Origin of the sequence: Paenibacillus sp. YIM B09110, from assembly GCF_037167145.1 — a bacterium.
Classification (GTDB): Bacteria; Bacillota; Bacilli; order Paenibacillales; family Paenibacillaceae; genus Pristimantibacillus.
Genome location: NZ_JBANSP010000006.1, coordinates 115,343 through 173,013 on the forward strand (window position 1 = coordinate 115,343; position 57,671 = coordinate 173,013).

Annotated in this window: 54 protein-coding genes (2 of these 54 running past the window's edge); 18 read left to right on the plus strand and 36 right to left on the minus strand. The window is 50.8% G+C overall.

The window, feature by feature from the left end; all coding sequences use genetic code 11:
- From V8F51_RS11400 to V8F51_RS11425, 6 genes are all read right to left on the minus strand, one after another.
- On the minus strand, nt 1-360 hold the 5' end (the start) of the coding sequence (locus V8F51_RS11400; protein ID WP_337100349.1) for an ABC transporter substrate-binding protein. Its footprint begins 657 nt before the window's first position; 360 of the gene's 1,017 nt are visible here — the first part of the coding sequence; its start codon is at nt 358-360; its stop codon lies off the left edge, out of view.
- A gap of 214 nt (nt 361-574) precedes the next feature.
- Nucleotides 575-2,122 (minus strand): PucR family transcriptional regulator, encoded by a 1,548-nt coding sequence (locus V8F51_RS11405; protein ID WP_337100350.1) that lies wholly within the window; start codon nt 2,120-2,122, stop codon nt 575-577.
- A gap of 41 nt (nt 2,123-2,163) precedes the next feature.
- Entirely contained in the window at nt 2,164-2,913 is a 750-nt protein-coding gene (locus V8F51_RS11410) for an SDR family NAD(P)-dependent oxidoreductase (protein WP_337100351.1), read from the minus strand.
- Between the two features lie 35 nt (nt 2,914-2,948).
- Complete coding sequence (locus V8F51_RS11415; RefSeq protein ID WP_337100352.1) at nt 2,949-3,830, minus strand: hypothetical protein; 882 nt, start codon at nt 3,828-3,830, stop codon at nt 2,949-2,951.
- 102 nt (nt 3,831-3,932) lie between these two features.
- On the minus strand, nt 3,933-4,796 hold the full coding sequence (locus V8F51_RS11420) for an ABC transporter permease (protein WP_337100353.1): 864 nt from the start codon (nt 4,794-4,796) through the stop codon (nt 3,933-3,935).
- A 43-nt stretch (nt 4,797-4,839) separates the two neighbouring features.
- Complete coding sequence (locus V8F51_RS11425) at nt 4,840-5,655, minus strand: ABC transporter ATP-binding protein (protein ID WP_337100354.1); 816 nt, start codon at nt 5,653-5,655, stop codon at nt 4,840-4,842.
- A 290-nt stretch (nt 5,656-5,945) separates the two neighbouring features.
- Here V8F51_RS11425 and V8F51_RS11430 point away from each other — a divergent pair, with 290 nt between their 5' ends.
- Nucleotides 5,946-6,407: a hypothetical protein gene (locus tag V8F51_RS11430; protein WP_337100355.1), complete on the plus strand. Its 462-nt coding sequence runs from the start codon at nt 5,946-5,948 to the stop codon at nt 6,405-6,407.
- Nucleotides 6,408-6,627: 220 nt separating this feature from the next.
- Nucleotides 6,628-9,783: an alpha-mannosidase gene (locus V8F51_RS11435; RefSeq protein ID WP_337100356.1), complete on the plus strand. Its 3,156-nt coding sequence runs from the start codon at nt 6,628-6,630 to the stop codon at nt 9,781-9,783.
- A gap of 46 nt (nt 9,784-9,829) precedes the next feature.
- Here the strand turns inward: V8F51_RS11435 and V8F51_RS11440 are convergent, their stop codons facing one another.
- On the minus strand, nt 9,830-10,318 hold the full coding sequence (locus V8F51_RS11440; RefSeq protein ID WP_337100357.1) for a MarR family winged helix-turn-helix transcriptional regulator: 489 nt from the start codon (nt 10,316-10,318) through the stop codon (nt 9,830-9,832).
- An 87-nt stretch (nt 10,319-10,405) separates the two neighbouring features.
- Between V8F51_RS11440 and V8F51_RS11445 the strand changes: the two genes are divergently transcribed.
- Nucleotides 10,406-10,993, plus strand: a complete 588-nt coding sequence (locus V8F51_RS11445; protein WP_337100358.1) for an NAD(P)H-dependent oxidoreductase — start codon at nt 10,406-10,408, stop codon at nt 10,991-10,993.
- Between the two features lie 79 nt (nt 10,994-11,072).
- On the opposite strand, the gene V8F51_RS11450 is transcribed toward V8F51_RS11445, so the two are convergent.
- Nucleotides 11,073-12,491 carry an NAD(P)/FAD-dependent oxidoreductase gene (locus V8F51_RS11450; protein WP_337100359.1) on the minus strand — a complete coding sequence of 473 codons (1,419 nt, stop codon included), beginning with the start codon at nt 12,489-12,491 and terminating at the stop codon, nt 11,073-11,075.
- A 373-nt stretch (nt 12,492-12,864) separates the two neighbouring features.
- Here V8F51_RS11450 and V8F51_RS11455 point away from each other — a divergent pair, with 373 nt between their 5' ends.
- The 3 genes from V8F51_RS11455 to V8F51_RS11465 are packed head-to-tail and all read left to right on the plus strand — an operon-like array spanning nt 12,865 to nt 16,152.
- The gene (locus V8F51_RS11455) at nt 12,865-14,478 is read left to right on the plus strand and encodes an FAD-binding protein (protein WP_337100360.1); all 1,614 of its coding nucleotides are present in this window, start codon (nt 12,865-12,867) and stop codon (nt 14,476-14,478) included.
- Nucleotides 14,475-14,792, plus strand: a complete 318-nt coding sequence (locus V8F51_RS11460; RefSeq protein ID WP_337100361.1) for a ferredoxin family protein — start codon at nt 14,475-14,477, stop codon at nt 14,790-14,792. Before V8F51_RS11455 ends, V8F51_RS11460 begins: the two co-directional genes overlap by 4 nt.
- Before the next feature lie 46 nt (nt 14,793-14,838).
- A complete protein-coding gene (locus V8F51_RS11465; RefSeq protein ID WP_337100362.1) occupies nt 14,839-16,152 on the plus strand; it encodes an ABC transporter substrate-binding protein in 1,314 nt (437 codons plus the stop codon).
- Nucleotides 16,153-16,281: 129 nt separating this feature from the next.
- Here the strand turns inward: V8F51_RS11465 and V8F51_RS11470 are convergent, their stop codons facing one another.
- From V8F51_RS11470 to V8F51_RS11480, 3 genes are all read right to left on the minus strand, one after another.
- A complete protein-coding gene (locus V8F51_RS11470) occupies nt 16,282-17,061 on the minus strand; it encodes a hypothetical protein (protein WP_337100363.1) in 780 nt (259 codons plus the stop codon).
- A 395-nt stretch (nt 17,062-17,456) separates the two neighbouring features.
- On the minus strand, nt 17,457-18,296 hold the full coding sequence (locus V8F51_RS11475; RefSeq protein ID WP_337100364.1) for an SDR family oxidoreductase: 840 nt from the start codon (nt 18,294-18,296) through the stop codon (nt 17,457-17,459).
- 25 nt (nt 18,297-18,321) lie between these two features.
- Nucleotides 18,322-18,912 (minus strand): Crp/Fnr family transcriptional regulator, encoded by a 591-nt coding sequence (locus tag V8F51_RS11480; RefSeq protein WP_337100365.1) that lies wholly within the window; start codon nt 18,910-18,912, stop codon nt 18,322-18,324.
- 318 nt (nt 18,913-19,230) lie between these two features.
- On the opposite strand from V8F51_RS11480, the gene V8F51_RS11485 reads away from it, so the two are divergent.
- Nucleotides 19,231-20,637 (plus strand): GNAT family N-acetyltransferase, encoded by a 1,407-nt coding sequence (locus tag V8F51_RS11485; protein ID WP_337100366.1) that lies wholly within the window; start codon nt 19,231-19,233, stop codon nt 20,635-20,637.
- A gap of 45 nt (nt 20,638-20,682) precedes the next feature.
- Here the strand turns inward: V8F51_RS11485 and V8F51_RS11490 are convergent, their stop codons facing one another.
- The 18 genes from V8F51_RS11490 to V8F51_RS11575 all read right to left on the minus strand — a co-directional run bounded on the left by V8F51_RS11490 (nt 20,683) and on the right by V8F51_RS11575 (nt 38,715).
- Nucleotides 20,683-21,771 (minus strand): serine hydrolase domain-containing protein, encoded by a 1,089-nt coding sequence (locus tag V8F51_RS11490; RefSeq protein WP_337100367.1) that lies wholly within the window; start codon nt 21,769-21,771, stop codon nt 20,683-20,685.
- Nucleotides 21,772-22,178: 407 nt separating this feature from the next.
- Nucleotides 22,179-22,520 carry a DUF1801 domain-containing protein gene (locus tag V8F51_RS11495; protein ID WP_337100368.1) on the minus strand — a complete coding sequence of 114 codons (342 nt, stop codon included), beginning with the start codon at nt 22,518-22,520 and terminating at the stop codon, nt 22,179-22,181.
- 36 nt (nt 22,521-22,556) lie between these two features.
- Nucleotides 22,557-22,979, minus strand: coding sequence for a VOC family protein (locus V8F51_RS11500; protein WP_337100369.1), 423 nt, complete (start codon nt 22,977-22,979; stop codon nt 22,557-22,559).
- Nucleotides 22,980-23,069: 90 nt separating this feature from the next.
- Nucleotides 23,070-24,320, minus strand: coding sequence for an RNA polymerase sigma factor (locus V8F51_RS11505; protein WP_337100370.1), 1,251 nt, complete (start codon nt 24,318-24,320; stop codon nt 23,070-23,072).
- Nucleotides 24,320-24,751, minus strand: coding sequence for a YciI family protein (locus tag V8F51_RS11510; RefSeq protein WP_337100372.1), 432 nt, complete (start codon nt 24,749-24,751; stop codon nt 24,320-24,322). The genes V8F51_RS11505 and V8F51_RS11510 overlap by 1 nt, the downstream gene beginning before the upstream one ends.
- Nucleotides 24,752-24,993: 242 nt before the next feature.
- The gene (locus tag V8F51_RS11515; RefSeq protein ID WP_337100373.1) at nt 24,994-25,902 is read right to left on the minus strand and encodes an ATP-binding cassette domain-containing protein; all 909 of its coding nucleotides are present in this window, start codon (nt 25,900-25,902) and stop codon (nt 24,994-24,996) included.
- On the minus strand, nt 25,851-26,654 hold the full coding sequence (gene ssuC / locus V8F51_RS11520) for an aliphatic sulfonate ABC transporter permease SsuC (RefSeq protein ID WP_337100374.1): 804 nt from the start codon (nt 26,652-26,654) through the stop codon (nt 25,851-25,853). Before ssuC ends, V8F51_RS11515 begins: the two co-directional genes overlap by 52 nt.
- A 14-nt stretch (nt 26,655-26,668) precedes the next feature.
- Nucleotides 26,669-27,811 carry an FMNH2-dependent alkanesulfonate monooxygenase gene (gene ssuD / locus V8F51_RS11525; RefSeq protein WP_337100535.1) on the minus strand — a complete coding sequence of 381 codons (1,143 nt, stop codon included), beginning with the start codon at nt 27,809-27,811 and terminating at the stop codon, nt 26,669-26,671.
- A gap of 25 nt (nt 27,812-27,836) precedes the next feature.
- Entirely contained in the window at nt 27,837-28,823 is a 987-nt protein-coding gene (locus V8F51_RS11530) for a sulfonate ABC transporter substrate-binding protein (protein WP_337100375.1), read from the minus strand.
- Nucleotides 28,824-29,206: 383 nt separating this feature from the next.
- Nucleotides 29,207-29,416, minus strand: coding sequence for a hypothetical protein (locus V8F51_RS11535; RefSeq protein WP_337100376.1), 210 nt, complete (start codon nt 29,414-29,416; stop codon nt 29,207-29,209).
- A gap of 67 nt (nt 29,417-29,483) precedes the next feature.
- Nucleotides 29,484-30,545 (minus strand): glycoside hydrolase family 76 protein, encoded by a 1,062-nt coding sequence (locus V8F51_RS11540; RefSeq protein ID WP_337100377.1) that lies wholly within the window; start codon nt 30,543-30,545, stop codon nt 29,484-29,486.
- On the minus strand, nt 30,545-31,624 hold the full coding sequence (locus V8F51_RS11545) for a glycoside hydrolase family 76 protein (protein ID WP_337100378.1): 1,080 nt from the start codon (nt 31,622-31,624) through the stop codon (nt 30,545-30,547). The genes V8F51_RS11540 and V8F51_RS11545 overlap by 1 nt, the downstream gene beginning before the upstream one ends.
- Entirely contained in the window at nt 31,621-32,778 is a 1,158-nt protein-coding gene (locus V8F51_RS11550) for a glycoside hydrolase family 76 protein (RefSeq protein WP_337100379.1), read from the minus strand. The genes V8F51_RS11545 and V8F51_RS11550 overlap by 4 nt, the downstream gene beginning before the upstream one ends.
- Nucleotides 32,779-32,793: 15 nt before the next feature.
- Nucleotides 32,794-33,681, minus strand: coding sequence for a carbohydrate ABC transporter permease (locus V8F51_RS11555; RefSeq protein WP_337100380.1), 888 nt, complete (start codon nt 33,679-33,681; stop codon nt 32,794-32,796).
- Between the two features lie 12 nt (nt 33,682-33,693).
- Nucleotides 33,694-34,581, minus strand: a complete 888-nt coding sequence (locus V8F51_RS11560; RefSeq protein WP_337100381.1) for a carbohydrate ABC transporter permease — start codon at nt 34,579-34,581, stop codon at nt 33,694-33,696.
- Between the two features lie 67 nt (nt 34,582-34,648).
- Nucleotides 34,649-35,962 carry an ABC transporter substrate-binding protein gene (locus V8F51_RS11565; RefSeq protein ID WP_337100382.1) on the minus strand — a complete coding sequence of 438 codons (1,314 nt, stop codon included), beginning with the start codon at nt 35,960-35,962 and terminating at the stop codon, nt 34,649-34,651.
- 86 nt (nt 35,963-36,048) lie between these two features.
- Entirely contained in the window at nt 36,049-37,341 is a 1,293-nt protein-coding gene (locus V8F51_RS11570; RefSeq protein ID WP_337100536.1) for a glycoside hydrolase family 125 protein, read from the minus strand.
- A gap of 183 nt (nt 37,342-37,524) precedes the next feature.
- Complete coding sequence (locus V8F51_RS11575) at nt 37,525-38,715, minus strand: GntR family transcriptional regulator (RefSeq protein WP_337100383.1); 1,191 nt, start codon at nt 38,713-38,715, stop codon at nt 37,525-37,527.
- Nucleotides 38,716-38,923: 208 nt separating this feature from the next.
- On the opposite strand from V8F51_RS11575, the gene V8F51_RS11580 reads away from it, so the two are divergent.
- A complete protein-coding gene (locus tag V8F51_RS11580; RefSeq protein ID WP_337100384.1) occupies nt 38,924-39,730 on the plus strand; it encodes an alpha/beta fold hydrolase in 807 nt (268 codons plus the stop codon).
- A gap of 24 nt (nt 39,731-39,754) precedes the next feature.
- Nucleotides 39,755-40,738, plus strand: coding sequence for a sensor domain-containing diguanylate cyclase (locus V8F51_RS11585; RefSeq protein ID WP_337100385.1), 984 nt, complete (start codon nt 39,755-39,757; stop codon nt 40,736-40,738).
- Nucleotides 40,739-40,935: 197 nt separating this feature from the next.
- Here V8F51_RS11585 and V8F51_RS11590 read toward each other — a convergent pair whose 3' ends face one another.
- Complete coding sequence (locus tag V8F51_RS11590; RefSeq protein WP_337100537.1) at nt 40,936-42,216, minus strand: adenylosuccinate synthase; 1,281 nt, start codon at nt 42,214-42,216, stop codon at nt 40,936-40,938.
- 121 nt (nt 42,217-42,337) lie between these two features.
- Here V8F51_RS11590 and V8F51_RS11595 point away from each other — a divergent pair, with 121 nt between their 5' ends.
- Nucleotides 42,338-43,228 (plus strand): LysR family transcriptional regulator, encoded by an 891-nt coding sequence (locus tag V8F51_RS11595; protein WP_337100386.1) that lies wholly within the window; start codon nt 42,338-42,340, stop codon nt 43,226-43,228.
- Here the strand turns inward: V8F51_RS11595 and V8F51_RS11600 are convergent.
- Nucleotides 43,225-43,374 carry a hypothetical protein gene (locus V8F51_RS11600; protein WP_337100387.1) on the minus strand — a complete coding sequence of 50 codons (150 nt, stop codon included), beginning with the start codon at nt 43,372-43,374 and terminating at the stop codon, nt 43,225-43,227. The genes V8F51_RS11595 and V8F51_RS11600 overlap by 4 nt on opposite strands.
- Before the next feature lie 94 nt (nt 43,375-43,468).
- On the opposite strand from V8F51_RS11600, the gene V8F51_RS11605 reads away from it, so the two are divergent.
- The 3 genes from V8F51_RS11605 to V8F51_RS11615 all read left to right on the plus strand — a co-directional run bounded on the left by V8F51_RS11605 (nt 43,469) and on the right by V8F51_RS11615 (nt 47,020).
- Nucleotides 43,469-43,687 carry a hypothetical protein gene (locus V8F51_RS11605; RefSeq protein ID WP_337100388.1) on the plus strand — a complete coding sequence of 73 codons (219 nt, stop codon included), beginning with the start codon at nt 43,469-43,471 and terminating at the stop codon, nt 43,685-43,687.
- 175 nt (nt 43,688-43,862) lie between these two features.
- Entirely contained in the window at nt 43,863-46,418 is a 2,556-nt protein-coding gene (locus tag V8F51_RS11610) for a leucine-rich repeat domain-containing protein (protein ID WP_337100389.1), read from the plus strand.
- 41 nt (nt 46,419-46,459) lie between these two features.
- Entirely contained in the window at nt 46,460-47,020 is a 561-nt protein-coding gene (locus tag V8F51_RS11615; RefSeq protein WP_337100390.1) for a GNAT family N-acetyltransferase, read from the plus strand.
- Nucleotides 47,021-47,088: 68 nt separating this feature from the next.
- Here V8F51_RS11615 and V8F51_RS11620 read toward each other — a convergent pair whose 3' ends face one another.
- The 3 genes from V8F51_RS11620 to V8F51_RS11630 form a co-directional block, all read right to left on the minus strand.
- The gene (locus V8F51_RS11620; RefSeq protein WP_337100391.1) at nt 47,089-48,867 is read right to left on the minus strand and encodes a glycerophosphodiester phosphodiesterase; all 1,779 of its coding nucleotides are present in this window, start codon (nt 48,865-48,867) and stop codon (nt 47,089-47,091) included.
- A 175-nt stretch (nt 48,868-49,042) separates the two neighbouring features.
- A complete protein-coding gene (locus V8F51_RS11625; protein ID WP_337100392.1) occupies nt 49,043-50,878 on the minus strand; it encodes an ABC transporter substrate-binding protein in 1,836 nt (611 codons plus the stop codon).
- A 174-nt stretch (nt 50,879-51,052) separates the two neighbouring features.
- Complete coding sequence (locus tag V8F51_RS11630) at nt 51,053-51,370, minus strand: DUF2628 domain-containing protein (protein ID WP_337100538.1); 318 nt, start codon at nt 51,368-51,370, stop codon at nt 51,053-51,055.
- A 234-nt stretch (nt 51,371-51,604) separates the two neighbouring features.
- On the opposite strand from V8F51_RS11630, the gene V8F51_RS11635 reads away from it, so the two are divergent.
- The 4 genes from V8F51_RS11635 to V8F51_RS11650 all read left to right on the plus strand — a co-directional run bounded on the left by V8F51_RS11635 (nt 51,605) and on the right by V8F51_RS11650 (nt 55,889).
- Nucleotides 51,605-53,152, plus strand: a complete 1,548-nt coding sequence (locus V8F51_RS11635) for a class I adenylate-forming enzyme family protein (RefSeq protein ID WP_337100393.1) — start codon at nt 51,605-51,607, stop codon at nt 53,150-53,152.
- A 106-nt stretch (nt 53,153-53,258) separates the two neighbouring features.
- Entirely contained in the window at nt 53,259-54,056 is a 798-nt protein-coding gene (locus tag V8F51_RS11640; RefSeq protein WP_337100394.1) for an ABC transporter permease, read from the plus strand.
- A gap of 9 nt (nt 54,057-54,065) precedes the next feature.
- Complete coding sequence (locus V8F51_RS11645) at nt 54,066-54,884, plus strand: ABC transporter permease (RefSeq protein WP_337100395.1); 819 nt, start codon at nt 54,066-54,068, stop codon at nt 54,882-54,884.
- A gap of 15 nt (nt 54,885-54,899) precedes the next feature.
- On the plus strand, nt 54,900-55,889 hold the full coding sequence (locus tag V8F51_RS11650) for an ABC transporter ATP-binding protein (RefSeq protein ID WP_337100396.1): 990 nt from the start codon (nt 54,900-54,902) through the stop codon (nt 55,887-55,889).
- Between the two features lie 62 nt (nt 55,890-55,951).
- On the opposite strand, the gene V8F51_RS11655 is transcribed toward V8F51_RS11650, so the two are convergent.
- Nucleotides 55,952-56,914 (minus strand): D-2-hydroxyacid dehydrogenase, encoded by a 963-nt coding sequence (locus V8F51_RS11655; RefSeq protein ID WP_337100397.1) that lies wholly within the window; start codon nt 56,912-56,914, stop codon nt 55,952-55,954.
- A 31-nt stretch (nt 56,915-56,945) separates the two neighbouring features.
- Complete coding sequence (locus V8F51_RS11660; protein WP_337100398.1) at nt 56,946-57,269, minus strand: antibiotic biosynthesis monooxygenase family protein; 324 nt, start codon at nt 57,267-57,269, stop codon at nt 56,946-56,948.
- Nucleotides 57,270-57,408: 139 nt separating this feature from the next.
- On the opposite strand from V8F51_RS11660, the gene V8F51_RS11665 reads away from it, so the two are divergent.
- Nucleotides 57,409-57,671: the start of a TetR/AcrR family transcriptional regulator gene (locus tag V8F51_RS11665; protein WP_337100400.1), read on the plus strand. 367 nt of this gene lie beyond the right edge of the window; 263 of the gene's 630 nt are visible here — the first part of the coding sequence; its start codon is at nt 57,409-57,411; the stop codon falls past the right edge of the window.

Sequence of the window (57,671 nt, forward strand, 5' to 3'; positions counted from 1 at the left end):
TACGATCGGAATACCTTGCGCACGAGCCATCAGCACTTCGTCGGCATGCGCCATAGCGAACTGCGCCTTGCCTGAGGCAACCAGTTGAACGCCCGAAACTTGCGGACCGCCGGATTGAATCGTCATGTCCAATCCCGCTTCTTTGTAGAAGCCCTGCTGCAAAGCCGCGTATTGACCGCCATGCTCCGCTTCGGCGAACCAGTTCGTCACCTGCGTAATCTTCTTTAGTGCCGCAGGTTCCGCTCCTCCGTCATTCGTTCCATTGGAAGCATTATTCATTTCATTGTTGGAGCCGCAAGCCGATAGTACGATCGATACACATAACAACACCATAAGAGCGAGACTGCGTTTTCTGTTCATCTGGTTACTCCTCCGTATTCTCTCGTTAGTTTAGTGTTAGATAATCTAACTTAATATCACCATTATGTTGGAGTGAACCATTCGAAACAATCGATTTACAGTGTTTTTTATATTTTCATAAAAATAATGGAGCCAATTTGTGAAAATGATATATTTTGAGTCAGATAAGTTTACATGATATCAATTGCATATAATATATTAATAGTAAGCAAGCTCAAGCTTCTTCTTTATGTTTCTTGTAGTGCCAGAACACAAGCTTCAGCTTCAAAATATCGTTGAAATTGCGAAACTCAATATGCAGCAGCGAATTGATCTTCTCCATCCGATAGGCAATCGTATTCCGATGAACGAACATCCGCTTAGCTACCTCGTTGATCTGCCCGTCATATTCCAGGAATAGCTCCAGCGTGCGGATCATCTCTTCCGAATGCTGCAGCGGGCCAAGGAATTTGCTGCTGTAGGAAGCCAGCACATCATCAGGGATATATTGCAGCAGGCGATATACTTCTAAATCCTCGTCATAAAAAACCGCCCCCGGCATCTCGGTCTGCTGAACGGTTTGTTGCGTATTGACACATTCCGCATAGGCATCCTTTAACTGCGACGCTTGGTTCTTGATCCTGCTCATGTAGAACCTCGGCTGCAAACGCTCTGATCCGGGACCGCTGAACAGCGCCGCCAAACATTCTCCGAGCGCACGATTCTCGCTTTCAGGCAACGACGCTAACGAATAGAGCGATAGAATTGTTTTGCCAATCGGGATATGAATCCCTTTGTAGGCAGCCAGCTCAGGCGCGAACTCCAGCTTCTCATGCACATCCCAGAACGCGTCTACCTCTTGGTCGTTCACCGTTGCAAGCACGCAGCGGTATTGATTAAGCGGCAGCGCAATCCCGTATTTATCGAGCGATGAGAGCAGAACAGCCAGCGGCGCGCGGCTCTGCAGGTACATCAGAAGATCGGTTACCCATTCCTCCCGTTCCCCTTCACCTTGCCGTTTCTTCCTTCCCATGTAGCGCGACAGCAAGTCGCCGGCGAGCACGAACACGCCGTCCTCGTCCTTCATCACCTGCGACTTGCCCGGTACGACCATCAAATAACCGTACAACGCATCCCCTTGCTGAAGCGGAACTTGAAAGTATCTTGTCTCCTGCGAGCCGCACCATCTCGTCCCTTGCGCAGCGGTGAGTCTCGGCCGCCAGAACGACTCCTCCCAGCCGCTCGTATTGAACAGCAAATGGCCGCTTCGGCTAATAACCGCTACCGGATATTCAAGAATATCCGACAGCGTATTGTACACATCCTGCTCCGCAGACTGGCTTAACGCGAGTTGGATAAGACTCTTTTGCTTCGTAAGAACAAGATTGAGCCCCTTCACCTCTTCACCAAGCGACGTCGTATATAGGCCCTTCATCATATCTGAAAAGGTATATTCGTAAGGCAGCTCGATGAGAGGAAAGCCAAGCTCATTCGCTTCTTCGATAAGATGCTCAGGAATGACCTCCCAGTAACGTCCAAGCTTAATACCAAGCGCCGAGCATCCGCCGGCATGCAGCCGGCGAATGAGATCAATCGCCGCCTCCGGGTAACCTTTGAACACAAAAGCCGATGTCAGCAATATTTCCCCGTATTTCAGCCAATTCACGATATCCGGCGCATCCATCACGTTAACGGAGCGAATAATTCGCGTGAGCCCAGCCTCTCCAGCAACAAGCTTTCCATGCTGTAGAGGAAAAATGGATAATGCCTGTTCGACGGTCATGTTCATCCCTCTCACCCCCAAGCTTAGTTGCGATTGCATCCTCAGAAACTCGTATAACCTCCGTCAGCGAACATCGCACTTCCCGTTACGAATGATGCCGCGTCACTGCTTAAGAACAGAATGCAATTGGCAATCTCCTTCGCATCGCCCAGCCTGCCAAGCGGATGCATGGCGATCAGATTCTCGATCGTTCCTTGCGGACCGCGCTGTCCGCCAGCGAATTGCCTGCGCAGCAGAGGCGTATCGATCGCCCCCGGACAGATCGCGTTCACGCGCACCCCTAGCGAAGCCGTCTCAAGCGCAAGGCTGCGCGAGAAATTAACAACCGCCGCCTTCGCAGCCGTATAGGCGGTGAACGATCCCGCGCCAACAACCGCAAGCTGCGACGCTGTATTGACGATATTACCCTTCGACGCCCTCAGCCATGGCATCGCCGCCTTGCTGCATAGATAGACACTCTTAATATTTGTGTCAAACACAAGATCCCAGCTTGCTTCAGTCATATCTTCAAGCCCTGCCACAAGCTCAATGCCCGCGTTGTTGACGAGCACATCCAGTGTGCCCCACTCCCGTTCCAGCTTCGCGAAGGCAGCGTCGATCTGCGTTGAGTCCGTCAAATCAACAGGAATCTGCCAGACGCGCCCCTCTTTCGTTTCGGTCTCGTATTTCTTATCGAATACAGCGACGTCAGCGCCGCTGTCCGCATAAGCCCCAGCTGCAGCGAGTCCAATTCCTGACGCCCCGCCGGTTATGAGTACTTTTTTCCCTGAATAGTTGTAGGTAACGCTCATTAGAATCTCCCTCTTCCGTTATAAGGTGTTTATGATTAGGTGAAACGGAGTTCCTTCCACTCGGAGCGGCACGGATGGCCGATCGTGTAATACATCGTTCGACCCGTTATATCCCACAGCAGTCCGCTCATCGTTTCATGCGGCTCAGCCGCATTCGACCGCCCCTTCACCAATCCATGCGCGCATATGCTGCCCGGCTCATCTCCCGCTCCCCGGTGCATCGATACAAGCAGCTTCAAGCGATCAATGACTTCGGCAGAAGTGATATCCCCCTCATCCCGCTTCAGCTCGGCGAGCACACCTTCCGCTTGCTCCAGTCGTTGCTCGCGATCCTTGCGTGTCGTTTCCGCCATGCGTCCCTGTTCCTCCTGGAACAATAGAAAGGATTGATTGCTTCGTGCAACGTAGCCCGTATCGGATGCATCCTGCAGCGCCACCTTGCCTCTGCAGTGCTCGAAAACATAGATAAAACCGCTGGCGTCAGCGATCACATGATTACCGCCAACCGGCGCGATAACATCGCCAAAGGCTTGCTCGAACATCTGCCTCGCTCCCGGAGCGTCGGCACATTTGCTAAGCGCCTCAGCTTGCACGATACCTCGCAAATCCCCACCCCAATGCGGGTTTCCCATCACCGCTGGCGCGGGAGACGACTCCGAAGGTGTTTGCGCATCATGACCATTCTCTACATAATCAAAATAAGAGCTAATAAGCGTTAGTCCAGCTCTGTTCATCCCGGCATTCACGCCTTGCTGCGGTACAAGGCCGTAAGCTAACGAATCAAAGCCGCCCGGCCTGTTCAACTGGCCATGCCAGAAGCCCGTCCACGGCGAATCGGAGGTTTTGAAGCCAAAGACGCGCCTCTTGCCGTCATTACCGTTGATAACAATCGCACCAGTCGTACACATTGCAGTCACCTTTTTTCCACTAAAATGAGAATCAGAGCATAAATACATAAGAGAGCAGACTTATGTTAGTCGACATAAGACCACTCTCTCTTAAGGAAGGCAATGTTAATGCTAGGACTTCATCGCCGATTCATGCCACGAGCTGAGCAGTCGATTCGATAGCGCATTAACAAGCAAATAGAACACAATGCCGAGAAGCGACGCCGAGAGGCCGCAAGCAAATAAATATGGCGTCTGCAACCGTGTTGCCGCAATCGTAATGCCATAACCAAGCCCGCCGTTACCTCCGCCGATTCCCGCAATATATTCGCCAACAATGGCGCCGACAACCGCGAGCGAACAGGATATTTTCAGACCCGCCAATATATACGGAAGCGCCGCAGGAATACGAAGGCGAATGATCGTTTGCAGCCTCGATGCGTTGTATAGGTGAAACAGGTTTTTCATATTCGTATCGGTCGAGTTCAGACCAATGAGCGTATTCGATAGAATCGGGAAAAAACTAATGACAAAAGCAATCATAACGATGGCATTAACCCCTGCGCCGAGCCAAATCACGATGATCGGCGCAATCGCAACAACCGGGATTGTCTGAAGGATGATCGCGTAGGGATAGAAGCTTTTTTCAATCAGCTTCGACAATGACAATAAAATGGCCGATACGATACCGAGTACGACGCTGATCGCAAATCCCAGCACGGACTCCAGCACTGTCGTCGAAACCGAAGACAGAAGATTGCCCCAATTATCCTTCGCCGCGACGAACACATCCGACGGCTTTGGCAGCAGGTACGAAGGTGTGCCTGCGAGCGATACGATCAATTCCCATGCACCAATGGCAACGATAAATACAACGATTGGCGGAGCCATCTGCAGCAAGAGACGAATCACAGGTTTCTCTCTCCATGTTCCGTTACCGGTGTCCACAGACTGTTCCGGCGGAGAGCTCGATAGGTACGATTCATTAGCAGCCATAGTCATTCATACTCCTCTCCGGATCTGGAATCATGATGTACGATTAATGCTTAAGCGCAGCCGATACTTGGCGAATATATTCCACGAACTCCGGCGTCGTTCTATATTCTTCATTTCTCTCGAAGGAGCTTGGAATTTCGATAATATCGGATATTTTGCCGGGTCTTGGCGTCATGACGACAACTCTGGAAGACAACGCCACGGCTTCGAACACGTTATGCGTAATAAACAGCACCGTCATCGACTTCTCTTGCTTCCAAATACTCAACAGCTCGTCCTGCAATGTCTGACGCGTAATCTCATCCAGCGCGCCGAACGGCTCATCCATAAGCAACAGCTTCGGTCTCGAGATAAGCGCCCTTGCAATCGACACACGCATTTTCATGCCTCCAGAAAGCTCGCGCGGCAGAACCTTCATGTGGTCTTTCAACCCAACAAGCTCCAACACTCTCTCGCCTTCAGCTTGTCTCTCTTTTTTCGATATGCCTTGCAGCGTTAAAGGGAGCGTCACATTCGAGATTAAGTTCGTCCAAGGCAACAGCGTATGCTCCTGAAACACGAATGAAATATCGTTATGCCTAAGAGCCTCCTTCGGCGTCGTCCCCATAACGGTTAACCTACCTTCCGTTGGAGCCGTTAGGCCGGCAATCATATTGAATATGGTAGACTTGCCGCAGCCGGATGGTCCTACGAAGCATAGAAACTCGCCCTCGCCTACTCTTAAGCTTGCTTGCTGCACCGCGACAGTTCCGTTCGGGTACTTTTTCCCTACATGCTGCAGCTCGACAAGCAGCGGACTTGCCGATCCACTATGAAGACGATTATTCACAACGCTTAGCTCCTCATGCACGATCCCCATCTCTGTCAACCTCCCGTCAAAATCACTCTCGATCTTCCTACGCATCGTTCGCTAATCGCAACTATATGTTATGTATTATAACATCAATAGTAGAGTTAGACACTTTCAAACGGGGAATAACTATGATTTTTATAATTGGATTGTGGGATTATACAAAAAAAGAGTGAGTTCGAGCATGTGAATGGGGATGTATGTGATGTTATATGACACATATTTTATACGAGGTAGAATCGCAACAATAACGTCTAGTTGGCGTCAAACCTATTAACTAACTTTTGGAGGTTCTATCTATGCAGTTAAGAGGGCTTGTCATCGCCTGCGCCTTATCTATTGTACTAAGCGGTTGCAGTATGAACGAGGATCAAACGAATACGAATGCGGATACGAACCAAGCAACAGCACCGCAAGTCACACAGAAGAGTTCCACGGAGCAGGCCACTGGTTTCGATGAAGTTCAGGCGGTAGCGGCTGTGCTTAAAGAGATGCCTGAATTCCCCGAAGCCGGACAAGCCAAGCAAATAGAGGTCGCGGCGGGAGGCAAAGAGCCCGGCACGAAGGTGAAGGGAACGCTCGCCACTACCGTGGCCGCCTCGTCCAATGCCGGCACCTATACAGTAACGCTCACCAAAAACTTGGAGTACACCATCAATGACGAGAAGCTTCGCGGCTACTGGATCTATGAAGTAACACCCGAGGAGACTCGCCTCGTCGAGAGCAACGACAACACAAGTCTCATCGAGACCGTAAAATAACCATGGTCTACCTCTACACCCCGCAATCGCCAATACTCCCATTGAAAGTTTGTTTTTCCCTCATATCCGACTGCCGAGCTACAGCTTATACTAATCGTAATTTGTAGCAGCGAATTCCCCATCGGTGTTACTAACATCCATGGCCGCCACGTTTACTGGCGGCCTGTCTGTTGTTCGTCCATTGGCCATTCACAATCCGTCATGAAGGAGCTATCCGCACATGATCCATCCAAACCACAGAGGCAAAACATTAGGTAAGCTGAAGAAGCTAGACGAAGTATATACCTCCCTTATATTCAAAAAAATCGGCGAGGTAGCGGTCGACTATTTCGAAACGGCCGAGCATCGATACGAGGTTCCCGGCGACCGCGAGAATTGGCAGCCTGCCGGCAGCAATCAGTCATGGGGACAGGAATGGAGCTCCGCATGGTTCAAGGGCAGCTACACTATCCCTCATGAGCTCAGCGGACAAAAGCTGTTCATTGCCGCGAACACTGACGGCGTCGAGACGTTCTTCTGGGTAAACGGCAAGCCTAGCGGCATCTACACCCACAAACATGAAGCCGCCAATCGCGGCAATCATCATACGCTGCTGCTAACCGATGACGCTCAAGCTGACACTGCCTTCGAGCTAGCCTTCGAGGCATATGCCGGACATCCGTGCGTAGGAACACAGCCGTACCAGGTGAGCGAGGCCAACTTTTCCGGCCAGCAGCGCTATAATCGAATTTTCCATTCAATTGACGTAATGGTTCGGCGCAACGATGTGAAAGACTTCGTATTCGATCTGCGCACCTTGCTTCAAGTCGCAAGCTCCGGCGCAGTCGATCCTTTCCGCAAAGCCAAGATCGAGAACGCATTGCTCGAGCTATTTCCGCTCCTTACACAATCACCGGACGAAGTGTCCGAGGAACTGTGGCGACCGCAACTGCTCGAAGCAAGAGCGATAATGAAGCCTTTACTCGAGCAGCCAACTAGCAGCTCCGCGCCTACGACGGGTATAATCGGCCATTCCCACATGGATACCGCTTGGTTATGGACACGCGACGAGACGATTCGCAAGTGCGCGCGAACTTACGCAAATGTTCTTAGTCTCATGGAGCAATATCCCGAGTACAAATTCATCCAAAGCTCCGCCTTCCATGCCGAGCTCATGCGCAGACATTATCCCGATATATTTAGCGGGATGAAGCAAAGGATCGCCGAAGGACGTTGGGAAATCAACGGCGGCGTATGGATCGAATGCGACTGTAATCTCGTATCAGGCGAATCGCTCGTTCGTCAGTTTCTTGTTGGTCAACGTTATACAAGAGAACACTTCGGCTATACAGCGGACAGCTTCTGGCTGCCCGATACATTCGGTTACAGCGCGGCGATTCCTCAGATTATGAATAGCGCCAGCGTACGCTACTTCTTAACGACCAAGTTGTCTTGGAACGATACGAACCATTTCCCTTACGATACCTTCTACTGGCAAGGACTCGATGGAACGAAGGTGCTTACCCACTTCAATACGATCCATTGCTGGCCGGATGCCGAGACCCTTATTGACCGAGTATATGCGAATCATAACGCCATCGCGCACAAGCACGTGAACGACAGCCGACTGGTCTCCTACGGCTTCGGCGACGGGGGCGGCGGTCCGCAATACGAAATGATAGAAATGGCAAGGCGCGTCTCCGACTTGGAAGGCGTTCCCCGCAGCGAACATATGACAGCTAGCGAATTCATGCAGCAATTGGAGGAGAACGCGGTTAACCCGCCGCTCCACGTGGGCGAGCTTTACTTCGAGGGACATCGCGGCACGCTTACGCAGATGCACCAGATTAAGCGTAACAACCGCAAGGCCGAACTCGCATTGCGCGACTTGGAGCTGTTCGAAAGCATCACTGCGGTCCATGACGGCTCAGCGCCGGATCGCCCAAGACTCAAACAACTGTACGAGCTTTTGCTCATCAACCAGTTCCATGATATTTTGCCGGGCACATCGATTCCCGAAGTGCATGACCGCGCCATCCAAGAGGTCGGAGAGGTTATCGCTTCCGCTGAAGCCGCATCAACCTCCCTCCTATGCCGTTCCATTAATACGAAGGAGAATGCCGTAACCGCATGGAATACGCTGAGCTGGGATCGTAACGACATCATTGCCGTGAAGGGCATTGCGCCAAACCTATATCCATCGGATCCATCGTTGTTAAGCCAGCGCATTATCGATGCTTACGGCAACGAGAAGCTGCTTATCGGCTGCGCCACCGTACCGGCGATGGGGTCGCTGCTCATACCGCTGAGCACGGGCCATCCATCCGATGCAGCTTCCAGTCCATTCCGTTATGACGAGGCAGCGCAGCAATTAGAAACGCCGCATGCAATCGTACGCTTCGACGCTAGCGGCTATATCGAATCCTTTTATGACAAGTCTGCAAAAAGGGAACTGCGAGGCGCGGGACATCCCCTCGGCGCATTGCTAATGGGCGAAGACCTTCCCGGCGCTTGGGATAACTGGGACATCGACCGCGATATTGAAGGCAAGCTGAAGCTTCAGACAGGACTCGTCTCACGCAGCATCGCAGCGGACGGCCCTTTGCAATTCCGCATTAGCAGCGAGTATCGGATCGGATACAAATCCGCCTTGAAGCAGCAGCTCGTATTCCACGCGAATACCGCCAAAGTCGACTTCGAGACCGTAATCGACTGGCAGGAGCAGCATCAACTGCTCAAAGCAGGTTTCGAGGTCGCGGTGCTCGCCCACCAAGCTAGACATGAGGTTCAATACGGACATGTTGAGCGTCCGACGCATACGAACACTCCTTATAATCAAGGCATGTTCGAGGTTTGCGCACACAAGTGGACGGATCTCTCCGAGAATCGTTACGGCGTCGCTCTCCTGAACGATTGCAAATACGGCATCTCGGTTCACGGATCGGATATGCGCCTCACCCTTCACAAGGGCGGCACCCACCCCGATCCGCGCGGTGACGCAGGCGTCCATGCCGTCACCTATTCGTTCCTGCCGCATGCAGCAGGATTCAGCGCCGAATCCGTCATACGACCGGCATACGAGCTGAACGTGCCGACGCTCGCGAACCAAGGAGCCGCGCCGAGATCCGGCGACTCCTTCTTGTCCGTCGACGCTACGAATATTATTATCGAAGCGGTCAAACCGGCCGAAGACGACGATGCCATCATCGTCAGACTTTACGAGGCGGAACGTTCAGCCGTATCCGGCGCAACATTAACTTTCGGCACCGCACCAGTACGCGTAGCTGCTGCCAACATACTGGAGGAAGAGCTGTTAGACCTGCCGATCATCGACGGCCATTCCGTCTCGCTCGACTTCCGCGCCTTCGAAATCAAGACGTTGAAAGTCTATTTCTAAACAAAGAAGCAGAGCATCGGCGATTTACTTCCCGCCTGCTCTGCTTCTATTGTTCAACCCGAAAGATCGTCATTCTCAACAAGTCCATCGCGTTAGACAGCTGCCCCAACTCTTCGCCGGACAACCCCCGAACGCGTTCGCCCATCCAATCCTCCATGTGAGCAAAAGCATTACCCATCAGCTTCTCGCCTTGTTCCGACAGACGAACATACTGCTTCCTCTTGTCATCATCCGCTTCGTACTTCACGCACAATGATTTGTCGCTTAGCTTCTTAAGCTCGCGACTCGTATTGGGCATGGACATATCCTTGCACTCGCTAATTTCGCTAACCGTTACCGGTTGCGATACCGCTATAAATTCAAGGATTCCGTACTGGGCAGGCGTTATGTCTTCTATTGAAACACCCTTCGTTACATCATGCTTCATCTGGTGAACATCCGTGATGAACGCAACTAATTGTTGAAACAACATCTTCTTATCGACTTCTTGCGCCACTTCGAAATCACCTCTTACTGCGTACAATATCAAAATCATTGTCATAAAACAATTATCATTTGACAACTATCAGTCCCATATGTTACCTTTTTATTATCATATGATAACTATTGAGGTGATCAGTCCATGAAAACATTAATCATTTATACCCATCCCAATCATGAGAGCTTAAGCTACGCTTTTCTCCAAAAGACGCTTGCGGGCATTGGCGATAACCCAATAATCGAGGACGTTCAAGTACTGGATCTTTATGCGGAAAATTTCAATCCCGTCCTCGTCTTCAATGCGAACAAACGCAGACGCGACATGCACGCCGACCCGGCATTAGCCAGGTATAGGGAGCAACTGCTATGGGCAGATAAAATCGTGTTCGTCTATCCGATCTGGTGGGGACGGCCTCCTGCCATGCTGCTCGGTTTCATTGATCAAATGTTCGCTTCCGGCTTTGCCTATCGGGATACGGGAGGGCTTCTGCCCGAAGGCTTACTGAAAGGAAAGTCAGTCGTATGCATCTCCACCATGAAAGGACCGGCCTTCTATCCGCTTTATTGGCTGGGCAACTCGCACAAGATTCTCATGAGAAAAGCGCTGTTCCAATATGTCGGCATCAAAAAAGTGAAGTTTTTCGAATTTGGCAGCATGGAGAGCGCGAAAGGACGGCACGAGCAGAAGTTGAACAAGGTGTATCACTATTTCAGATCGTTAACTTCCTAGCAACTCCTTATTGAACAATAGCCGGAGCCAACAAAAAGCAGCCGCTGCTCCGAAGAGCAACGGCCGCTTAACGTGTTTATTATACATTCTGAGGCAGGGCGCCTACGAACTCCTGCTCTTTGTATGTGAAGTAATCTTCCAATATCGTCCCACGATCGTCGAGGAACAGCTGCTCCGCTACCGAAGATGCCACCTTCGGCACCCCGAACCGCATGCCCGACAATGCGGAAGCCGAAACTCCGAAGCTGATGAGCGCGGAGTAGCTGAAGGTGAACAGGCCATGCAGCAGTTTCTCCCCCTCTTCACTCCGGCTTGTGAAAGCGAAGCCGGGGCTCAAGTAAGGATGCGCATCCAGAACCGCACTCGCCACCTCCGCAGGCGCTTCATATCGATCGCCCCAACGGGCAATGTGCCGCTCCACCAGCTTCAATTCCGGACGATAAGCCGGATCCGTCAGCAGCCCTGTGCTAATAATAAGAAAATCAAATGAGTGCTTGCCTTGCGGCGTCGTTACGATCGCTTGATCTCCGGATTCCTCAACAGCCAACCAAGGCGCTCCGAGATGCATGCGGAATCCCGGCCATGACGCCGCCCTCTCGAACGTATCGTTTGTCGGCGGCTGGTTATGCTTGAAGAAATGCGCCATAACCTCGTATTTATCGCAATCCTCGAGCGCCGCGAACCGCTCGATCATGCCCGATCCTTCCATCTGACGGATTGGATTAATTCGCGGAAGCTCCTTGCGGCGTACAAATACATGTACTTCTCCGGCACCTTCGGCGAGCGCGAAGTTGGCGTTATCAAATGCCGATGCGCCGCCTCCAAGTACAGCAATCTTCTTCCCTTTAAGCGCTTCGAAGTCAATTCGAGCCGATGTATGCGCGTAAAGCGTCGGCGGCAGGTTCTCCGAGATCATCTCCGGCACATGCCATTCGCCTCCGCCTTGGATTCCTGTCGCAAGAATTACTTTTCTAGCAAGCAGCGTATCCGATATGGCACCGATTCCCTCAACATGAAGCTGGTGTATACGGTCCTCCACTGGCTCTATTAATCGAAGCTTAACTTCATTAACGACAGGCAAACCAAGCGTTTTGCGATACCAGCGCAAGTAATTCATCCAGTCGCCGCGCGGGATCTTATCCACCTTCGCCCAACCTTCTACCCCATGCTGTGCTTCCCACCAAGATCGGAACGTCAACGAAGGAACACCCAGATCAACGGATGTCAGATGCTTCGGCGTACGAAGCGTCATCATACGCGCATAGGTTTCCCATGGCCCTTCATAGCCTTCCGGGTTTTCATCGATCACCAATATATTAGATACGCGTTCGCGCAATAACGCGAAGGCGATACTTAAGCCGCTCTGCCCGCCGCCAACAATGACAACATCATACACATGCCCTTCCGAGTGACTGCGTGATCGCACCCAGTTCGGACCTCCATAAGCGAGATAAGATAGATCGGTTGCTACTCGTTCATTTAATGCTTCCAGACTCATATCATCACACCTTTCTTCTGGCTGCCACCCTACACTCAACCGACAACATTCGCTCACCAACAACTATGTTATGTTTTCGAACACGTTGTGTTACGTTGATGTTTATTCTATCTTATCTAGCTCGTCTTTGAAAGATTCCATACAATTTTCATAATCATGCATAAAATTAACGTGTTTTATTGTTCATCATGACCATATGCTCCCTCCTCGAAAAAAGGGGTTGACGACTTTAGGAAAGGAGCATATGATAATTCCAAATCCGATAACATACATTGGAATAGTATTAATTGTTCACCAGGCTACTGGAAACAATCACTTTGTTGATTGCTTCCGGCGGCCTTTTTTTATGACTAATTTTCAGGAGGAATGAATAATGAGCGAAGCAATCAGCAGCCGAATAGGGTTGGAGATTAAGGCGGACGTACTCGTAATCGGTGGAGGTCCGGCCGGTGCTTGGGCCGCGATCTCTGCTGCAAATTCTGGAGCTAGCGTCGTGCTGGCCGATAAAGGGTTTTGCGGATCTAGCGGCGCGACCGCCCCTTCCGGCACTGGCGTGTGGTATATCCAGCCGGATACCCAGCTCCGTACCGAAGCCAAGCTAAGCCGATACGAGCTTGGCGGCAGGTTGGCCGAGAACGCTTGGATGGACAGAGTGCTGAACAAGGCGTTCGAGCGAATGAACAGTCTCGCCGTATGGGGTTACCCGTATCCGGAGAGCGACGATGGAACGGTGCATGTTAGAGGGCTGCAAGGTCCGGAATATATGCGGCTAATGCGAAAGCTTGCGCTTAAAGCCGGCGTGAAAATATTGGATCATAGTCCCGCTCTCGAACTGCTCGCAGACGAGCATGGTGTCGGAGGCGCAAGAGGTATCCGGACGCAGACGAACGAGCCATGGAGCGTGCGCTCAGGCGCGGTCGTCATCGCTACCGGCGGCTGCGCTTTCCTCAGCAAAGCGCTCGGCTGCAATGTCCTCACCGGTGACGGTTACCTGCTGGCCGCGGAAGCCGGCTCATCGTTCTCGGGTATGGAATTTTCCAACGCCTACGCCATCGCGCCAACCTTCTCCTCCGTTACGAAAACAGCTTATTACCGCTATGCTTCGTTTTATTACGAAGATGGCACGGTCGTGGAAGGCGCCGGCTCCCAGCGCGGTCGCTCGATCATCGCGAAGAACCTGCTTCAGGGAAAGCAGGTCTACGCAAGGCTCGACCAAGCCCCCGAAGATATTAAACCCGCGCTGCGAGTCGGCCAGACGAACTTCTTCCTTCCGTTCGATCGCCTTGGAATCGATCCTTTCACGGATATGTTCCCCGTCACCTTGCGTCTTGAAGGTACCGTGCGCGGCACCGGGGGCATACGCATTGCGAACGAGTCATGCGCAACCGACGTGCCCGGACTATATGCGGCCGGCGATGCGGCGACGCGCGAATTAATATGCGGCGGCTTCACAGGCGGCGGAAGCCATAACGCGGCTTGGGCGATGTCCTCTGGCTCTTTCGCCGGGCAAGGCGCTGCCGAATATGCCTTGCAGCTTGGTGCGGCGGCACATACAAGGAGCGTTGCAGGCTTATCTTCCACAACGTTGACGAATCAGAGTACGGATTCCTCCGCTGCCGCCGCTAAGCTGTCTGAACGCATTGAAGCCATACAGGCGGAGACTCACCCCTACGACAAAAATCTATTCCGTACCGAGCAAGGACTCACTTCCTCTCTCGAACGTCTGGATCACTTGTGGAAGGAAATTCGGAGCGAGCCGATCACCTTGAACACCTCCGCTTACAAAGCACGCGAGGTTGCAGCCATGACGGCCACGGCGCGGCTCATGTACCGTTCTGCCAAGGAGCGCACGGAAACAAGGGGCATGCATAAACGCGCAGACTTCCCCGCCCTCGACCCTAATCAGCGATACCGGCTAATCAGCAGCGGCTTGGACGAGATCAAGGTCAGAACAGAGCAAGTATCAGAGGAGGCTGTATCGGTGTGATCGAGATCGTAAGTGAATCCAAATGCATCGAGTGCAATCTCTGCGTATCCGTTTGTCCGACGAATGTTTTTGACCGCGTGGAAGGCGGTATTCCCATTATCGCAAGACAGAGCGACTGCCAGACCTGCTTCATGTGCGAACTTTATTGCCCTGCCGATGCGCTATATGTGTCACCGGATGCCGAGGAGAAATCCGTTCTGTCCGAAACAGAGCTGGAGAGCAAAGGGCTTATCGGCAGCTACCGCGAGCAAATAGGCTGGGGACCGGGGCGTACCCCAATTACCAAACATCCTCTCATGCTTCGCAGAGGTTAACCCTCTATTTTTCACTCTAGAGAAGAAAGAAGGCTGGCGTTGATCTATGAGAAAACGTTCGTTATTGATTCTAATTTTGCTTATCCTCTCCCTTTCTCTGGCAGCCTGCGGTCAGGACTCCGATGGCACGGAAGAGCCAGCGTCCAGCGAGAAGCCGGTCACCTTGAAGTTCTATGTCAGCGGTTTAACCTTCACCGACACTGAATTCAATACGATGATCGCCGAACCGGTTAAGAAGAAATTCCCTCATATTACGCTGGAGAAAGTCGTCACGCCGGAAGGGCAAAAAATCGATAATCTAGTGTCGGCCGGCACCGTTCCCGATATTATCTACGCAAGCGCTGGAAGCTACTACAACTTCAAGCGTCTTGGCATTCTACAAAGTCTTGACGAATACGTCGACAAATACAAGCTAGACCTAAACCGCATTAAACCGGACATTTTAAACTCCATCAAGGCTTACGCCGAGGACGGCGAAATTTATACGATACCGTTTAACTCGAACGAAACGATTCTGTATTACAACAAGGATATTTTCGATAAATTCGGAGTCCCTTACCCGCCAGATGAACAGATAACATGGGAAGAAGCGCTTGCGATCGGCCAGCAGCTAACCCAGACGAAGGACGGCGTCAATTACATCGGGCTTGAAGTTGCCGCAGGTCCGGCGTACATACAGAGCAGCCTCGCTTTAGGCACTCTTGATCCGAAGACGGGAAAAGCAATCGTGAACACGCCGGAGTGGGAGAAAGCTTTCACCTTTCTCAAGAAAACGTTCGAGGTAAGCGGCTACATTCAAGGCGACACCTACTTGTACAATAAGGATGCGTTTCTGAAGGATCAGATTTTGGCGATGCGCCCCACCTATCTGGCTAATATGGTCGGACCGCTCGAAGAGCTGCGCAAGCAAGGAGAGATTATTAATTGGGACATTGCCCCCGTCCCCAACTTCAAGGAGGCGCTCGGCACGTCGAAGGAAGTCAATATTCACTCGCTCTTCATCTCGAAGACGAGCGAACATAAGGATGAGGCATTCCAGGTGCTGAACTATATTTTATCGGATGAGGTTCAGCGTGTTCTATCCCGGAATGGCCGTGTGCCGTCAATCGTGAATCCCGAGCTGGAGAAGGAGTTTGGTGCTGATATCGAGGCGCTGAAAGGAAAGAAGATCGAAAATATTTTCAAAGCGAAAAGCGTTCAACTCCACGCACCGCATGAATTCGAAGGCGACGTCAGCAAGTTTGTGACCGAGGCTGCTAAAGAGCTTGCGTTATCCGGCATAGACGTTAATACCGCCCTTCGCACGTTGGAGGAGAAAATCAACCAAGAAGTAGAGCGACTCGAGAAAACAACGAAATAAGAGGAAAGGTCGATCGTTTGACGGTCGGCCTTTTTTTTCTTTTCAAGTGGACACGCCTGCATTAGACAGAAAAAGTGGTCGGCCAGGAATGATATCCTGTCCAACCACTTTTACGACTAAAACGCTAACCTACTCCAAGTAGCTATAGTACTCTAAAATATCAACTATATCTTGTTTTTGTTCTTTAGATATAGTGTAGTCAGTAATTTGGTTAGAAATATCTTCGAATCTAACAATGACATCTTCTGTGCTCGCAACCACATTATCAAGCAATTTCTGAGTGTTCTTATTTACATCAATATCAACCAGTTCCGTCATACCAGCACCTAAGAGGTCAACATCATTCGACTTCTCCAGCAGATTGAATTTAAGTTCTTCCAACTCTTCACCTGCTCTTACCTTAATGCTAGTAAATACAAACAGTGCTTTCGAAGCATCTTCCTGATAACCTACACGCAAATACATATATTTACCAGATTTATTAACACCGATATATGGATAAAATACCAGTCCCTTGTCTAGTTCTGAAACAGGAGAAATGAAGGAAATCTTCTCCACTTTATCTTCTTTAATTTCGAATTTGGCTTCAAGCGCAGTTTTCTTCTCTTTGATTTTTGCCTCAATATCTGTCTTAAGCTTAGTATACTCGGCATTTTCTTCAATTTTAATAGCTTTATCTACTGCTGTAATCGCATCAATGTATTTACCTTGTCCTAGCAATGCTTGAGCTTCAGCAAACAATTCTTCATGCTTTTGAGATGCGTTTGCTCCCGTGGTCTTAGAATCGCTGTTATTGGCTGTCTCTGGTGGCGAGTCGCTTAACAAAGCTCCAATTATACCAATCAAGATAAAAACACCGACAATAATCAAAATAATAACTAGACAGCCCGGTCTTTTTTTTGCCTTCACGTTTCACTCAACCCCCTAAAATGTACAAACATATGATTTAATAGTAACATTTTCCTGCATCTCTATCAACTAATAACGACTTAGTATTACAAATTTTGTGCTTGGTTTTTCATTCCATTACACTAAACCTCTTATAACGTGTCGATTCATGTAATATTTTAGCATATACAAAGTTAAATTGTTACATCTATATCAAATATACGATTTGTTGACATAATAATAGTTCACATATACACGATCACAACCCACTAATAGTGAGGCCGCTAAAAAAGCCCTTTAATCAAAGAAGGTACCGTTCCTCAAATACATTGAGGGAGCAGTACCTTCTTTGCTGTATAATCAATGCGACCTTATTGTGCCAAAGGATAATATGCTGCGCCAGATTGACATTCATTTTACAAACCGTGCTTCATAATCCGATAGGCCACCTTAGGCATAAAACGATGCAAATAATAAAGCAGCTTTGTCTTGCCTACATGCAGCACAAGGCGCCCCCTGACCACTCCCGCTATCATCTGATCAGCGAAAGCATCGGCACTAATCTTGCCTTTGCCTCTTCCTCGCACCATATCCGTGTCCACAAGCGGAGGCAGCACATCAAATACGTGTATCGATGATTGCTCCAACTGATACCTAAGCGATCTAGTAAAAGTAGAAACAGCAGCTTTGGTTGCACAATAAATCGCCGCCCCGGATTTCGGAGCGATCGCCAGTCCCGACGACAAGTTAATGATGGCCGCTTCCGAGCGCAATGACAGCATAGGAATCAACAACGAGCATAACCTAACAACCGCTACAAAGTTGATCTCCAGTTCTTGATGAATAGCATCCAGGGAAGGTGGATCCTGATCGAAGCGCGCATGGTATTGAATACCCGCATTATTAATTAGCACAGATAGCTCCGGATGCTCCTCTTTCAGCCATGCCGCAAGCGATAAGCGCTGCTCCTCCACGCTAATATCGCACGCAAAGGCAACCAGCTCCGGAATAGCTCTCCGGGCTGCTTCAAGCTTGCTCGCATCTCGCCCGATGATAATCACTTTATTACTCATACGAACAAGCTTCTTCGCAACCGCGAAGCCGATCCCCGAAGCCCCGCCCGTGATCAATACCGTATGTCCCGTCATCCTCATTCCGTTCACTCCCTCATCATTCATGCGTACACAACTGCTGTCGTCCTCCGACGGCGTTAAGCAATCATATCGCAGTGAAATATGAGCTAATTGTAGCTTCACACGAAGCGAGCTTCATTAACATAGGTTAAGTTTTGGATTGATTGACGATTCGGCTTAGCGAAACCGGACTAATACCCAAATAGGAAGCAATAAAATACTGAGGAATGCGCGCTTCGAGTCCTGGATACTTCATCTTAAACGCTTCCAGCCGCTCTGCCGCGCTCAAGTAAAGCAACTCCCGCTCTCGTTCTTCTTTCTTCTTGTATAACTGCTCCACGCTATGACGCAAGAACCTTTCCCAATGACGGCTCCGGTCCACCAGTTCCAACAGCAGCGTATATGGAATTTCAATGACGAGCGCTTCCTCCAGCGCCTGTATAGAGAAATAGGAAGGCTCGCCGCTAATCATTGCCCCATAAGATGTAACGATATCCCCCTCTAAAGCGAAGCTCTTCGTGAACTCCTTACCATCGTCCAACGTATAGAAAAATCGAAATAAACCCTTTATGCAGAAGTATGCGCAATGAACCGTTTCCCCTGCCCGCACTGCAAAATAGTCCCGTTTCAATTTTCTGACCATCGTCCGCTTCACGAATATCTCCCAATCCTGGTCAGGAACGGCTAATGGCCCCATCAGCTTTTTCAAAGCGTCATACTCTTCCTGATTTTTTTCCACAAAGTTCACCCCGCTTAATCGCGTATGGTTGTTGCAAATTCACTGATATAAAAGATTCGGTTTCCTAAGCCTACCTCCTGCGGACGGTAACATTCGCTTTAATCTGAATTGTACCTTGATGTCATGAGGCAAACTGACTGACAATGTGTAACGAGGGAATGAGTACAAACGACAACCGCAGTTCCAGTCGCCTCCCTACAATAACTTGAAGGAGTGATGGTGTTTGAACAAGATCCATAATAGACAAGAGCCAATGAGAGGTCGTATGGCGCAATCGTAAAATACACCTCTCATTAGGCAATGGGAGGCAAGCAGGCAATGATGTATTTAAAAAACATGATTCGGGGTACGGTAAGCCCTATTCCGTCCGAGCAATTGCTTGAATTATGGGAGCACGATGCAGGTACGCTGAAGTTTTGGAGAGCTAGCAGCAACTTTGTTTATACTTTCGAACGCAGCGGAACACGATATTTCCTCCGTTTTATCCACGAGGAAGATAATACGCCCCAGCAAATCGAGGCCGAGCTTGATTTCATCCTTTATTTGATCGCCCAAGGTTATCCGGCCGCCGCCCCGGTCCGTTCAAAGAACGGGCATTGGTTGGAGACTATATCGACCGAGCATGGGCGTTATTTCGGAACGGTATTCGAACAGGCCAAAGGCTCGCATATCCCCCTCGAGCAAATGTCCGATGATCACCTGACTAGCTGGGGAAAGGCTCTAGCGTCGCTGCATCATTTATCCGAAACGTACCGTCCAGACACAAACTCGCGCAAGAGCTGGGACGATGCTCTGCATTTCATTTCATCGGTCTTGCAGCGTTACCCCGAAGAGACCGCGATTAAGCATGAGCTCTCAAGCTTGCGCGAACAACTCCAAGCGCTGCCAAACGGCGTGGGACATACCGGACTTATTCACTATGATTTCGAGACCGATAATATGTTTTATTCGTCTGATGAGGCGCTTTATTACGCCATTGATTTCGATGACGCGATGGTTCATTGGTTCATGATGGACGTGGCGTCCGCTGTATCCGATCTACTCGAACAAGATAGCGAAGAAGCAAAACAACAATTAGCATTGTTCCTTGCTGGATACAGATCAATTAAACCATTGGACGAATTTTATATAGAACGAATTCCCCTGTTTCAGAAGTTCTCCGATCTCTATTCATTTGCCAGGCTGCTGCGCAGCATCGAGGGAATGGACGAAGCGAGATCACCCGAATGGGCCACTGCGCTGAGAGATAAGCTGTTGCGGATATGCGGTCAAATTCGCGACAGATATCGCCCGGCAGTCAGACTCGCCCCGATCGACCATAGCAATTGGTACGCCTGCTCCTCGCTCGAGGTAACAGAAGAACAGCGAAGCGTATTCCCCAGCCCCGCCGTCTATTGGCTAGCAGAATCCGCTTATTGCGGATTTACTCCGCTGGCTATTTATGCGGGCGAACAATTAATCGGCTTTACCGTTTATGCCGTTGATCCTGACGATGGCGCTTACTGGATTATGGCTTATATGATCGATCACAACTATCAAAATAAGCGCTTCGGAAAAGCCGGTATGCTTGAGCTCATTCATTATATAAAAGAGAAGCACGGTTGCAGCAGCATCACGCTCGGACATCGCCAAAGCAACGAGCGGGCAGCCCGCCTATATGCATCTCTCGGATTCGTTATCGCCGACCAGTCCGAGCAAGAAATCATCCGCAAGCTGCAACTATAATGCCTGACAACCGCCGAGCAATCGGCGGTTGTCTCGTTCCTCGGCCTAAATAATTGGCCAGTCATACACCTTGCTCACTTCTCTAATGACTTCACCGACTAACGATTCATCCTGATGCTTCCCCGGTTCAGCGTTCATCATGACGACAATACCGCTCTTAAGACTCGGAAATGATACCATCTTGCATTGATACCCGACGCCCCAACCTTGCGAAAAGAAGCAAGGCGTACCAGCGGCATCGGGAAGAAAAACGCCTAGGCCCACTCCCGGCGCCGGACCATAACTCGTCAACATTGATCGCGCAAGATCAGGGCGCAATATTGACGCAACACTTCCTTCCCAAGCGCGAATAATCTCCAAGGTCAACGCAGCGAATTCAGCTGGCGTCGTCCATAGGCCTGCCCCCGACAGATTGGGATAGTGCCACTTCTTCCCCTTAACTAGGCAGCCGTTCTTGTCATGCCCTGCTGCTACATTCTCCATAAAACGCGCATTAATATAATCTCCATCTACTGTTTGGCCATCCCAAAATAAGGTACGCTTTAATCCCAGCGGTTCTATAACCAGACTGTTCATTGCACATGAGAATGACTCGCCCGTTATGTCCTCAATGAGTTGCTCCAGAACGGTATAGCCGGCATCCGAATAAGAGAAACGACTATTCGGTACTTGTCTTATCTCTACAGGATCCGAATTATACGCTGTATGTCCCGATAGCAGCTGTTTTGGCGATGGAAGGTCATCCTCCCCATTATGAACATCGAAGCTTCCGTCAGGATCTACGATACCCGCGTGGTGAGCAAGCAGACTCGCTACAGTTACCTTCTCCTGGTTCGTATACGCATTGTCAGGAACCCGCCACGATGTCAAAAACCGATTGACGTCAGACTCTGCATCAAGCAACCCGTCCTGCACTAATCTCAGCACTCCTATTGCCGTCACCATTTTGCTCATTGAGCATGCATGAAAGAGGCTGTCCTCATCGATCGGCCGAAGCCCTCCCGCTTCCAATACGCCCCAACTCTCCGACCACTCCACATAACCGTCTCGAATGACCGCTACTCCAATGCCCGGAACGTTACTCCGCCTCATTCGGTCTTCCAGCTTCAGCAGTTGCCCATCATGCCGTCCCACAGAATCATCCCCTTCCCCAGTACACTGATTGGAACATATGTTCCTATAATTATACCAATGATTGGAAAGGTAATCAATATTCTTACACTGCGATATGGAGACTGAAGCTAAAGGAAATGGAGGCTGTCGATTAACTGTGACTAACCAATATTTGTACGATATATCGTATAAACCAATCTTACGGATAGGTCAAATCAAGGTTTTTGATCGAAAAATCGTATAAAATCATTGAGTGCGTAGATGGATTGACCACTTTTGTATGATAAATCGTATGAGTTTTTACAGATTACATCTTGTTTAACTGGCCTTGTGTGAAAAATCGTATAAATTGAGATCAATAAAAAGGGCTGTCCCAAACGAACATGCCTTAAGACCATGTTCGTTCAGGACAGCCCCTTCGTTTCACTCTATAATGATGAGGAAGCCTCTCTTACAAGCGGAATTAGTAAGTCAGCATCTACAGATTGGCCGCGCTTAAGCTTGATCGTCTTGCGTTCAGGCGGACCTTCGAATAGCCCCTCTGGCAGCGTTAGACCCGTCGTGTTGAAAATAATGAAACTTACCGCATCCTTCGACGTCGATATAGCGGCTGCGTACTTGCCGTTTTTGAGAAAATGCGGCTTCTTATATTGAATACGCAACTGAACATCCGGAATAGCGCGATGAACAACATCGCGCAGCGCCGCGCTAAGCTCAGCGTGCCACGACTCTGGCAATGCTTCAATAAAATCGGTTACTTCTTGATTCATTTCTTCATTCTCCTCCGTTATCGTTAGTCACGCGTCTTATCTCGTCTCGTTCACGATCATCCAAGTTACGCCGAATTTGTCCTGCAGCTCTCCGTATGAAGCGCCCCACGGTTGCTTCTCGAGAGGATACTTCACGACTCCGCCCTCGCTCAGCTTGGCGAAAGCTCCCTTTGCTTCGGCTTCGCTCTCAAAGCTTAGCGATAGGCTCAAGCTTCTGCTGCCTGCCACCGGCTCGAAGGAATCAGACATGAACAGCGTGTTGCCGCCTGCAACCGACATAGCCAAATGCATCACCTTGTCCTTGAATGCCTCTGGAATACCAGGCGTGTGGGCATGCGTCATGACAGATATGACCTCTCCCCCAAGCGCTTGAATGTAGAACTCCGCTTGCGTTCTTGCGTCCTCCGACATTAGGTAAGGGGTTAGCAGTACGTTCATTTTCTCATCAACCTTTCTCATTTCATAGTAGTAGGTATTTCGCTTTCTACTAAGACGACGAATGGAAAGGATTGAAATCGACACGCTTCACAAAAAAATATTTCGACTCGGCTAACCGCATTCCACGGCACGTCTCAACAACAGCTTGCGTTCGCGTTCATTGCGCGTCAGCGAGGCAGCTATCTCGAATTGCTCGCGCGCCTCGGCAGCTCGTCCCAGCTTGAAGAGCAAATCTCCTCTTACGCTCGGCAGCAAATAATAGGTCGCAAGTGCAGGCTCCGCGGCAAGTTCCTCGACCAGCTGCAGTCCGAACGCAGGGCCAAAAGCCATAGCAATCGCAACCGCTCGGTTCAACTCCACAATCGCAGACGGCTGGACGCGCGACAACGCTTCGTAGAGAGCGGCAATGCGTACCCAATCGGTATTTGCAGCGACCGTCGCCTGGGCATGACATGCAGAGATTGAAGCTTGAAGCGTATAAGGACCAAGCAGTCCTCCAAACGCCCGGGCTCGCTCCAGCGCCGCTAAGCCGCGACGGATCAACAGATGATCCCACTTCGCACGGTTCTGATCCATTAGAAGGATAGGCTCGCCGCCCGTGCCTACGCGGGTTCTGAATCTGGAGGATTGCAGCTCCATAAGCGCGACAAGCCCATGAACCTCCGACTCGCCCGGTGCGATCTCAGCGAGGATACGACCAAGCCTCAGCGCCTCGAGACATAAGGTAGGACGAAGCCACTCGCTTCCCGATGTCGCCGAATAACCCTCGTTGAACATTAAATAGATAACTTCTAGAACTGCCGCCAGACGTTCCTTCAGCGCTTCACCAGCCGGAGCCTCGAACCCGACCCGCTCCGCGCTTAATGTTTTTTTCGCTCGAACGATTCGCTGTGCCACCGTAGGCTCGGGAACGAGAAAGGCTCGCGCAATTTCATCAGTCGTTAGTCCGCCAAGCAGCCGCAATGTAAGGGCGACCCGCGCCTCTTGTGACAATACAGGATGACAGGAAGTAAAAATAAGACGAAGAAGGTCGTCGCCGACCTCTCCATCCATAGCTTTGTTCACATCATCCTCGGAATACAGCTCGCTTCCGCGTCCGATCTCTTCATATTTTTGATCCCGCAGTTTACTTCTGCGGAGGTTATCAATTGCTCGCCGTTTCGCTGTAGTCATGAGCCAAGCACCGGGATTATCGGGAATTCCCGACACAGGCCACTTCTCCAGCGCAATCACAAGAGCATCCTGAGCCAAGTCTTCGGCGAGGCCGACATCGCGAACCATTCGCGCCAATCCAGCGATAAGCCTCGCCGATTCGATGCGCCAGATTGCGTCTATCGTGCGCCCCGCCAAAGAATCGGTCATTATGGTTTAGTCCTCTCAATCTGATCGCGAAGCGCAAGCTCCTTGGCCAAAGTCTCCGGATCTTCCATCAGATCATGCAGATCGATGACCTGCCTAAGCTCGATCTGACCTTCGCCGAAGCCGTGCGGATCCGGCATCCGAAGCGCCCATTCGATCGCTTCCTCCTTCGACTTCACCTCGATCAGCGTATAACCGGCAATAATCTCCTTCGCTTCCGTGAACGGCCCGTCCGTTATTTTCGGCTTGCCGCCCGGCTCCGGATACGAGATGCGAATACCGCCCGAGCTCGCATGGAGTCCATCTGCCGCAAGCAGTACACCGGCCTTGACCAGCTCCTCGTTATAGCGCTGCATAGCCTCGATAAGCTCTTGGCTGGGCATTGCGCCTGCCTCTGAATCTTTACTTGCTTTGACAATCATCATAAATCGCATGATTCATAACCTACTCTCGATATAATGTGAGGCATCATTACTCTATCAGCCTCCATATAGACGACGAACAGATTGACTCGGAATCGACAACCTCAGTTGCAAGATCCGACTTATATTCTTCTTCATAATACTGGATAATCACATAGGATGCACCATCACCCCTATGAAATAAAAACAAAAGAAGACCGCGGTAGCGCACCTATTGGCTGCCCTACCTCGATCTTCCGACTTCATTAGATAGATTAGATGTCAAAGACAGATTCGCTCTGATCTATGACAGACTGCTCAGCCGGCGTAAGCACCCGGTCGAGAATCAACTTCTCGAAATGCGCGAATCCGCTGTCCTTCACCCGCGGGCGGGCAAGCGTAATCGGAATATCGAGTGCCACTTGCCCCTCATCGATCAGAATGACGCGGTCTGCCAGAGCAACCGCTTCGCTGACATCATGGGTGACAAGAACAGCCGTGAAACCGCGTGTCTGCCATAACCGTTCAATCAGCCGCTGCATGTCAATTCGGGTCAACGCATCCAGCGCGCCTAAAGGCTCATCGAACAGCAGCAAATGAGGATGGCCTACTAACGCTCTCGCAAGCGCAACGCGCTGGCGCTGACCGCCGGATAGGACCGATGGCCACTCCTTAGCCCGATCGCCAAGTCCGACTAGTTGAAGCGCGGCATAGGCCTTCCGCTCCGCGTCCGCCGACTTGTCTCCTGCCAGTCCAATCTTCACATTATCAAGAACGGTCTGCCAAGGCAGCAGCCTTGCATCTTGAAACATAAACCTCGTATCTTGGTTAATGCCGGATACCGGTTCATCCTGTCTCGTCAGCGACCCGGAGGAGATTTCGTCCAGGCCGGCGAGCAGCCTTAGCAGCGTACTCTTGCCGCAGCCGCTTCGGCCGACAATCGCAATGAACTTGCCCGGTTCGATCGATAGATTAAGGTTGCTTAATACCTTTTTCTCGCCGAACCGTTTGAATACGTCTTTCAGATCGATCGATACGCCGTTTACCGCAGTTGCTTCGCCGGAAGCAGTCGGAGCAACCGCTGAGGGTTGCTTACTCGTAGCAGCCTGGGATTTTTGCACCGTCTCCCTCTCTAGTTCGAGCTCTTCGACTGCGGCGCTGCTTTTGCGAAATGGGGATGCCATTGCAGCCATCTCCTCTCCAGCCACTTGGCCATTAAATCCGAAAGCTTACCCAGCAAAGCATACAAGATAATCGCAAGTACGACGACATCCAATTGGAAAAACTCACGTGCATTCATCGCCATATAACCGATGCCGGAATCAGCCGCGATCGTCTCTGCGACAATGAGCGTCAGCCACATGATGCCGAGCGCAAAGCGAAGACCCACGAGAATCGAAGGCATCGCTCCAGGCAAAATCACTCGGCGATAGAGCTGCCATCTGTTTAGTCCGTAAACATTGCCCATCTCGATAAGGCCAGTATCGACGGATCTGATCCCGTGAAGCGTGTTTAGATAAATCGGGAACATAACGCCGAGCGCGACTAGAAATATTTTCGCCGTTTCACCAATCCCGAACCAGGCAATGACGAGCGGAATCATGGCGAGATGGGGGACATTTCGAATCATCTGCAGCGTCGAATCCGTTAGCTTGTCGGATAATCCGATGACACCGTTCAATAATCCAAGAACGAACCCAATACCCGCTCCAATTACGAAACCAATTGCCGCTCTCCATGTGCTAACGGCGAGCGCCTCAATAAGCTTTCCATTAGCCAGCAGCTCGAACGCGGCTCTGACGACCTGGTCCGGCGACGGCAATGTTCGCGTGGAGATCACGCCAGCACTGCTTAACACTTGCCATACAACTACAATGAGTACGGGTATATACCACGGCAACGCGATCGTTGTGAACTTGCGAGCAGAATGTCTCATTTTAACCCTCTCCATTAATGAGCCGAGGCTCTAGGTGTAGGTTTGACAACATTCGCAATAATTTCGCCAAAAGGACTAATAGACGTCGGACCGGGTATTGGCTTCTGATCCAGCGACAATAATGGAAACAGAAGCTCTGCCACCCGATAAGCTTCCTCTAGATGCGGATAACCGGAGAAAATAAACGTTTCGATCCCGAGCGCCTCATATTCACGCATCCGTTCCGCGACAATCTCCGGACTGCCGACGAGCGCAGTACCCGCCCCGCCGCGGACAAGCCCGATTCCCGCCCATAGGTTAGGGCTAATCTCTAGCTGCTCGCGGCTGCCTTCATGCAGCTTCGCCATCCGCTGCTGACCCACCGAGTCGAAGCGGCTGAAGATGCGCTGCGCTTCGGCTATCGTCTGATCGTCGACGTGCTGGATCAGTTTATCTGCCGCTTGCCATGCCTCCTCCTCCGTCTCCCTTACGATAACGTGCAGCCGGATGCCGAACTTGAGCGTGCGGCCTTGGGCTTCCGCAAGCTTCCGCATCTCTGCGATCTTGGCAGCAACGTCGGCTGGCGGCTCTCCCCAGGTCAAGTACACATCAACCTGCTCCGCCGCGATTCCCTGCGCTACCTCCGAGGAACCTCCGAACCAGAGCGGCGGATACGGCTGCTGAATCGGCGGATACAGGACATGGCCGCCCTTCACATGCAGATAGTCGCCTTCGAAATCCACATTCTCACCCGAAAGCTCCCTCCGCCATATTTGGAGAAACTCGCTTGTGAGGTGGTATCGGTCCGTATGGTTCAGGAATAGTCCATCACCGGCCAATTCAACCGGGTCCCCTCCTGCTACCACGTTAATGAGCAGCCTGCCGCCGGATATGCGATCCAGCGATGCGGCCATTCGAGCCGCTAGCGTTGGCGACATCAAGCCTGGACGAACGGCAACGAGAAACTTCAGGCGTCTCGTTGCCGGTACAAGCGAGGACGCAATAATCCAAGGATCCTCGCAAGAAGTACCGGTCGGAAGCAATACACCTTCATAGCCAAGTCGATCTGCGGCAACAGCGATCTGTTGCATGTAATCGGCATCTACAGCACGCGCGCCTTGGCTCGTGCCGAGATAGCGACCATCTCCATGCGTAGGTATAAACCAGAATACATTCATCATAATCACCTTCACCTTTTATTTGTTATTTAAGAATGGCATCGTTAATGTCTAGTTTCTCTGGAATTAGTTCCAGATTGAAGAACGTATCGGCAATTGCCTGCTGCGCCTTAATCAGCTCTTCATCGATCGGCTGCACGCCGTAATTGCGACGGCCTGCCGCCAGCAGCAGCGACTCTACATCGATGCCAAGCTGCGGCGACAGCTTCTCAGCCAGCTCCTGCGGATGATCCTTCGACCAAGCATCGATTTTGTCCGCTTCCTCTAGGAGAATGTCAACGATATCCGGATATTTCTCCGCAAACGTACGAGTGGCTAGATAAAATTCATGATTCGATACGACATCCTTGCCGTCAGCTAATATCGTTCCGCCTGTTGCCGTCTGTGCTGCCGCGAGGAACGGATCCCAGATGACCCAAGCGTCTACACTGCCCTTCTCGAACGCAGCCCGTGCATCTGCCGGCGGCAGAAACTTGACTTCAACATCCTTGTAATCGACTCCTGCCTTCTCGAGCTGCTTCACGAGCAGGTAATGCACGTTAGAGCCTTTGTTCAATACGACCGTCTTGCCCTTCAGATCAGCAACCGACTTGATCGGCGAATCCTTCGGAACGATAATGCCCTCGCTCTGCGGACTAGCCGGTTCATGCGCCAAGTAGACGAGCGGCGCGCCTGCAGCCTGCGCGAAGATCGGCGGCGCTTCTCCCGTATGTCCCAGATCGAGACTGCCTACATTAAGCGCTTCGAGCAATTGAGGCCCTCCGGGAAACTCAATCCATTCGATCTTAATGTTGCGCTCCTCGCTCAAGCGCTTATCAAGCGCTCCGTCTGCCTTCAAAATGTTAATCGTTCCGTACTTCTGATAACCGATCTTGATCGTAATATCTCTAGTCTCCTTGCCCGATGCCCCTTCACTTGCTTTCTCTCCGTTATTGCCGCATGCCGTCACCACCATCGTTAATGCAAGCAATGCCGCCGCCACAAACTTAGAAGTCCCCCACTTTTTTTTCATCATCCAAAACCCCTCTCGTATTCGTTTCTAATCGAATCGTTATAAATAGACAAAGGTCTCCCCACCCGCACCTTCAGTGCGATTAGAGAGACCTCCGGTGGTCCGGTAGCGTCAAATATATAATTAATCCGATGAGTTAACTTGTATTTAACGAAATGATAACATTGACATAAATTGGCGTCAAGAACTTTTTTTTCACTAAATGCTTACATATCCTATATCTCGACTATTTGTTGTATTAGCGGAGCAGTTTGCTCAAAAAGCGCCTCCCTCTACCCCCATCCGTTGCACCTTCCGAAAGCACTGCGAGTATCAGCAAAAAACTTTCCGCCTGCTCTATGACGAGAGAGGCGAAAAGTTCGGCGACTACTAGAAACAGCTATTCAATTCAGCCGATCGCTTTCTGCGAAAATATTGCTAAGGAACAAGTACAATCTGAGTGCTTTGTCGCGATCGAGCACAATCGCATTCTCAGCGGTAAGGTTATTGTCGTCGCCGATGGTTGCGGCAATAATCCGTATTTCGCCAGTCTCTTTGTCGTAGGTCAAGACCGTCTCTACTCTATCTCCATGCGTGCGTGTCGTGGAATCCATATAATCGCAATCCTCCTCTTTCATTTCGGTATACACTATACCTATTCGAAGAGTACTAGATTTACGCCTATTGTTTCGCTAACTTCGCCATCGCCTCGAGGAGCATCATGCCGCTTAGCTGGACGCTCAATTGAATCGGCAGCAACGGAGGGGTCGACCACGACGGGCCGCACAGTTTCAACTCACGATTAAGCCCCTGATCCCGCAGCGATGCGGCATTCGCTTCAATGACTCCGATGATGGCATCGCGTTCTGCCTGCGGAGCTATCTCAGCCATCTGTATGAGGTAACGAATCAAGATGCCTTTGAACAAGCCCGTGTCGTCAATGCCTTCATCCGGCAGCAGCAGCGTCCCGGCATCGCAAAGCTCCGCAAAGCAGGCTCTCGTCGTACGGCAAGCATCCTGCAAGTACGTCTCTTCGCGCGTTGCCAAATATAACTCCACACCCGCTCCGATGAAGACGCCTTGGCAATAGGTAAACTTCCAATCCTTGTCGATTCGTCCGTCGCCAAGCCGGTTCATCCCGTCCCACACGAAACCGCTCGCGGGGTCTACCAAGTTATCGCGATTCCACTTATAGATTCGCTCCGCCCAAGCAAGGTCTTCTGCCTTGCCATAGGCATGATACAGCCTGGCGGCCAGAATGGCGGCAGGCGCGTTGGCCGGGGTGTTTTTGTAATCGAGCTGATCCTTCTTCCACGCCATGCCTCCTCCCATATGACCGTTCCAAGCCGTCTTGATATCCTCCCATAGCTCCAGCACACTTGCCAAATACGGTTCTTCACCAGTTGCTTCATAAGCCCGCAATAGGGCGAGTGCCGTCCACTCCATATCGTCGTAGTAGTTATGCTTGAAGGTGTGGCCATTATAGACGCGAACCCCTTCTGCCAGCTTGCTCAGCAGCTCCCTGTAGCCCGCTTCTCCCGTTCGCTCCAAGCCGTCAATTAGAACATCCATGACATGCGCCTGCCACCAATAATAGAAGTTCTCTTCCCCGAAAGCTTTGACAGGCGGGTACCATTGATTCATCATCGCTAACTCATCGTTCCAGTACCGGTCTCTCAAGGCAGCCTGCGCCTCATTCGCCAAGTCATTCCAGGCCGAAACCAATGGATCGGACAATCCCATTAGGCGAGCGCCTCCTCCCCAATAAGACCGGCAGCGTTCAGTCTCGTCGCCGCCTCGAGCAGCATCGCCGCGCTAAGCTGGACGCTCAGCGTTACAACGCCCTCCGGCTTCGCCGACCAGTCCGGCGAGAACAGCACCGGCTCGCCCGCTTTGCCCTGCTCCCACAATAGCTTGGCGTTAGCGGCTAATGTATCGGCAACCGTCTGCTCCCCTCCGCGGCTCTCAAGCGCAAGCTCCGTCAAGTAGCGGACGTAGATGCCCTTGAACAACCCGCCGTCGCCCGTTTCCTCATCCGGCAGCAGCTTCGTCGATGGGTGCGCAAGCTCGGCAAGGGATGCCGAAGCGGAACGCGACGCATCGGCCAAATACCGATCATCGCTCGTGATCCGGTATAATTCAACCGCAGCTCCGATGAACACGCCTTGGCAATACGTGAACTTCCAATGCTTATCGATCTGCCCGTCGCCGAGTCGATTCATCCCATCCCAGACGAAGCCGGTGGCCGGATCTACGAGATTGGCTTTCTGCCATTCGTAAATTTTCACGGCCCATGCCAAATCCGATTCCGATCCGAACGCTTGATGCAGCCGCGCGGCGAGGATTGCCGCCGGAGCGTTCGCCGGCGTATTTTTATAATCAAGCTGCGACTTCTGCCAAGCGATGCCGCCTCCCATATGCTCATTCCAGCCTGTCTTGATATCTTCCCAAAGCAGGAGCGCGGCTTCCTTGTACTTCGCGGCTCCCGTGGCTTGATACGCGCGCAGCCATGCAAGCGCCATCCATTCCATGTCATCGTACAGCTCATTCGGCCATACGCCGCCGTTGCGTGCCAGCAACCCATCGAAAAATACGCTCAGCCTCTCTGCATACGCCTCTTGGCCCGTTCGAAGATAACCATCCGTCAGTACGTCCGCTGCATGCGCCATCCACCAGTAATGAAAGATGGTATTGCATGCGCCGTCCGGACACGGCGTCTCAATATTGTACATCCCTATCGATTCGTTCCAAAATAATCCTCCCAGCGCTGCCTGCGCATCATCCGCCCGATTCTCCCAAATCCCATGCTCTGCCTGATTCATTTCTCTCTCTCCTCCAGTCGCGCCCGTTGCTCCAACAGCATAACGGCGCTAAGTTGCGTGCTAAGTTGTACAGCTTTCTCGGGTGTTTGCGCCCACGAATTACTGAAGCGTGCCTTCTCGCTATCCTTGCCATAATCCCATATGCTTGCCGCATTGGTCTCCAGCAGCTCTATCCACGCCTCCGACTCGTCGTCCACCTGAATGAGCTCTCCTAAATAACGAACGAATATACCTTTGAACAATCCACCGTCGCCGTCGCCTTCCGAAGGCAGCATGCCCGTAGCCGGACTGGTGAGTTCGTTAATTGCAGCCGCAGCTGTTCTCCTCGCATCCTGCAAGTAACGTTCATCGCCCGTCGCCTTGTACAGCTCGACGCCCGCGCCGATATAGACGCCTTGACCGTAAGTAAACATCCAATCTTTATCGACTAGCCCGTCTCCTTGCCGATTAATACCGTCCCACACAAATCCGGTATCGGGATCGACTAACGTCTCCTTCTGCCATTCATAGATGCGAGTCGCGAAGTCCAGCTCTTCCTTATCATTCGTATGCTCATATAATCTCGTTGCCAAAATAGCCGCAGGCGCGTTCGCAGGCGTATTCTTATAATCGGGCTGCTCCTTGCGCCAAGCGATGCCGCCGCCCTGCTCCTCGTTCCAGCCGGTCTGGATATCCTCCCACAGCAGCTTCGCAACCTCCATGTATCTCTCATCCTGCGTCGCATCGTAGGCGCGAAGCCAGGCAAGCGCCATCCATTCCATATCGTCGTAATAATCGTTCGGATAGACGCCGGCATTCCGCTCCGCAATGCCGTCATACATTCCGCTTAGCAGCTTCGCGTATCGCTCATCGCCTGTACGTTCATACCCGTCAACCAGCACGTCAACGGCATGCGCTTGCCACCAGTAGTTGAACGGATCTGTACATAATTGCGCGATGCACGGAGAGACATTGTCATACAACCCCCGGCTCTCATTCCAGAACGAATCCGCCAGCTCCGCTTGCGCGAGATCGGCCCTCTCCTGCCATACGCCATCCGCGGCTCCTCCGCCGAACGGCTTCCATACTCCCGCCGCCCATAGGCTTCCTCCAGCTAGCAGAACGACCAGAACAAGACAGGATGAGGTTAGGAGAACAACTTTCCGTGAACCCATAGCCGTGTTATCCCCCTATCCCTTGATTCCGCTGAACGCGATCCCTTGAATGAAGTAACGCTGCAGCAGCAGGAACATAATGAGTATCGGAAAAATAGCGACAAGCGCCCCCGCCATCATCGGCCCGTAATCGGTCTGATAGTTGTACGAGAAAGCCTGCAGCCCCATCTGGATCGTCGCTTTGGCGGGATCGTTAAGAACGATCATCGGCCATAAGAAGCTGTTCCAGCCAGCTTGGAAGGTGAAGATGCCGAGCGTAGCCAAGGCGGGTTTCGTCAGCGGCAGGTAAATGCGCCAAAATATCCTGAACTCGCCAGCCCCTTCAATGCGCGCCATTTCCATCATGTCGCTTGGCAGCGTAAGGAAAAACTGCCTCATGAAGAACACCGCAAACGAACCGGACGCACCAGGCAAAATAATGCCCCAGAACGAATTCAGCAGCCCGTTGCCTCCGGCGCCGAACAAGTCGTTGCCGCCGAACAACGGCAGATGCTTCAGCACGTAGACGCTCGGTATCATCGTAACGATGCCCGGAATCATCATGGCGGCCAGCAGCACGCGGAACAAAGGCTGACGCAGCTTGAACTTCAGCTTCGCGAACGCGAAGCCCGCCAGCGACCCGAAAAACAAATTCATAAGCACGCCAGATACGGCGAGAATGAGCGAGTTCGAGAAAAACAACCCAAAGGGTACAGTCGTGAACGCTTTGACATAATGCTCAAACGTAATGTCCGTCGGGAACCACTTGATCGGCATCGAGAATATATCCGAATCCGGCTTGATCGACGTCAGGACGCTCCAATAGAAAGGCAGGAACATGACGACCGCAATACCGATACAAAGGATGTAATAAGCGAGCTTGCGGACCACTCGCAGGGTTGCCGTGCTTCCGATGGTATCCATCGCTTCTCCTCCTTATACGACAGACTCTTCTGCCTTGCTGATTTTCATGTTAATAAGCGAGAAAATAAGGATAGCCACGGCAAGCACGAATGCCTGCGCCGAAGCGTAACCCATCTGAAGCTGATTGAATCCTTGCTGATAGATCAGATAGACAGGCGTCTTCGTGACGTTCGCTGGACCACCCTGCGTCAATACGAATGCCTGATCGAACAACTGCAGCGCTCCGATGATGGACATCGTGCTGACGAGGAAAGTTGTCGGTCTAAGCTGCGGCCATGTAATGTAGCGAAAGCTATCCCATTTCGTAGCGCCGTCCAGCTTGGCCGATTCGTATAAGTATTCCGGCACGCCTTGCAGCCCTGCCAAATAAATAATCATGTTCGAGCCGACGGATTGCCATAACGTCAGCATAATGATCGACATCATCGCCGTTTCGGTCTGCGCTACCCATGCAGGACCGGTTATGCCGATAGAAGACAGCAGCCCGTTGACGAGCCCGTATTCGGGATGAAGCAGCCATATCCATACGGTAGCCGCAGCCACCGCGGATGTTAAGGTCGGCAAATAATTAAGCGTCCGGAACAGCTTAACGCCTCGCCAAGCGCGATTCATCAGCATCGCAAGCGACAACGAGATCATGATGTTCAGCGGAACGAATATGACGGAGTAGATAAGTACGTTTTTGAAAGTCGTCCATAACAAAGTATCATCAATCAGCCGTTTGTAGTTGTCGAGGCCTACCCAGTCTTTTTTGCTAATGACGTCATAATTCGTAAAGCTAAGATAAAGCGCCATGAAGACGGGAATGACCGTGAATACGATGAACAGCAGCATCGTTGGCGTAATGAATAGATAAGCCGTCCGCGCTTGATGCCGTTCAAGCTTTTTCATGGAAGCCATGGGGAATACCTCCTTCTTGGCGGAACGAAGAAAGGGAGGACCTCCTCCCCCTCATCTTCCACGCCGATTATTTCACTTCGTTATCCTTGAGGAGCTTATCACCCTGCGACTGCGCTTTGGACAGCGTATCCTCAATACTTTGCTTGTTTTGTTGAAGCAGCTGCAGGTTCGGCGTCAATGCATCGCCCTCCATGACGGAGTAACCCGGATGCTGCGGACGAATCTTCGCGAACTCCAACGTTTCTAAGATTGGCTTCCAGAACGGATCGTCTTGGAAGAACGGATCTTCAAGCGCCGGCTTGAAGCCCGGGATGTTGAAGCTTGTTTTCGCCCATAGCAGCGCATTGTCTTTGTTCGCCGTCCACCACTTGATGAACTCCCAAGCTTCCGCTTGATGTTTGGAGCCCTCCGGAATAACGAGACCGAAGCCGCCCATGACGCTTCCCTTGTCGCCATTCGGTCCCGCAGGAGGCGGCACGATGCCGAAGTCGAGATCTTTGCCGTATTTCTTGTAGGTGCTCAGCATCCATGGTCCTGTATACTGCATCGCCAGCTTGCCTGTTACGAAAGCGTCCGTGCCTTCGCCAAGCCCTTGCTCAAAGCCGACTTTGTACACTTTATCCTTGTTCAGCAAGCGATCCCACAGCTCTAGCACTTGCTTCCCTTGCTCATTGTTGAAGTTCGTCTTGCCGTCCTCCGTGAGCATTTGGCCGCCCGCTTGCTGCAGATACATGTTGAACAGACCGTTATCCCCTAGGGAGAAGCCCGATACTTCAAGCTTGTTGCCGTTCCACTTGGTCAGCTTTGCCGCGGCAGCTTCAAGCTCCGCCCATGTCGTAGGCGGCTCAACGCCCGCTTCCGCTAGAAGCTTTTTATTGTAAAATAAAGCGCGAGCATCGACCGTTAGAGGCAACCCGTATAATTTATCTCCATATGAGAGCTCTTTGAGTGATTCCTCGTAAAATTCGCCGCGAGCCAGACCGTCCTTCTCCATGAATTCGTCGATCGGATGCAGGACGTTCTTCGGCGCATACAACGATGTGCGCCATCTATCCCAGAACAGAATGTCCGGCGAGCCGCCGGAAGTCGCTGCCGTTAGAAATTTCGTAATCATATCCTGCTGCAGCACGTACTTGACCTTGATCTTGTCTTGCGATTTGTTGAACGCGTCAACCATCGTCTCGAACTGGATCTGTCCTTCGCCGCCCCAGTCGCCCCAGAACGTTAACTCCACCGCGCCTTTGCTTCCGCTGTCTCCTGCCGGCTTCTCTGTCTCATTGCCGCTTCCCGAATTGTTGGAACCTGCGTTATTGCCGCTGCAGCCGGCAAGCATGGCCGTCGTTGCCAAAGCGATCGTCCCCATCTTGAACCACTTCTTCATTAGAACTAGCCTCCCTTGAATCTCTAATGGTTTTCGTTCTCTCATTTATTTATGTTATAAGAGGATTGCTCCCCGTCTAACCGTCGTTACTTGCGTACGCGCACACCGCATACGTCAAGCACAAGCTCGCAAAACATCATGTTTGCCCACGAGAACCAAGGCCGGGTATAGGCATCCGGGTCATCCGCATGAAATCCTTCATGCATGAAGCCCGTTCCGGCATCGGTATGCGCCATAAGATCGAGCAGTCTTTCCTTCTCTGCTTGCGCCTTAGCCGTTAATCCCTGCATCGCCAGCGCTATCGGCCATATGTATCTGTCCGGCGTATGCGGACTTCCTATGCCTGACGCGGCCGTCCCCTCATAGTAGTAAGGGTTACTCGCGCTTAGGACAAACCTGCGCGTTTTTTCATAGATAGGATCGTCCGCCGAGGTATAACCGATGTATGGAATAGACAGCAAGCTTGGAACGTTGGCGTCATCCATCAAGTTGTATTGACCGAGGCCGTCCGTTTCGTAAGCGTAAATCGTACCGAACGACGGGTGCTCCACCTTGGCGTATTGTTCAATCCCGTGATGGATCTCGCCGGCAAGCCTCTCAGCGCGTTCCGCCAGCGCATTGTCATTCATCACTTGCCGCGCGATCTCCGCCAACTGGCGAAGAGAAACGACAGCGAACATGTTGGATGGAATCAAGTATCCGAATTGGCAAGCATCGTCGCTTGGCCGAAATCCCGACCAGGTCATTCCCGTTAAAGCAACCGGCGTCCCTCTGCCTTCATGCGGAAGCGTATCGGAGGCCGGACATCCGAATCGTTCGAACGAATATTTGGAAGCGTTCTCATGTTTCTGTTCAAGCGTCCACAGCTTTAGGATTTCCTCTGCCCCATTCCGGAAAGACTGCCCGAATTGGGAGGTTCGGTCCGTGTTTTTCCATAACAGGTAGCTCAATTGAATCGGATAACATAAGGAATCGATCTCGTATTTGCGCTCCCATATCCAAGGGGTCATCTTCGTCTTATCCCCATGATGTCCCTTGCCGCTTGCCTCTTCATTGAAAGCATTCGCATACGGATCGTGAATTACGTACCGGAATTGCCTTTCGACCAGACCTTCGATCATATCGGCAATCTCCTCGTCGCCAGCTGCAGCGAGCAGAAACGGCCGTACTTGAGCAGTTGAATCACGCAGCCACATAGCTGGTATATCACCTGTTATAACGAATGTGGTGCCATCCTCCTCGCGTCTGATGGTTGTATTCCACGTATTGGATAAGCATTGCTCGAACATGGCCGCAATCCGCTCGCGATGCGGCAACTTCTCCCTTACGGTTGCAACTAAAGCCTTCACCGATTCGGGCAACCGCTTGTCGGTCGTCATCTCCACCCTTGCTCCTCCGTTCTGCACTGTATAATAAACCGCTTTCATGTAGTTAGTATATTAGTATGTTAATGGTATGTCAATAACTGATTTTTTATTGTGAATTAGTATGCTAATATATTAATGCAGTTAAAAAGAAAACCCCCACCGCGATGCGATGAGGGTTTAGCAATCAATCTCTGTCTATATCCGGTTAGGCGCCTCGCCTGTAGATTGCCCAATAACAAGCTTGGCATCCAAGGTGACTTTGTTATTGGTGACCGCTTGCCCCTCCTTGATCCTAAGGACATGCTCAATCGCCAGCCTCCCCATCTCCTCTTCGTTCTGCCGCATATGCGTGAACGCATAGGTTCCTCCGAGATCGGTAGGCGGACTGTCGAAGCAAATAACGGAAATATGCTGCGGAATGCGCATGCCTAACCGCTCGATTGCCGCTCTGGCCAACAGCGCGATATTGTACTCAATAGCGAATACAGCCGTAATGGATGGATTGTTGCGCAGATGCTCCATCAGCCTCAGCACGTCACGCTCAACATTATCGTCATCGCGGAAGGAATCGGGCAGCGTAGAGAACAAATCGGCTACCCACAGCTCCTTGTCCACCATAATGCCTTGCTCGGCATGCGCCTGAATGAAGCCCTCGATTCGGTCCTCAACGGCCGACGTATCCGTTGGCGGAGGACAGAGGAATGCGATATGCCGATGGCCGAGACCGAATAAATACTCGGTCGCCACGCGGGCTGCCGTCACGTTGTCCGTGCTGATAGAAGCCGCGGCAACCCCTTTCAGATGGCGATCGACGAGCACAAGCGGAAACTTGGCAATAACCAGCTTCAGAATCTCCGCATTGAAATATTCGCCCTGTGCCGGGAACACGATTAGTCCGTCTACGCCCATCTTGAGCAGCTTCTGTATTGATTCTTCTTCATTGTCGGGAATGCCGAACGAACGACGCAGCACCAGGAAACAGTCATTATCCCTGGATGCCTGTTCCATGCCGTAGATCAAGCCCGTTCCATAGCTGTTGCCGAAGTCAGTGATGACAAGCCCGATCGTCGTGTAATCGTTCCTATTCGCGGCGCTGCCCGCGTTTCTCGGCTGTTGGCTTGCAGAAGGTTCGGAATCTGCAGCCCCCGTCTCTCCAGACGGATCCAGCACGAACGAGCCTCGGCCGGGTATTCTGACGATAAGCTTCTCGCCAGCCAGCATCTCAAGCGCTTTCTTGCTCGTAATTCGACTGACGCTGTACTCATCGGCCAGTTCTTTCTCAGACGGTATTCGTTCGCCCGCCCCGTACTCTTTGCTTAATATTTGGTTTTTCACCGTTTCAAAAATTTTCTCATACATCGGCTTCGATGAAGTGTCGTTCGCCATTCCTATACCTCCAAACTCCCTGTCCTGCTCTCGTTTTTCCTTATATATTAGTTTTATCACATAATGATATATCATGCTATATTATTTTTAAAATTGACGGTTATGCCGATAAATCTAGTGGACATGAATAGAGAATCTTCTCCATTATTCGCGTTTTTCCGCTATAATGTGAGAGAAAGCAACCACCTCAGGAAAGAGGGAGACTACTATGACTTTAGATGTTCTCGTACGTAACAATGTGAAAGTATTAGGAGAAGGAAGCCGAACCATCGTGTTTGCCCACGGCTTTGGCTGCGACCAACACATGTGGCGCTATATCGTCCCCGCCTTTGAACAAAATTATCGCGTCGTCCTGTTCGATTATGTGGGCTCGGGCAAATCTCAAATTGATTATTACGATTCGACCAAATATAGCGATTTGCAAGGCTATGCCCAAGATGTATTGGACATTATGGATAGGCTTGAGCTGCGAGATACGATCTTCGTCGGCCATTCCGTAAGCGGCATGATCGGCATGTTAGCTTCCATCCGGAATCCTGAATATTTTGAGCGAATCGTCATGCTTGGACCTTCCCCTCGCTATGTCAACGACCTGCCCGATTATTATGGAGGTTTCGAACGCAGCGATATTGATGAATTGCTGAACATGATGCAGCTGAACTTCATTGGTTGGGCTAGCTACTTAGCACCCATCGTGATGCAAAATCCGGAACGGAGTGAGTTGTCAGAAGAGCTGGAGCAGAGCTTCTGCTCGAGAGACCCTCATATTGCCCGGCAGTTCGCGGAAGTAACCTTCCTCTCCGATTGCCGTACCCAGCTTGAGCTCGCTTCGATTCCGTCACTTATTCTCCAGTGCGCGGACGACAGCATCTCCCCGGTAGAAGTAGGCAATTACTTGCATGCACATTTGAAGAACAGCACACTTATGCTAATGACCGCTAGAGGCCATTACCCTCAATTGAGCCATCCCGAGGAAACGATACAGTTTCTTGCGCAATATTTGGAAAGTGCGTAGCGGAATACGTGGAGGATCGCATATATGGATATACAATTAGAAATGGCCCCTTGCGGCTATTTCTCAATCTTGGATACAGGAATCGTTCAATCCGTTAATCAAACGCTGCTGGACATGCTCCTGCTCGAACGGGAAGCGCTGGTCGGCCGCCATATTGAAACAGCGATGTCTGTCACGAACAAGCTTTTCTTTCATACCTACTTCTACCCCTACATTCAGATTAATGGGCATGTGGATGAAATGTACGTATCTTTCCGCACGAGCGACAACCAGGAAGTACCCGTGCTGCTGAACGGCGTTCGCCAAGAGCGTGACGGACAGGTTGTCATCGATTGCGTTGTCGTTATCATGCGCAAGCGGATTGAGCACGAGAAGGACGTTCTGCAGACAAAGGAGAAGCTGGAGCAGCTATACCAAGCGACCAGCGAGGCGAACAAGCAGCTCGAGCGGCTGCATGAGGAGTACGAGCTTAAGCAGCAAGAGCTATTGCGCATCAACCATGAGCTCGAAGTCAAGGCGACGACCGATCCGCTGACCGGGCTGCGGAACCGCCGATACTTCCAAGAGAGCCTGCAGAAGCTCATCGCTGAATATCAAGAGACACGGGTGCCGTTATCGCTTCTCATTATCGACATCGATCATTTTAAACATATTAACGATACATACGGCCACCCGGTTGGCGACTTGGTGCTGTCGGGTTTGGCTCGTCTGTTGCAGCGTTTATCGCGCGAAGGGGATGTTGTGGCCCGTTTTGGCGGCGAGGAATTCGTAGCCCTTTTGCCGGGCGTGGAGCAAGACGAAGCGATTGTTATCGCGGACAATATTTGCCGTACGGTTTCTAAGACCCCTATGGACAATTACCAGATCACCATTAGCATCGGCATATCGACCGTAACGGATACAGATACCGAGCAAACGTTGCTCCATCAAGCCGACTTGGCTCTCTATCAGTCCAAAGCTGGCGGAAGAAACCGCGTGACGCATGCCGCACATTCAGCAGCGAGCTAGCCTCGTTCATGAGGAGCAACTAGGAAGCGCGAGCTAGTAGAATTAACGGGAAATTATCCCGTTATAAATAGAGATATTGCACTTCACATTCAAATAGCTGGAATTACTCCCGTTAATACAGGCCTGATTGCGATAAACTCGTATAATCAGTCTAATTAACGGGAGTTTCTTCATCTATTATCCCGCGCCTGCGTCCCTTAGCGAATAATAACCTGTTCCCGCCCTGGGCCGATGGAAACTGTCGTAACCTTAACCCCGATGTTCTCCTCGATAAATAGAACGTACGCTTTAGCCGCTTCCGGCAACTCTTCGAAGCTCCGTACGCCCGATAGATCACTTCTCCAGCCTGCCAAATGCTGCAGAATTGGCTTCGCCCCTTGCAGCTTGCCCGTAGACGGGAACTTGTCTGTAACTGTACCGTCTTCCAACTCGTATGCCGTACACACAGGAATCGTATCGAGGTAGCCAAGCACATCGAGATTAGTAAGTGCCGCCTCTGTAGCCCCTTGTATCATACAGCCGTACCTTGTAGCAACGACATCAAACCATCCCATGCGCCTCGGACGTCCTGTCGTTACGCCATATTCTCCTGCGTCGCCGCCGCGGCGTCTGAGCTCGTCCGCTTCCTCTCCCTCAATCTCGGATATGAAAGGACCTGCCCCGGCACAGCTGGAGTAAGCCTTAACGACGGCGATCACGTCCGTAACGGCTCGAGTAGGAATACCGCTGCCGACCGGACCGTAGCCCGCGATGGTCGAGGACGAGGTGGAATACGGATAAATGCCGTGATCGGGATCGCGAAGCGCGCCGAGCTGCCCCTCCAGCAGGATGTGCTCCCCATTCCTGCAAGCTTCCTGCAGCATGTCCGTCGTATCGCAGACGAAGGGTCGAATCCATTCCGCATCCTGCTGCAAGCCGGCCAGCAACACTTCTATTTCAACGGGCTCACGTCCATATAAATGCTGGAGCAGTATGTTTTTCGCGGCTAAGGATTGCTCAAGCTTCTCCCGTAATTTAACCGGTTCAAATAGGTCAGCAACCTGGATACCCAGCTTCGCGAACTTATCCGCATAGAAAGGCGCTATACCACGTTTCGTCGAGCCGAATCCTCGCAGCCCTAGCCGCTCCTCCTCCAGCTCGTCGAACAGCCGATGAACGGAAAGCACAACCTGCGCCCGCTCCGATACATGCAGGCTTGGTTTCGGCACGCCTCGCCCGATAAGCGCTTCGTACTCTTCCCTCAACTTGCCAATATCCAGCGCAACTCCCGGCCCTAGCACGTTATGGACTCCAGGGTAGAACACCCCGGAAGGCAGCATATGCAGCGCAAATTTTCCGTAGTGGTTAATAATCGTATGCCCCGCGTTGCTGCCGCCCTGATACCGGACGACGTACCCGGATTGCGCCGCTAACATGTCCGTAATTTTCCCTTTCCCTTCGTCTCCCCAGTTAGCACCTACGATTGCCGTTACCGCCATGGAATCCGCCTCCGCCGCGTCACCGACGCGCTTGTATTTGGTTACATCCCCCATTATAATTACGCTTATTACATAAATAAAATTAATATTAGTAATATCTGATATAAGGTGAGGTAATGATATGGACGTTAATTTGGAATGGTATCGCGTATTCTACCGGGTCGCTAAGACTGGCAGCTTAACTGCGGCAGCGGAAAAACTTCATATTACGCAACCGGCGGTGAGCCATACCATTAAACAATTAGAGGAGCGAATGGGAGGGGCTTTATTCTTCCGTACGTCCAAGGGCGTAAAGCTTACAACCGAAGGTGATGTTCTGCTTCGGTATATCGAACAAGCTTTCCTGAATATCGAGAGCGGTGAACGCGCCATTGCGGAGATGAATCAGCTTCATAGCGGAGAAATTCATATCGGAGCGAGCGATACGCTGTGCAACTATTATTTGTTGCCGTATCTGGAGCAATTCCATGAGAGACATCCCCATATCCGCATTCATATCACGAATCGGACGACGCCGGAGACGCTGTCGCTGCTTAGACAAGGGAAAATCGACTTCGGCATTGTCGGCTCGCCCGCTCCGGATAAGCAAATCCATTTTCACAGAACCGCAATGATTCACGATTGTCTCGTAGCCGGCAAAGGCTACGAACATTTGGCAGGCACACCTCTCAGCTTGGATAACATAGGCCAGTATCCATTGCTGATGCTTGAACCCGGCTCAAGCACACGGACCTATATCGATGAATTTGCAGGGGCGAATGGCATAAGGCTTAGCCCCGAGATTGAGCTCGGCAGCATCGATCTGCTTGTCCAGTTCGCTCTTCGCGGCTTCGGACTAGCATTCGTTATTCGCGAGTTCGTTCAAGAACGGCTAGAGCGTTGCGAGCTCGTCGAGCTGCCGCTCCTTCCGTCGCTGCCTGAGCGAAGCATTGGCGTCGCTTCACTCCACGGCGTGCCGCTTTCGTCTGCTTCGAAAGCGTTCCTTGCATTATTGCCGAGCTATGATTCTTAATTGAAAAGCTTGTAATTCATAACTGTTGCATCCAGATCGCCGCTTGCCGATCTCGCGTAAAGCGGGATGATTCCAGCTATATGATTCGCGACCTGCTGCTCGACGGCGTCGTCCATGTCGCCCTTCGCTGCGACCCGCCCGATCACCCGAAGGTAGCGAGAATACTTCCACTCTCCAAGCTACTGTCATATCGAATTGGGATCTCCGTTTCCAGCCTTGCAGACGGATCACTCAGCCATAATGCTGACCATCCTGCTCCAAGGATCCGTATTCGGCTTCTTGCCGAAGTCTATTGCCCAGCCGTTTCTCGATGCGCGTAAGCTTTTTGTTCTTCGTAATGATTTTGCCACTCTGACCCTTCGGTTATATGCAAGTTATCTGACTGATAAAGCCAATGATACCAGTGTAAAATCAGCACTAGAGCTGCTCGGCGTACACGGGGCAGACAGCTTTATCTAGCAAAAGCATGGTAGACGACCTATCCAATTATTAGTATAATTGTCATGGTAATATTTAACTATACTAATAAAATTGGAAGGAATGTTACAAATTGCAGATGCTCTTTTACAACAACTTTAAAGCTTGGAAAATCACTTTAATCGCAGCCCTACTTTTCTCCTTGCTGCCAAGTATAATGCAAGCGCCAACAGCGTCGGCGGCAGCAATCAATCCGAATACCGCCTATGCGGACAAGCTGAACCAGCTCGGCCTATTCGCCGGTACGAACAAGGGCTACGAGCTCGATCGCGCGCCGACAAGGCTCGAAGGAATTGTCATTCTCATTCGCCTGCTCGGCAAAGAGAAAGAAGCTCAAAGCTTAAGCGGCAATGCTGTTCCATTCGGCGACGTGCCGAAGTGGGGCGCCGGCTATGTCAATTACGCCTTTAACAACAAGATTACTCAAGGCATCGACAGCAAGCGGTTCGGCTCCTCCGATGCAATAAGCGCTCTCCAATATACAACGCTTGTGTTGCGAGTGCTAGGCTATCAGGATAGCAAAGGCGACTTCACTTACCAAGAAGCGCTGAACAAAGCAGCCTCCATCGGACTGATCGAAGCCTCCCTGCGCGACAATCTGAAGACTGCAAAGTTTCTTCGCGGACACGCTGTGCTCATCTCATATAACGCGCTGAAGCAGAAGCTTAAGGGACAGACGACAACATTGGCCCAGAAGCTGGTCAAGGACGGTGTCATTACGCAAGAGACAGCTACAAATGCCGGACTATTCGATACGGGATCCTCCACTGCTGGCGACAAAACGGCGGTTGCCTTTCCCGACAAGGGGCTGGAGCAAGTCGTCCGCGCCGCCATCAACAAGCCGACCGGAACGATTTATCGTTCCGATGTCAGCAGCTTAACTACGCTGGAAAGCTACGGCGTCACACATAACCGAATCCGTTCCTTAACCGGAATCGGAGCACTTGAGAAACTTAGTACACTCAAATTAAACGACAATCTCATTACAGATTTAAAGCCGCTCACGGCGCTTCGTGAACTGAAGACGCTGAATCTGAGCCTTAACAGTATTCAGGACATATCTCCATTAAGCTCCATGCATTCTTTAGAGGAACTCTATGTAGGTGAGAATTTCATCACGAGTATCAACAATATCGCTCCACTGACCGGACTAAAGAGCTTGTCCGTAAGCAACAACGTAATTAACAGCTTGGACGCTCTTGAACCGCTTCAGGAGCTCAGTTATCTAGATATCAGCGGAAACGCCGTATCTAACATTAGCGTTATAAACAAAATGCCTTCTCTTAAGACGGTATCTCTCGATGGAAATCCGGTAGCCGATGTATCTCCTATGAAGGGAAGAGTTCATCAAGGTTACGATACGCTTGACACGATTCAGAAGTTAGGAATCAAGGCTCGCGAAATTATTCAAGCAACGATTAAGTCCGGCATGTCCGATCTGGAGAAGGAAGAGGCGATTCATGATTTTGTTACCGGACATGTCACCTATGACGATAAATATTTCAGTTATAATATCCCTACCGTGTCAAGACCTAACGATTCTTACGGTGCACTAATCGAGCAATATGCAATATGCGATGGATATGCCCGTTCGATGAAATTGCTTGGGGGGATGGCTGGATTAGAAATCTTCTATGTCAACGGCTGGTCGGGCATAGGACATGCTTGGAATCTCATTCGGCTGGATGGCCAGCTCTACCACGTTGACGCTACCTGGGACGATCCGGAAGACTTATGGGGCGGAGCATTGCCGGATACGCCGATGGCGGAACAAATCTATATGAACCACCAAAGAAGTCATTTCAACATGTCCCAGACGGAACGCCTGAAAGAAGTCCATTGGGATTTCGAGCGTTATCCAACAGCTAAGGTCGACCCGCCCGCAGCAAGCGATTATCAAGTGAAATTGACAATGAACGCAGAATCTCCGCTTAAAAGCGATATGATCGTAGGGGTAAAGCTTTATTTAAGCTATATGGATGGCGAAGTAGACACAGGCTTCTCTATAGAGCAGCTCGTCACGTTCCCGTACAATCAAGAGAAAGTAGACTTGACGATTGACATTCCTTCCTACGTCCCCGTGAACAGCGGAACGGTAACCTACACGCTTGACTATTATCTCTATCATGTTGATGATGGCTTCGGAGTGGAGGAAACGAATTTCCTGCACAAAGACATCGGTCTAGTCTTCACTTCGAATAAACAGGGTATTTTACAGCCAGACGCGCATTTATACTTCACATTGCTCAAGAAAGGCAGCAAAGGCGTTACATTCAATCAAGCGGCCGCGCAAGGCAAAGAGGATCAATATGTGCTGGACGGCTCCATGTTCGCCATTAAGCTTTTAACTTTGCCGTACAACCCGCCTTGGTACGAGCATCAAGTTGTCAACACGAAAGCCGTGACGCTTCCGCCTTATAGCGCCATCTATGTATCCGAGCTCTATATCGGCAAGCAGTTCGAAGCAACGTCGAATAAATATCAATATGGCGACTCGCTGCTCATTGCCAACCATACCTCCCAAGCTAAAGTATATAAGCCGGGAGAGCTTCTCTACACGATCAAGACCGGTGATAAAACGATGAATAGAATCGCAGATGCTTACGTTCGTCTCTCTATGTTCGAAGGAGACTTTAACGACCAAGACTATATGATGGAGCACATTACGCACAGAGTGATTTTCCAGGATCAATGGGTCAACGTACCGGAGTAAATCATAATAACGAAGCTTTAACTTGAACGGGAGGGATAGCTTTGATACTTACACTACAGACGGATCGTTTGCTGCTGCGGCCCTTCGAAGAGGCCGACGCCAAGCAAGTACAGCTGCTGGCAGGTGACAAAGACGTAGCCAGCACAACGCTGGCCATCCCTCACCCCTACCCCGATGGAGCCGCGGAGCAATGGATTGAAGCTGCTCGGCAAGCTTCCGATCAGGGAGACCGTTATGTCTTCGCCATCGTTCGTCAAGAAGATCATGTACTGCTTGGCAATATGACCCTCGGCATTACGAAGCATCATAATCGGGCGGAGCTTGCTTACTGGATGGGTAAGCCGTACTGGGGACAAGGTTACGCAACGGAGGCGGCACGCAGAGTTGTGCAGTTCGGTTTCGAAGAGCTGGCGTTGAACCGTATCCACGCCGCCGCCATGACGAGAAATCCCGCATCCTATAACGTAATGATAAAGGCCGGCATGAAATATGAAGGCACTTTCCCGCAGCATATTATGAAATGGAACCAATATGAGGATCTCGTCTTTTATGGCATGAATAAGTCGGAATGGAGCCTGCTCCGTCTCAACGCCGACCAATAGCGAACAAAAGAACCGCAAGCCTCTTATGGAGAGCTGCGGTTCTTTTTAATAATACCCTATTTCATCAATTACAGGTTAAGCTCGACGATCGATTGGGCGCGAACCGGGTAATCGGTTATGATCCCGTCGATTTGGAACTTGAGCACTTCCTTCATATTGCCCCTGCTGTTCACCGTCCAAATCCATATCTCTCGCCCTGCGCCATGCACCCGCTCGACGAGCTGCTCCGTCAGCATGACTTTCTCAATCGTATAGAAATCAACGTCCAGTGCCGACAAGTCGCCTAACGCAAAATATAAGATTTGCCCGATCTTAATATCGGGTGCAATCGCTCGAATTTGCTGCAAGGTATGGCTATCGAACGATTGAATATAGACATCCTCTTCCATGCCAAAATATTTCACGAGACCTACGACACTTCTCACCAGTTCCTCGCTCGGACCGTAAGGCTTCAGATCCAGCAGCAGCTTAATACGCCCCTGCCCCTCGGCGAGCGCTTCGCTTAGTGTCGGAATATGAATAGCTTCCCCATTCTCGTCTTTGCCGATCACAATATCGCTCAGCTCCACATAGGTAAGCTCGGATATACGCCTCTCCACGCCAGACACTCGCTTCAGATTGTAATCATGATTCAGAACCGGCACCCCGTCCTTCGTCAGTTGCACGTCGATCTCTACCGATTGGATGCCTTTATCAATCGCCGATGTAATCGATGGCATTGAGTTTTCCGGCGCGTCCTCCGTGTCCCCTCGATGGGCCGAGATGAGCACGCTCCACTTAGCATAGACGAGATTATCGTTTGCCTTGAACCCTAGAAATAATGCCAAACCTAAGTAAATAGCGGCGGCAGCCAAATAAATCAATCTTGTCCTGCTTGGCCCCTTCTTCCGCATATACGAAGATATTTGTTCTTCCAACCTCCCCAGCCGACTCCGATATACGCGAACTTTATCCAGCGGCATCACGCCCTTAGTACGCCCGAAAGAATAGAACAGCCGGGTCAGAAAAATCATATTAATCGGTAAGAGCAACAGCGTCAGCATATACGTGAGAATAGTGGAAACCGTAAGCGAATAATGGGCGGTGAACACCTTCAGCACATCAATATCAAGCCAGGAAGGCATCAACGAAAGCGAGCGTATCGACACAAAGCCCAATCCAAAGATAGCCGCGTTCAGCAAAAACAACGAGAAGAAAAGCTGCAGCCTTCTCCCCCTTGTCAGCACGAGACTGCTTCGAATCGCCTCCGTAATGGTCTTGCCTTCCAGCATCATGAAATGCAGTACGAATATCCAGCGCAGCACCGTGTACAAAGCAGCCAGGAGCACTAGGATGTAAACAAAGGTCATTATGAATGAGGCCGACAGCACTTTGCTGCGTAGAAAAATCGGCACGTTGAACAGCGCGTAAAACGACGCGGACAGCGGCGAGTCGATGAACGGGATCAGAACAAGCAGGAAGACGAACAACTGCACGATACCGAAACCGAACAAGCGCGGCGTCTGGCGAAGCGTCGTCAGAAAGGCGTCCATAATCGCTACTTCTCTGCCGAAGTACCTCTGCTGCACCATAATGATAAGTACGCATAGTTCAATGAATAAAGCGAAGGACGCGACGAGTCCAATCAGAATCAGTCCAAGAACGCCTTCATAGCTGAAGCCCAGCCGATAAACCTCGCCGTTGAGCAGCGAGCCTGAGCCCACGACCATCAGTATCCGGTTGAAAATAAACGTAATAACGGGAATGATGACCGAACTCGTCAGCAGCATATATAAATATTCGAAAAGAAGCAATTTCGGGTACGAGGAGCGAAAATCACGAATGCTTTTGCCCAGCATCCTCATCATAGCCATTCATCCTATCTATGTAAAAGATGGTCGACGATCAAGCGCCCACTTCTTAAATTATAGCTGTTAAACAACTATTTTACACGATTAGGCTTCATTATAACTCAGATAAAGGGTTGAAAATGGATAAAAAAGGCCGAGATACCAGCTACTGCGGGTATCTCAGCCTCACTAATTATTTTTTAAACTGGGTGATCTGCTCCACCAGTTCGTCAACGCCTTGCTCGACTCTGTAAGGTCCATAATTCCATTTATCACGTGAAACGTTAATGATGTGATTGCTCTTAATGGCAGGTACAGCTTGATAGAGCGGCTCACTGAACAACTCCTTAAGAGGCCCCATCTCTTCTTCCGTCATTTGCGTGAAGAAGTAGTCAGCCGGACGATCGACCAGCGCCTCCAATGACAGCTCCGCGCCGCCATCCGCGTATTGATTGAATTGCTCTGGCATCTGGAAGCCTAGATCCTCGTAGATTAGCTTGCCGAGCGTGCCGCCTTTTCCCCCTAGCAGCAGCATCCCATCGTACACGATAAACGATACTGCGGTTGAGCCAGGCTCAATATTCATATCGATCTTCTCACGCGCCAGCTCTAGCTTCTCCTCGAACTTGGTAATCCACGCTTCCGCTTCCTGCTTTCGATTCATAATATCGCCCATCGTGCGAAGCGTGTTGATGACATCCGGGTCTCCGCCCCAAGCTACGGCAATGGTCGGAGCTATCTTCTGGTACTTATCGAACGTTGCTGCATCATGGTAATCCGGCATAATAATGATATCAGGCTGCAGCGAGACAATGGCTTCTTCATTACCCGTCCCTTCTCCAATGCTCGTGATATCCTTCATCTCATCGGGGTACTGATCCAACGTACCTTGATCAGCGCCAACCGGTTTCAATCCGAGCGGCAGCAGATAACCGCCGTATGTAACGATAACCGCATGCTCCGGCTGCACGGGTATTTCCACTTCCCGTCCCAACGCGTCCGTGTACTTTCGAGTTTCTAGAACAGCCTTCTCCTCATTCCCCGCCGCACCGCCGCATGCGGCCAGCAGCAGCGATAGGCTGAATAGCAGCGTTACTGCGAAAGAAGGTTTAAAGCTTGCTTTCATTTCATCCACACCCCAACTATTTTGTTGATAATGATTATCACTATTAACAATATAGTCTGCCCTTACTTGGGGAACAATGAACGATTCGGGTGTAAATTTTGGACGATTTGAACTTTTTATTGCGAGGCAATGCATTTTGAATTGCGCGGGCGTTATCCCGATCTGTTTCTTGAACAGACGGCTGAAATAATACATATCCGTATAACCGACACTGTCAGCAATATCGCGGATAGGTATGCTGCCTTCGGCGAGCAAAGATTTTGCTCTATTCATCCGAGACCGCACAAGAAATTCGAGCGGGCTGCAGCCGTATTTGCGCCTGAAAATTCGTGATAAGTAGTGGCTGCTATAATGGAATCTACCCACCAGCGTCTCCATAGAAATAGATTCCCGATAATGCTCCTTCAAATAGTCGGCAATCTGCTCAGACAGCTCGGGAGCTGCTACCTCTGCCCCTTCCAGCTGCAATTGTCGGAATTGCTCGTGGACGAACTGATAGAACATTCCAGTTGCAAGCAGACGGTTCATCTCGCCGCCCTGCTGCATCTGCCGATGCATAGGCTCCAGCAACTCGCGGATTAACCAAGGCTGCCTTGAACGATAGCAATAATATTGTTCGAATGGCGCTGGCTTATATAAGAGCAAATAGTAGTCAAATGTTTGGTCGAAGGAGCTGATATGCAAACTCGCGCCCTTTCCCCCATGAATAAGCTTATCTTGGGGTTGCAATACTTCATTACCGTCCAAGATCAACTTTCCATTGCCCTGATTAACAAAAATAAAGGCATTGGCCGGCAAACAATACGATTGCAGCTTCTCCCCAGGCAGCATCACAATATGGCGAATATCGAGCAGTTTCACCTGCGTTTGATTCCACGCTTTGACCATTGTCGGCCATTCCATAAGTACACCTCAACACCTATCATTGTTCGGTAAGGGCAAGGAGAACAAAAAATCACCACACGGACAACCAGCTCCTTTCACTTATCATAGTCCAAAAGATGCAAAAAAGTAACCAACCTATCGAGAGGCGGTTACTTTTATTGCAATTGTTATATAGAAGCTAATTAGCCAAGTTTATGCTGCAATAATCCCGTTTGTTTGAAGCGCGGCGTGGGCTTGTCCGTCAGCAGGACGGTAGCCTTTCTCCAATAGCTCTTTTATGTACATTTTGTTATAGATGAATGCGAAGACAATGCCCGGAATCCATGCGCCAAGTCCGAGTACAAAGAAAGTGAGCGTTCCGGTAACCGATGCAACAATAAACATAATAACAGCCCATTTCAAGTCGCCTCTAAACAAAGCAGGGAAGAAACCAAAGAATAATGTAGTCCAGCTAAAACCGACTTTCACTTCTTTCACGCCACCATTAGCATTAACTAGCTTAACGCGCATGAACATAACCTCTCTCATAATTAAATTTTTCCAACTGTCTTCAATTATAGGCATTAAGTAATAATTTGTCGATTACTTTTTGACAATATGTTCCCTGAATTGAAACGATAGAACTACTTTTAAGTCATCCATATTATAACATTTGCTGAGGTTTGTCATAAGAAAGATCAATTTGTTGGTAATAGCTCCTACTGGTATGTTGTAAGTACATACTGCTAAGGGATGGTGTTGAACATGCTGCTTTCTAACATTTTGCCTCAAGTTGCTCAAATACTCCCCACTCATTACGCAATGAAACAAGGAGACACGACGATTACCTATGAGCAGTTGATACATCAAGTAAGCTGTGTCGCATACGGTTATAGCAAGCTTCCTATTAAACCAGGCGATCGGATTGTCCTCCTCGGTCATCCGTCTCCCTATTTAGCCATTGCGGAAATAGCTGCGATTGCGATAGGCGCCATCCCTGTTGCGATATTCCCCGACTTAACGTCCAAAGAAATGAACCAAATCGTTCAAGATGCAGCCCCTGCTGCTATTGTCTATGATTCGGCGCATACGGGAGTATACGATTATATTTCATCTCGACCTCAAGCAGCCGTGATTGCTCTCAAGTCGGGCGCTGCAGGAGAGTCGATAGCGTTTTTCATAGCAACACTTCCCCCTCTAACGGAATGGCATCAAGCGGACCCGGAGAATATTGCCCTAATCATCTACACAGGGGGCACAACAGGCCGTTCCAAAGGTGTCATGCATTCCCATCGCGGCATCGCTCAATGGGCATTCATGAATCCGGCTAGAGGCGGAGGCCATAACTCCGCCAAGAAGTCGCTCGTCCCTAATCAAGCCCATTTGACCGGCCAATTCATATTGTGGACGACTTTGTATGAAGGGGGTTGCCTCATCTATCCCGAGAGTTACCCGTTGCACGCTGAAGCTGTCGTCGAACTTGTCGAACGCGAGCAAATTAAATTTTTAGGCACCGTAGGGCTTCTTTTTCGAGATATTGTTTATTTGGAAAATATCGCTTCAAGGCAGATGCAATGTGTTGAAGGAATCTCCTGCGGCGGAGCGCCTATCAGCGTCAAAACGTTGCTCAAAGCACGCGACGTATTTCCTAACGCTCAGATTACGGAAGTGTATTCCCAGACCGAAAGCGGCCAATTCATTAGCTCGCTGTCAATCAGTCAGTGCTTGGCTGAAGGGAATCTAGAACGGCTGCTCTCGGTTGGGAACCCCTCGCATCTTGCTTATTGGGGGCAACACCCGTATGAGTTACGTATCGTCGATGACGCAGGCAACGAGATAGAGCAAGGCGAAATAGGAGAAATCATATGCCGAGGCGAGCAGATGATGATCGGCTATTGGAGCAACACGGCCGAGACCGACAAGGCAATACGGGATGGTTGGCTCTATACAGGCGATATCGGCAGGTTCGATGAAGACGGCTATTTGTATGTGTTGGACAGAAAAAAAGATATGGTTATCGTGAACGGCTCGAACGTATACGCCTCCGAAGTAGAGGAAGCGATAGGCAAACATCCCTCCGTTATGGAGGCTGCAGTTGTCGGTATAGCTTTGCCGGATGAAGGCGAGGAGGTTGTTGCCGTCGTTACTTTGCGAGAGGAAGCCCTGTTGACGTTGGATGAGGTTAGGCAATTTTGCTTGCATGAGCTTGCTTTGTTCAAGCAGCCGACCCGTTTGGAAATTGCGGAGTCGCTGCCTAGAACATCCGTTGGCAAGCCTGATAAGGCTGCCTTGCGACGCCTATATGGTAAATAATCAAGAACATATAATTATAATAAAAATATCCGTAGCCTAATTCTTTTACATATATTAATATATTAACATTATAATTTCTTATTGCGCTGCATTCGAGGGGGTTAATATGCTTCAAGCTTATTGGTACATAACGAAGATGAGGCTTCTTACAAATCTGACTTATCGTTTTGAAGTATTCACCGCTGTAGCCACCAACCTCATTCTCACGCTGGCATCCGTTTTCCTATGGCAGACCGCCTACAAAGGCGGCACCGGAGCCGTCGAAACGCTCAGCTTGCAGGATGTAACGACCTACACCATTCTAGCGATTACACTCTCGACCATCTTCGTTTGCGACGTACAGAACACGATCTATTACAAAATAAGAGAAGGACAGATCGTTACCGACTTTTATCGCCCAATTCCGCTTCTAGCTTGCTACCTCGCCGACGACATCGGCGATATGCTTAGTTCATTCATGAACAAAGCGCTTCCGCTCATCATATTTGCTTCCATCTTTTTCGGGATCCCTTGGCCCGCTTCCTTCCAAAGCTTCCTTCTCTTTCTCCCGAGCTGTCTGCTAAGCTATGCCATCCTTTGGCTGCTCAGCGCGCTCGTCGGACTGATTGCGTTCTGGGTCATGGAGCTCGGCAATATGGGGATGGTCAAAGACAGCATCGTTCGCGTATTATCCGGCAGCATCATACCGCTATGGTTTTTTCCCGACAGCGTCCAGACCATCTCGAAGTTTCTACCCTTTCAATACACGTACCAGACACCGCTTGGCATTTATATCGGCAATACGAACGCAGGTGATGCCTTAATAGCTATGACTGTCCAAGGCGTGTGGGTCGTTATCCTCTTTCTCTTCCTTGCAGCCGGATGGGCGCGCACGAAGAAAAAAACATTAATTCAAGGAGGGTGATGACCCTTAATGGTCTCTTCGATCAAGCACTATGTATCCGTCGCTTCCTGCTTCGCGCGTCTAGCTGTTCAGCGTCAGCTGGAGTACCCTCTTTTTCTGTTCAGCTGGCTGCTTATGATCCCTATTCAATATTTCTCAGGCATTTGGATGCTGAAGATTATCGTCGACCGGTTTCAACCGTTGAACGGATGGGATTTTCCCCAGCTAACGTTCCTGTATGGCCTCGGTCTAATCAGCCACGGCATCTTCGTCGTCTTCTTCATCAATACATGGAGTATTGACCAAATGGTCATTAACGGCGGCTTCGATCGTCTGCTGCTGAGGCCGATGAACGTCTTCTTCCAACTGATAGCAAGCTATGTGAACTTTATCGGTTTAATTGATTGCATTCCTGGCATTATCATATTCATCTACGGCTGCGAAATAGCTGGTTTCGAATGGTCGCTCGTCAATGTCGGCAAGCTCATCCTTGTGCTGATCGGCGGTATTCTGATCCGGGCCGCCCTATTCACCAGCTTGGGCGCAATTGCTTTCTGGACGAAGAGGAACGGCTCCATGGTAGGCTTCGCCCTCGCCATGCTGGAACGCGCAACGATGTACCCGCTCAGCATGTACCCTTATTTTCTGCAAGCGCTATTTACTTTCGTCATTCCGATCGGGTTCATCAGCTTCTACCCCGCTGCCGAATTTCTCGGTACGGATAACGGCGGTCTTGAGCTGCCGCTGAGCTTTGCGCTTTGGACGCCGGCAGTCGGATTGGCATGCTTCTTGCTCGCGAGCGTTATTTTTAGATACGGCATGAAAAACTACGAGAGCGCAGGCTCATAGGGGGACATTACGAGAATGGAAGCCGTTATCGAGGTAAGGGATCTCGTGAAAGAATATATCATCGTCAAAAAAGAAAGCGGACTGCGCGGCTCGCTCAAAAGCCTGCTGTTTCCTAAGAAAACGAAATTTAACGGCGTAAACGGCATTAGCTTCTCGATTGCTCCCGGCGAGATTGTCGGCTACATCGGTCCGAACGGCGCCGGCAAAAGCACGACCATCAAAATGCTGACCGGCATTCTCCACCCGACTGCCGGTACGATTAAAGTATGCGGCATTTCCCCGCAAGCGGACCGCAAGTCCGTCGTTCGCAAGCTCGGCGTCGTGTTCGGGCAGCGCACGCAGCTTTATTGGGATTTGCGGCTTGGTGAATCGTTCGAGCTGTTGCGGAGAATCTATCAGATCGATCAAGCAGCTTATAACGAAAATCTCGCCGTGCTGACCGATGTACTTAAGCTGCAGGATTTCATTAATACGCCTGTTCGCCAGCTTTCGCTTGGCCAGCGCATGCGCGGAGATATCGCGGCAGCAATGCTGCATTCTCCATCCGTGCTGTTTCTGGATGAACCGACAATCGGACTTGATGCGGATGCCAAGCATGCAATCCGCAATTTCATTAAGGAGATTAATCGTACGCGGAAGGTAACGGTTATTCTGACGACGCATGACCTCGACGACGTCGAGCAGTTGTGCAGCCGCATCATTGTCGTCAATAACGGCAAGATCGTCGAGGACGGGCCCATCGACTCGATCATCCATAAGCTGACTCCGTACCGTATGCTAGTCGTAGAGCTTCAAGAGCCGTGCGACGATCTCTCCACCCCGAACGCCATCGTGATTAAACAAGAGGGGCTCAAAATTTGGTATCAATTCGAGAAGGAGAGCGTATCCGCCTCCGAGCTGATCGCCGCGCTGTCGCAGAAGCTTCCGATTAAAGATATTAGCGTGAAAGAGCCAAACGTCGAAGACGCGATCCGCGAGGTGTATAAGACGACGGCGACGGTGTAACGATTGAAAAGAAGGAGGCGTCCTCAAGCCTATGGCTTTTGAGACACCTCCTTCTTCTTCTATCAGTACTTCTTGCTATAATCGACGAGATTACGCAAGCTTGCGGTGTCGTTAGACAAGTAGATCTTTAGATTGTCCACGAACAGTTTCACTAGCCGCTCCGTGTTGCGCATGGTCATGCCGCCGGCATTATGCGGCGTAATAATGACGTTCGGCATCGACCAGAGCGGGTGATCCGCCGGCAGCGGCTCTTGCTCGAACACATCGAGTCCTGCGCCAGCGATGATCCCTTTATTCAGCGCTTCAATGAGATCATCAGTCCGAACCGTTGCGCCTCGTCCTACATTGATGAAGTATGCGCTAGGCTTCATAACGGCGAAACGCTCCGCATGGAATATATGCTCCGTCTCGTTCGTAAGAGGTAAAATATTAACGACATAATCGGCTTCCCTCAGCGCATCATCAAGGCGGGACGTATCGTAGACGACATCTGCTCCCGGCATGGCACCGCCTGAGCGGCGTACGGCAATCACGCGCATATCGAACGCCCGCGCTATTCGGGCAACCTCTCGGCCGATTTCCCCTGCGCCGACAATCGCCACCGTGCCTCCATTCACCTCCGCCAGCGTTGCCGGGCTTTCCCATAAGCCCGTATGCTGATTGCGAACGGCCGTTGCAATGCCTCGGGCAAGCCCCAGCATCATGGCAACAGCCGTCTCCGATACCGATCTTGCATGTACGCCGCTGGCATCGGAGAGCAGCACGTTCCGCTCCTCCAGCAAGGCAAGCGGCAAGCTATCGATGCCCGACGACCAGCTCTGCACCCAGCGCAGCTTCGTCCCCTCCTTCAAAGCTGCCGTCTTCACCTTCGCATCCCAACCGAATATAACTTCCGCTTCCTTGTAGTCATGATCGCTGAAGCTCTTGGAGGCTTCTCCGAATCGTATCGATAAACCAGGCGCAGCGCTCCGCACCATTTCTTGCAGCTCCAACGTTAATTCGGGAATACAAAGAATTGATCTCATTTTTCATTACCTCCTATGTCATTGCGTTCATTCAAACTAATCCGAACGAGTACTCCCTCTCGACCTTGCAGACTCGAACCGTATAATTCTCGTACCAAACCTGCTTGCCCTTCTCCTGGGCAACTTGATGGGCCTCGTTTCTCTTCCAATTGCCGATTGCCTCAAGACTATCCCAATAAGAAACGGTAATGCCGACTCCTGCGGCATCTCTGACGCTCTCGACTCCAATGAAGCCCGGCTGCTTCTCCGCAAGCTCTTCCATCCGATCAGCCATATGTCCATAGCCTTGATCCCCGTCCGTACGCTTGCTCGTAAAAATGACCGCGTAATATGATCCATCCGGCTTCTGCTCCATAACAGCCTCACTCCTTCTGTGTTCATGTTCTGTCTAATGATGATTATACCACTTTAAAGGAATTTGTTGACACTAAAGTAACCATTGGTTATATTATAACCAACGGTTACTTATTCGTATTGAAACGAGGTTTTCCATCATGACGACAAGACAACGGCTTCGCTCCGAGGAGACGAAACAAGCGATCTTATCCGCTGCAGGCAAGATGTTCTCCGAGCGAGGCTACGACGTTGTAACGATGAGAGAGATCGCCAAGGAGGCCGGCTGCTCTCATACAACGATCTATATTTATTTTAAAGACAAGGAGGTGCTACTGCACGAGCTCTCCATGAACCCTTTAACCGAACTTAAGGAACGTTTCTTAACGATTGCCGCGCAAAGCGAGCTTCCGCCCGAAACGAG

What these genes read in the sequence shown, in the direction of transcription:
- V8F51_RS11405 (WP_337100350.1), bottom strand. Translation starts at nt 2,122, where the DNA reads ATGACCGTCGAACAGGCATTATCCATTTTTCCTCTACAGCATGGAAAG.
- V8F51_RS11410 (WP_337100351.1), bottom strand. Translation starts at nt 2,913, where the DNA reads ATGAGCGTTACCTACAACTATTCAGGGAAAAAAGTACTCATAACCGGC.
- V8F51_RS11420 (WP_337100353.1), bottom strand. Translation starts at nt 4,796, where the DNA reads ATGGCTGCTAATGAATCGTACCTATCGAGCTCTCCGCCGGAACAGTCT.
- V8F51_RS11425 (WP_337100354.1), bottom strand. Translation starts at nt 5,655, where the DNA reads ATGGGGATCGTGCATGAGGAGCTAAGCGTTGTGAATAATCGTCTTCAT.
- V8F51_RS11430 (WP_337100355.1), top strand. Translation starts at nt 5,946, where the DNA reads ATGCAGTTAAGAGGGCTTGTCATCGCCTGCGCCTTATCTATTGTACTA.
- V8F51_RS11435 (WP_337100356.1), top strand. Translation starts at nt 6,628, where the DNA reads ATGATCCATCCAAACCACAGAGGCAAAACATTAGGTAAGCTGAAGAAG.
- V8F51_RS11440 (WP_337100357.1), bottom strand. Translation starts at nt 10,318, where the DNA reads ATGATTTTGATATTGTACGCAGTAAGAGGTGATTTCGAAGTGGCGCAA.
- V8F51_RS11445 (WP_337100358.1), top strand. Translation starts at nt 10,406, where the DNA reads ATGAAAACATTAATCATTTATACCCATCCCAATCATGAGAGCTTAAGC.
- V8F51_RS11450 (WP_337100359.1), bottom strand. Translation starts at nt 12,491, where the DNA reads ATGAGTCTGGAAGCATTAAATGAACGAGTAGCAACCGATCTATCTTAT.
- V8F51_RS11455 (WP_337100360.1), top strand. Translation starts at nt 12,865, where the DNA reads ATGAGCGAAGCAATCAGCAGCCGAATAGGGTTGGAGATTAAGGCGGAC.
- V8F51_RS11465 (WP_337100362.1), top strand. Translation starts at nt 14,839, where the DNA reads ATGAGAAAACGTTCGTTATTGATTCTAATTTTGCTTATCCTCTCCCTT.
- V8F51_RS11485 (WP_337100366.1), top strand. Translation starts at nt 19,231, where the DNA reads ATGATGTATTTAAAAAACATGATTCGGGGTACGGTAAGCCCTATTCCG.
- V8F51_RS11495 (WP_337100368.1), bottom strand. Translation starts at nt 22,520, where the DNA reads ATGAATCAAGAAGTAACCGATTTTATTGAAGCATTGCCAGAGTCGTGG.
- V8F51_RS11500 (WP_337100369.1), bottom strand. Translation starts at nt 22,979, where the DNA reads ATGAGAAAGGTTGATGAGAAAATGAACGTACTGCTAACCCCTTACCTA.
- V8F51_RS11505 (WP_337100370.1), bottom strand. Translation starts at nt 24,320, where the DNA reads ATGACCGATTCTTTGGCGGGGCGCACGATAGACGCAATCTGGCGCATC.
- V8F51_RS11510 (WP_337100372.1), bottom strand. Translation starts at nt 24,751, where the DNA reads ATGCGATTTATGATGATTGTCAAAGCAAGTAAAGATTCAGAGGCAGGC.
- V8F51_RS11515 (WP_337100373.1), bottom strand. Translation starts at nt 25,902, where the DNA reads ATGGCATCCCCATTTCGCAAAAGCAGCGCCGCAGTCGAAGAGCTCGAA.
- ssuC (WP_337100374.1), bottom strand. Translation starts at nt 26,654, where the DNA reads ATGAGACATTCTGCTCGCAAGTTCACAACGATCGCGTTGCCGTGGTAT.
- ssuD (WP_337100535.1), bottom strand. Translation starts at nt 27,811, where the DNA reads ATGAATGTATTCTGGTTTATACCTACGCATGGAGATGGTCGCTATCTC.
- V8F51_RS11530 (WP_337100375.1), bottom strand. Translation starts at nt 28,823, where the DNA reads ATGAAAAAAAAGTGGGGGACTTCTAAGTTTGTGGCGGCGGCATTGCTT.
- V8F51_RS11535 (WP_337100376.1), bottom strand. Translation starts at nt 29,416, where the DNA reads ATGGATTCCACGACACGCACGCATGGAGATAGAGTAGAGACGGTCTTG.
- V8F51_RS11540 (WP_337100377.1), bottom strand. Translation starts at nt 30,545, where the DNA reads ATGGGATTGTCCGATCCATTGGTTTCGGCCTGGAATGACTTGGCGAAT.
- V8F51_RS11545 (WP_337100378.1), bottom strand. Translation starts at nt 31,624, where the DNA reads ATGAATCAGGCAGAGCATGGGATTTGGGAGAATCGGGCGGATGATGCG.
- V8F51_RS11550 (WP_337100379.1), bottom strand. Translation starts at nt 32,778, where the DNA reads ATGGGTTCACGGAAAGTTGTTCTCCTAACCTCATCCTGTCTTGTTCTG.
- V8F51_RS11555 (WP_337100380.1), bottom strand. Translation starts at nt 33,681, where the DNA reads ATGGATACCATCGGAAGCACGGCAACCCTGCGAGTGGTCCGCAAGCTC.
- V8F51_RS11560 (WP_337100381.1), bottom strand. Translation starts at nt 34,581, where the DNA reads ATGGCTTCCATGAAAAAGCTTGAACGGCATCAAGCGCGGACGGCTTAT.
- V8F51_RS11565 (WP_337100382.1), bottom strand. Translation starts at nt 35,962, where the DNA reads ATGAAGAAGTGGTTCAAGATGGGGACGATCGCTTTGGCAACGACGGCC.
- V8F51_RS11570 (WP_337100536.1), bottom strand. Translation starts at nt 37,341, where the DNA reads ATGACGACCGACAAGCGGTTGCCCGAATCGGTGAAGGCTTTAGTTGCA.
- V8F51_RS11575 (WP_337100383.1), bottom strand. Translation starts at nt 38,715, where the DNA reads ATGGCGAACGACACTTCATCGAAGCCGATGTATGAGAAAATTTTTGAA.
- V8F51_RS11580 (WP_337100384.1), top strand. Translation starts at nt 38,924, where the DNA reads ATGACTTTAGATGTTCTCGTACGTAACAATGTGAAAGTATTAGGAGAA.
- V8F51_RS11585 (WP_337100385.1), top strand. Translation starts at nt 39,755, where the DNA reads ATGGATATACAATTAGAAATGGCCCCTTGCGGCTATTTCTCAATCTTG.
- V8F51_RS11590 (WP_337100537.1), bottom strand. Translation starts at nt 42,216, where the DNA reads ATGGCGGTAACGGCAATCGTAGGTGCTAACTGGGGAGACGAAGGGAAA.
- V8F51_RS11595 (WP_337100386.1), top strand. Translation starts at nt 42,338, where the DNA reads ATGGACGTTAATTTGGAATGGTATCGCGTATTCTACCGGGTCGCTAAG.
- V8F51_RS11605 (WP_337100388.1), top strand. Translation starts at nt 43,469, where the DNA reads ATGCTGACCATCCTGCTCCAAGGATCCGTATTCGGCTTCTTGCCGAAG.
- V8F51_RS11610 (WP_337100389.1), top strand. Translation starts at nt 43,863, where the DNA reads ATGCAAGCGCCAACAGCGTCGGCGGCAGCAATCAATCCGAATACCGCC.
- V8F51_RS11620 (WP_337100391.1), bottom strand. Translation starts at nt 48,867, where the DNA reads ATGATGAGGATGCTGGGCAAAAGCATTCGTGATTTTCGCTCCTCGTAC.
- V8F51_RS11625 (WP_337100392.1), bottom strand. Translation starts at nt 50,878, where the DNA reads ATGGAATGGCCGACAATGGTCAAAGCGTGGAATCAAACGCAGGTGAAA.
- V8F51_RS11630 (WP_337100538.1), bottom strand. Translation starts at nt 51,370, where the DNA reads ATGCGCGTTAAGCTAGTTAATGCTAATGGTGGCGTGAAAGAAGTGAAA.
- V8F51_RS11635 (WP_337100393.1), top strand. Translation starts at nt 51,605, where the DNA reads ATGCTGCTTTCTAACATTTTGCCTCAAGTTGCTCAAATACTCCCCACT.
- V8F51_RS11640 (WP_337100394.1), top strand. Translation starts at nt 53,259, where the DNA reads ATGCTTCAAGCTTATTGGTACATAACGAAGATGAGGCTTCTTACAAAT.
- V8F51_RS11645 (WP_337100395.1), top strand. Translation starts at nt 54,066, where the DNA reads ATGGTCTCTTCGATCAAGCACTATGTATCCGTCGCTTCCTGCTTCGCG.
- V8F51_RS11650 (WP_337100396.1), top strand. Translation starts at nt 54,900, where the DNA reads ATGGAAGCCGTTATCGAGGTAAGGGATCTCGTGAAAGAATATATCATC.
- V8F51_RS11655 (WP_337100397.1), bottom strand. Translation starts at nt 56,914, where the DNA reads ATGAGATCAATTCTTTGTATTCCCGAATTAACGTTGGAGCTGCAAGAA.
- V8F51_RS11660 (WP_337100398.1), bottom strand. Translation starts at nt 57,269, where the DNA reads ATGGAGCAGAAGCCGGATGGATCATATTACGCGGTCATTTTTACGAGC.